We start from the raw sequence: 57671 nt of genomic DNA on the forward strand, positions 1-57671 counted from the left end.
ACAGCTCCGTTATCTAAGCAGAAATCGGACTTGGATAGGATGAGACAACGATATGAATAATTATTTTACCGAAAATAAACTGGTTGGTATTTCAATAGGCATTATTAAAAGACGGGAAAATTTATTTGACAAAAGGTTATGGAACACGAGAAATTTGGCACATCAAAACCAATTGACAGTCTGACAAACTTTCTCAGCACTCAGTTGCAAAATTATTTACTGCAACTGCAATTATGCAGTATCTGGGCAAGGCCAAAATCGACATTACCCAAAAAACTTATCTACTACTTGCCTGAAGTTCAAAATGAAAGACAAGAGATATAAGAACACGCTTTCATTGAACACCTTTTGACTCACAGTTCTGGACTTCCTAGGACATAGAGTTAAAAAATCACCCAATAAGCAGTAGCTCCTTAAGAAAACTTGTTTTACAGTTTAAATAACCAGGTTCTGGATTTTAGCCGGGAACAAAATTCGATGGGGCAAAACCTATAGCAATGCCCTTATGATATATAGCCGTTACCTGGTGCAAAAATATCGGGGCAAACAATACGAGAGCTACATAAGAGATAACATTCCCCTTTTTTTTTAAAGTCAGAATATGCCAAACAGCTTCACTGACCACTTGAAAATTCCTACAGATAGAAGGAGCACCCCATATTTTAAAAAAGGGCAATGTTAAAGTTGGGGGGGTGTGTATACCTGAGAATGCTGAGCATTCGCCAAGCGGAAACCTGAATTCTTGTTCACTTGATCCATCCAATTGGATAATTCAAAATTTGAATATTTATAAAGATTCCACCTCCATTTATGGTATTATAAAGAGCAGCACACTAAATAATATCTGGACAACAAGATTTGTTGCACCACAAAATAAAAATGTGTCAATCGGACTTGGGTGGTGGATTACAAATTTCTCGAATCATTAGGGAAGTATTATTGGCGTTGGCGATAATCCAGGTTTCTCAATCTTGACTAATTTTTTCCAGAACACAACTTCGGAATAACTGTTCCGAGTAATCAAATGTAATCTGAGCAAATAGTGTGGAATAAAATTCCGTTTGACATTGTAAATTTATTCAAAGACGATTGGAAAAGATAACTTGGCGGGGAGTAGCACCCACCCAAAAGGCGGGGTTTCGTGTTCCAAAAGACAGTATGTTTGGTTAATCAAACATTGTTTTTCAAATCAAGTTTTGTGGTGAAATCCCCGCCCTTCGGGTAGCTGCAAAACGTTAGGCGTAATGCTATGAGCGACCGTACATAGAAAAAAAAAGAAAAATACGACCTTTGTCTAATGAAAGATTTGTTTCCATTCTACACCATCGGACATTTTATAAACGAACCGACAAAACCCTACTGAATTTGAGATTATGCGGTTTGATGAAATGGACGAACCCGAAGTGGACGACATTCACAAACATACTTTTTACGAAATTCTTGGACAGAAAAGGCATAAGTAAACAAACAATTGATTATAAAGAATATGAAGTTTTACCAAACAGTTTGTTTTTTATTTCACCCAACCAAGTTCATCAATTTGAAGAATGGAAACCACTCAAAGGCGGAACAATTCTATTTACAGAAGATTTCTTTTTGCTCAACCACAATAATAAAGACAAACTTTTTGAACTAAGTTTTTTGGACAACTTTTATGCAAATCCTTGTATTCAGTTGGACAAAATAAATTTTGTCGACATTAAACAAACCATTGACCTAATTGCCAACGAGCAAAAACGAGCCGATAAAAGCCAAACAATTACACAATCATTGCTTCATATTTTATTGGCACAAGTTCAGCGTTGCATTGACAAAGAAACAGACAAGACAGTTTCAAAAAGTATTTAATACTATTCAAACAATTCAAAAACCTTTTAGATAAGCATTTTGCCGAAAACAAAACGACTTCATATTTTGCTCAACAACTTCATATTACTGCACATCATTTAAACCTAATCACAAAAGAAGTTACTGGGAAAAACAGCAAGTGAAGTGATAAGGGCAAGAAGTATTTTAGAAGCAAAACGGTTATTAACTTTCACTGATAAGACAGTTTCAGAAATTGCTTTTGAACTCAATTATACCGATAGTTCTTACTTCGCCAAAACCTTTAAATCTGAAACAAACGTATCGCCAATGGAATTCAAAACTGAAATGTCCGAAAAGTACCGAACAAGGTAGGTTTCATCTTAACATCAAGGCTTTTCATCGCCTCATCTTTGCATTGTCAATATTGACATCACAATTTAATATTTTATACAATGCAAGAACAAGCAAAATGGGTTTTAGACCCAAGCCACACCAAAGTAGGTTTTAGTGTAAGACACTTTGGTATTTCTGAAACAGATGGTTTTTTCAGAAACTACACAGGAACAGTAAAAACAGAAAAGGAGGACTTTTCTGATTTACAAGTAAACGTAACTGTGCAAATTGACAGCATAGACACCAATGATGCTCAAAGAGATGCACACTTAAAAGCAGATGATTTTTTAACGCTGAAAAATTTCCAGAAATGACATTTGAAAGCACAACATTAGAAAAAACTGCTACTGCCAATGAGTACAAAATGCACGGCAATTTAACAATTCGTGACATCACAAAACCAGTCATTTTTGATTTAGAATATGCAGGTACTGTACCACAAGACCCATTTGGTAACACAAAAGCAGGTTTCTTTATTTCTGGCAGTATCAACCGACAAGATTTTGGACTTTTCCTTTAATGTTATGTTGGGTACAGGAAATTTAGCAGTTTCTGACAAAGTGAAAATTAATATTCCTGTTCAACTTTTAAAAGTAGCGTAAAATGAAAAATAAAATTTGGTTTATTACAGGAATATCAAGCGGTTTGGGTAAGGCACTTGCCCAAACTGTAATTGAAAATGGCGACTTTGTAATTGGTACTTTTCGCAACCAAACACAAGCAGACATTTTTAATAATCAGCACAAAGACGAAGCATTTGCTTTGACTTTGGACATTTCAAAACCGACTGAAATAGAAAAAAGTAGTTAAATTAGTTACGGACAAATTCGAAAAAATTGATGTGCTTGTAAACAATGCAGGTTTTGGTTTTGCTTGGTGCTATTGAAGAAACAAGTACAGCCGAAACAAGAGAAATTTTTAAGCAAACTTTTTGGAACATTGAAATTGACACAATCATTTTTACCAATGTTACGGCAACAGAAAAGTGGACATGTTATTCAAATTTCTTCTCACGGTGGTTTTAAAGCATTCCCAGGTTTTGGTATTTACAATGCAAGCAAATTCGCATTAGAAGGTTTTAGTGAAGCATTGGCAATTGAAGTTGCACCATTAGGTATAAAACTTACCATTGTAGAACCTGGACCTTTCAGAACAAATTTTGCAGGTAATTCATTCAGGCAAGCCAACAAAATTATTGAAGATTACAACTCAACAGCAGGAGCTTTTAGAGAACGAATGAAACAAGTTGATGGCAAACAAGAAGGCGACCCAATAAAAGCATCACATGCAATTATTGACATCACTAAACTTGACACACCACCATTGCGACTACCATTAGGAAAAATTGCAATTGTTTCATTGACAGCAAAGTTGGACAGCGTACAAAAAGACATCAACACATACAAAGACATTGCAGAAAGCGTTGTATATTAGCGGTGGACAAAAAGCACATACGCCTAACAGCGGTTTGGCAAAAGCAGGGCTGACGTGATAAATTGAACACTTGTACTTCTATCAACATTTGTGGTTTATTGAACATTTGTGCTTCTAATCCCTGCCTTCGCCAAGCCGCAAACCGTTATAGGGCATTTTAAAAGACGACACAACAATGAAATTTGAATTCCTCGGACACGGACTTTTTGACGAACACGACACGACCGTAGGAAACTATTTGCACAAATCTTTCCAAGACAAAAATTTTGACACATTTCAATGTTTCGTTGCATTTACAACTTTATCAGGACTATCAGTTTTTATTGACGAACTTGAAGCAGTAAAAGAACGGTATAAAAAAATCGAATTTTATTTAGGAGTTGACGACAAAGGAACTTCAAGAGAAGCGTTACTCGAACTTCTAAACAGAAATATTGACACATTCATTTATTACAATCCGACAAAGCGAACAAGGGCTATTTATCATCCAAAGCTTTACATTTTCGTGGGGACAAGGCGAACAGAGTAATTTTAGGCTCTTCTAATCTTACAAGACCAGGACTGTTTAACAACATTGAAGCATCAATGGCAATGGATTTTGTTTCAGGAAATTTTCAAGGAACAAAACTCTTGAAACAAATAGAAGAATACTTTGCTTCATTCTTTGGTAAAGACAATCATAACCTTCAAAAAATTAAATACTGCACTTATTAAGTATTTAACCGATAGAGAACTAATTCTCCCCGAAAAGAGAATTTTCAAGGACGAAGAAGAAAAGAAAAAACCAATGTTACTGACGAAGAAGGAAATGACCTTTTTACTGCAATTGAAGCACCTTATGTTGACCTCGAAGAACTTGAAAATGTTGATAGTGAAACCGAACAAAAGGAATATTTACCACGGACAATTGCTCTTACAGAACATTATTTTGCAATGTGGCCTGAGAACTTCCAAAAGTTCAAAGAGTTTAAATTAAAATACAATACAGTAATTGTTCCGAGAGACTTTGAAAATCCAACACTTTATGGATGGTATGTAAAGCAAAAGCTCTTTATAGAGAAGAGAGAATTCCCGAAGAACATTTAGAAAAGCTAATAGAAGTTGGATTTTCGTTTAGTGACGGACACCAAATTCGCTTTGATAAAATTTGGGAAGGATATTATCAAGAATTGAAAACGTATTTCATTGAAAACGGTCATTCTGATGTGCCAAGACGTAAAGACCGAAACGACCCTTTTTTATAGACTTTCCAACTTTGTCGCTATGCAGCGACATTTTAAGAAAAAGGGTGACCAACGAATGACCGATTACAGAATTAAGAAACTGGACGAAATTAAATTTAGTTGGGAAGTAGGTCCAAGAAATGCGGGTTTGACAGTAAAACACGATGACCAATGGTTAGAAACATTATCTCAATATTCCGACTTCAAGAAGAAATATAAAAGAGAACCAAAGCAGAAAAGAAATTCTGATGAATACAAACTTGGGAAGTGGAGAAATGACCAAGCAGTATATCGCAAACAAGGAATTTTATCACAAGACAGAATCGAGTTGTTAGAAGCTGAAGGAATAATCTGGGATTTGGATGAACACGATTTTAATCAAAAAATTCAAAGACTTTTAAAATATAAGGAAGAGTTTGGAAATTTTGATGTTCCATTAAGCTATGCGATTGATGGTGTTTCACTTGGACAATTTGTTTATAGTGTTAAAAACGAGGGACAAAACCAGAAAACAAAGAGAAGTTAGAAAGAATTGGAATGATGGGTGTTATTCTTCGCACCGAAGCACAAACGACTGGCAACAAAAGAAGCCATATAACAACTGAATGGCGACAAAATTTTGAAGAACTTAAAAAGCTCAAGGAAAACGGAGTAAATATTAACGAAATTAACCAAGACAATAAAGAGTATCCTAAAATTGGAAATTGGATTTTCAATCAACAAAAACGTTACAGACACAGCAAACTAAGTGATGAACAAGAAAGTCTATTGGAGCAATTAGGTTTAAGATTATCAAGAGAAGATACAAAAGAAGCACGTTGGAATATTTTTTATGAATTACTTTGTGACTATAAAAAGCAATATGGTGATTGCCGAGTTTCAAAGTCATTTGACAAAGAGTTAAATATTTGGGTAGGACTTCAAAGACGTGGCTATAAAAGAAACACATTAATACAAGAACGAATAGACAAGCTAAATGAAATACAATTTGAGTGGACAGTTGACACAACGACAAAGAAGAAAAACGCCCTATAACAGCACCTACAAGAAATTGGCGGTTCAGTGGTTAAATGAAGCTTTGTGCTTCGTATCAAGTTCAGTGGTGGCAGACAGTTTTCGTCTCCGAAATCGCCAACTTCTTGTAGCTGCAAACCGTTAGGCAACAGTGAAAAGAAACCTTCTGCAAACAATTATCGTTATTATAACACAAAAAGACATAATTAATATTTGAGCAAAATACTGATTGTTAAAAAATAAATGAACAAGGGACAGATTTCAAATTTACTAAGAGGACTTGGATTAATTTATTTTACTGATTGGCTGAGATATTATATTCAAAAATTTAAAAATCGCAAGATTAACAGGGATTTTAAATCAAAGAATCCTGATGTAAAACTTCCACCAGATTATTTGATTTATGAGTCATTCCAGATAAATTATCAGAAATATTACACAGAGAGCATTGAAACTGCTAAATGGTTGTCAGACCATTTCAAAAAACACATTGATTTAAAAGACACAAGGATACTGGATTGGGGTTGCGGCCCTGGTAGGATAATTCGACACTTACCAAATGTGATTGGTAATGGATGCGAATATTTTGGTACCGATTATAACAAAAAATCTATTGATTGGTGTTCAAAAAACTTGACTAATATTCAACTCAATAAAAACTCATTAAGAGCTCAATTACCCTATGATGATAATTTTGTAGATGTGATTTACGGCATCTCGATCCTTACTCACCTTTCAGAGCAACTACATTATGATTGGTACAATGAGTTATATCGGATTTTAAAACCAAATGGTATAATGTTTCTGACGACACAAGGAGATAATTTCAAGGTTAAATTGACTGTTTTGGAGTTGAATAAATATGAAAATAACCAATTGGTTGTTAGAGGAAAAGTAAAAGAAGGGCATAGAACTTATTCAGCATTTCATCCACAAGGATTTATGAGACAATTATTCAAAAATGTTGAGATTTTAGAACATATTGAGACAAAACCTGAAAAATGAAAATGGTTGCCACAAGATATTTGGATAATAAAGAAACAAAAATCACCGTTGCCTAACAGGCAGTACATGCTACACCGCTTCTGACTTTATTTTTATCCTTAATTTTTTCGATTGTTTAATAAATTTTTTTTACTTTTGGTTGACATCCCTTTGGCGGTGCAGCGTGTACTGCCAAAACGTTAGTACACATGATGCAATAGGGATTTAATAAATCATTTGGATTCAGTTCATATCGCTCTTACTTGGCTTTAAATCACAATTTGCTTCGGTAAGAAAATTAGAACTTAGAACGTTTCACTTGTAGGGACAGCATCACGGGACGATAACAGGCAGCACTCGCTACACCGCTTGCTACTTTATGTTTTTGCTTTTAATTTTTTGGATGTTTAATAAATATTTTTTACTTTTGGCTAGCAACCCTTTGGCTGTGCAGCGTGTACTGCCAAACCGTTAGCAGTAATGCAAAGAATGACTATCAAAAACGACAGAATATTACTTTGACGACTTCTTTAAATCCTTTAACCCCCAATCAGACATACTATCAATAATCGGCAACAATGTTTTTCCGTATTTCGAAATTTTGTACTCCACTCTTGGCGGAATTTCTGCATAAATAATTCTTTCCAGAATATTATCTTCTTCCATTTCACGAAGTTGGTTGACCAACATTTGCTTACTAATATCAGGTATTGCCTTTTGTAACATTGAAAAACGATTACAATCTTTTCGTATCAAATGAATAATAACAGGTTTCCATTTGCCACCTATTTTATTTAAACAATGTGTAACAGGACAATTGTTCGGATTAAATTCTTTTGTTTTTCTTTTATTTATCATTGGTCTATATTTTTAGACTATAACAATATATATAGACTACTATATATTTTTAGACAAAGGTATTAATTTTGTAACGAAATGGAAAGAAAAGAAAAATTTAAAGGCAAAGGTCCAGGCATACTTTTTCCAATTGTTGATTTCAATAAGTGCTCAGGTGCAGGTCCTTGCATTCCAGCCTGCCCGTTTGATGTGTTCGAACTAAAGTCAATAAACGAAACAGACAAAAAGGGTTTAAACTGGGTAGGAAAACTTAAAACAAAATTCAATAATAAAAAAGCTTATGTTGTTCAAGCAGACCTTTGTAATGCATGTGGATTATGTGTTATAGCTTGCCCTGAAAAAGCAATAAAATTAAAAGCAAGATGAAATTTCTTTTCCAACTAATCTTACTTTTTTTTGGAATAGTTGCATCTGGATTTCTTACGTGGGCGTGCATTATTTCCGGTATTGATTGGCAAATTGCGAAATTTTTTGAATCGAATTATATTTTCATATACGCTGCAATACCCGGAGTAATTGCAGGCATGATCGTACCTTTTGTAATTCTTGGATATTATTTTTTGAAGGGAAAAAGGATGGAAATAAAGTATATTCTGCTACAGCATTAAAATTGGGGCTTGGATTTTTTACCTCTTTTATCATTTCTACGATCTTGAAATCAGTAACGAATAGAACAGACATGGAGCCATTTGAATCTCTAGGAAATTATGATTTCAGCAATGGATTCAGATGGGGATTTCTTAATTCAAACAGTTTATGGGAATCTTTTTCCGAGGGATGGCCATCAGGGCATACTTTTATTGCTACCACGTTTCTCGTTATTCTTTGGCCAACTCTTCAAAAAGCACAAAAATTATATCACTCACTATATGTTCTCGTCATTATGCTCTCTGTTGTCACATCGTTTCATTGGTTTTCTGACATTGTTAGTGGAGTCATTCTTGGAATTATAATCGGTAAATATTTTCAAATAAATCAAAATTATGCAAGCAATTATTAGAACAAAAGCAGGTAAAGAATTTTCAACAATGAAAGTCCAAAACATAGAAAATTCTATGACTCAATCGGGGGAGTTAAAAGTAAAAATGGTAAGTAGCCGAATTAATCCTGTGGATATGGATTTAATGAAAGGTTTTCCTACGTTGAAGTACAGAAATCCACAAATTGGAGGTATTGATGGAGCAGGAATCGTTTTAGAAGTTGCGCCTAATGTAAAAGATTTTTCTGTTGGTGATAAGGTTATTTTTTACAGATTATTCAGTGACATTGGAACTTGGGCGGAAGAAATTAATATTCCTGCAAACGATTGTGCAAAAATTCCCAACAATATAGACGTTAAGGAAGCAGGAACAATTGCTTTACCTTTACTCACAGCTTATGATAGTATAACTCAATTAAACGCAAAGAAAGGCGAAAAGATCCTTATTCATGGAGTTGGCGGTGGCGTGGGATTTCAAGCATTGCAAGTAGCCAAACAAATGGGACTTTTTGTAATTGGCACAGGCAGTCAATCGGACAAAGCCGTTTTAGATAAAGCAGGACTTGACCAATTTATTGACTATAAAACACAAGACTTTTCGCAGGTTTTACGAACCAGAGAAGTTGATTATGTTTTTGACGTACTTGGTGAAGACATTCTTAAAAAATCAATTGCTTTACTGCCTAAAAAAAGTAGTTTCTGTAAAGTTTGTTGATACAGCAAACATGCACAAAGCGGGAGTTAACTTACCAGGTATTATGAAATGGTTAATGAAAATAATGATGGGTAAATACGTGAAACTCGCAAAGAAAAATAAGGTGGAACTCATTGGACAAGTTACCGGAGCAAATGGAAAAATGCTTCAAAATGCCTTAGACTCAATTAGCCAAAATTATATTCCAAGAGACTTTAAAACACTTTCTTTGCATGGCATTTCGACAAAAGGAATGACCAAAAATGATGTTGGGAAAGTAATCGTATTCTGATAAAATAAATAAGCACTACTGCCAACAGCGGTTTTGCGTCAGGCGGGGTTTAGTGCTTCGTTTGACGCTTTTGTGTATTTTTGAGTTTGGTTCTTCGTATCAAGTTCGGTGGTAAAAACCCGCCCGAACGCAAAGCCGCAAAACGTTACTGGCCATCTAAGAATGAAAACAAACATGACACTAATCTTCCATCGTCGCATTTGGTTAAAATTTGCTTTCGGCTTGAAGACTAAAATATTTGACAGTTTATAATTTCAAATTCACATGAAAATAATTCTGAAATCCATTTTAATCTTGTCGCTTTTATCTTGTGGAATAAAGAAAATAATAACTTCCAATTATTATGGAAATCCTTCCAAGGTTATTATTACAATTGATAACGTCAAGTACAAAGATAGTAACAGGATAGAAAAGCAGAAATTGGTTAATAGCATAGAGTACTTTAATAAACTTGATCAACTCATAAAAACAGAATTATTGAACGTAAAAAATGATTCAATCGAACGAATTATTTATTATAGTTACGATAAAAACGGAAACAAAATAAGCAAGATCAATTCTAAAAAAGGGGAAAACGACTTCATTGAATATTTTAAATATGATAAATTTGGGAATTTACTCCAACATCAAAAATCAACTTTGATTACTTTTTATACCTACAATACATCTGGTAAAGTTCAAAAAGTAAAATCACATTATCCAAGTGGTCATTTTTTTGAAGATGTTGAGTATATTTATGATGATAAAAAAAACAAAATTCAAATGACTTCATTTGATAGTATTGGCCAAATAAAATCTTCATCAAAATGGACTTATTACACCAATGGTTCCGTAAAAGAACATCAATCATATAATTCAATGGGTGAATTAAAATGGTTTACCAAATCATTAAAATATGATGAAATGCTAAACAGAACTTCTTGGGAAAACTACAATATCATTAATAAAGATACAATTCTAAAAGATAGATACTCTGAATCTAGGATTTATGATTCCTTCAAAAATATTGTCTTAGACACTGTATTTCATAATGGCTTACCAATAACGATCGGTACTTTTAAATATATTTATAACAATTAAATCATACAACCAAATTCGCAAATAAATCTGACGGCCAGTAACACTAGCTTGACACAATGCCGCCGGAATGACTATATTTGCTTTCATGTTTACGTTTTGGCTGCACTGCGTCAAGCAAAATCCGTTAGTGGCAATTTTACACGACAACTCACGAACAAGAAATGCAGGAAGAATATATTAAACGAATAAACAAAGTCTTGACATACATAGACGAAAATTTGGACAAAGATTTGTCATTACAGACAATTTCAAATATTGCCTACTATTCGCAATTTCACCTTCATAGACTATTTAAAGCAATTACAAACGAGACACTAAACGCATATATAATTAGAAAACGAATAGAACGAAGTGCAATGATGCTAATCCACAATATGGAATATAGTATAGCTGAAATTGGAGACAGATATGGCTTTAAAAACGACTCTACATTTTCTAGAACATTTAAAAAATATACGGACAAAGTCCAACTGAATTTCGCAAATCAAACTTGGGTAATTTTAGCAAGATTGGTAAAGTGAATAGCAATAATGGTAAAGTGAATTTTATAACCGAGGAATACCTTTGCAACATTATTAATCTAAAAAATTGGATAAAAATGAATGCCAAAATTGAAATTACCGAAATGCCAAAAATGAATTTGGCTTATGTTACACAAATTGGGGTAAACGGAATTGACAATGCTTTTCAGCAAATTCTAAAATGGGCAACACCAAAAGGAATACTAGCTGCAAAGGACACAAATGTCTGTAGAGTTTTTCACGACAGTTTTAAAGTAACAGATGCCGACAAAGTAAGAATGAGTATTGGAATTCTAACAAATCAAGAACTGACAGTTGATAACGAAATAGGACTGACAACAATTGAAAAAGGGAAAAATATTGTTGGGCATTTTATAATTGAGCTAAAAGAATTTGAAAAATCTTGGGACAGTTTATTCATTTGGATGAACGAAAATGGATACAAAAAAGCGGACAGGTATCCATTTGAAATTTATCATAACAACTTTAATGAACACCCTGAAAGAAAATGTATTGTAGACCTTTGTATCCCAATTGAGTAAACTAGAGGAAAAAACTGCCACTAACAGCAAATAAACGTAAGCGATCGGACTCGGTCATCTCTCGGGCTGAATAGCGGTCGCTTCGCGAAATTTAATTTGCCCTCGCTAATAAACATTTGTATCTTTAAATAACCTTTTGTGGGTATAGACACAGGAAGCTTCGAAAGCCCGCCTACGTCTATTTGCAAAACGTTAGAGCTCATGATGAATGAGGTTTTAAAGAAAGATTTGATTTATGATTAATATCACCTTTGCTTGGCTTTTAATTTACAATTGCAACGGATCTCATTTTGCATATAAAACTTTTCACTTGTAGGGACGTCATCACGCGACTCTAACAGGCAGCACAAGCTACACCGCTATCAACTGGGTGTTTTACTCATAAATTTTTTCGGAGTTTTAGAAAATATTTTCTACTTTTGGTTACAATCCTTTTGGCGGTGCAGCGTGTACTGCCAAAACGTTAGCGGTAATTTTAAAAGACGACAAAAATGAGAACAATAATATTGACGATACTGTTCATTACTACATCCTTGCAAGAGAGTTTTTCTCAACAAGTAATATTCAGACAACCCTCTTCTTATGTTTTAGGTTTTATAGGAAATGACTCCATTTCTCTCTCTTCCGTTAACTATAAATCGTTTCGCATCTATTTTCGGGACAGTTCTTACACTTCAAATCATCTTATTGAAATTGAACAAGAATTGGACGTAACGCATAGCAAAATATTATCCGTGCTAAATATCGATTCTTACAACAATGGAATTTACTTATTGGCAGTTGACAGTAAAGAGGAGATGCAGAAAGTAATGGGTTACAAAATAAAAGGTGGAGCTGCTAAGGGACACGACCTGGTTTTCTTTGTTTACAACCAAAATATCCGCCCCCAATTTAAACACGAAATATTTCACCTGATTTCATACGAAACCTGGGGTTTGACAAATTATCGCTTATTGGACGAAGGCGGAGCAACATATACCGACGATTATTGCTTTTATGACAATCCTATGTATTCCATCAATGCATATTATCTTCAACAAAGAAAACTATTCCCACTTGACAGTTTAGTTAACAGCTTCGACAGCCAAGCAAAAAAAGTGATGTAATTGCATATATTCAAAGTGCTGGAATTTTCAAATACCTTTATGAGAAATACGGAGTTGAAAAAATGAAACTACTTTGGACTGGTGGATTTGAGCAATTCAATTCAATTTATGGATTCTCAATCGGACAATTGGAAACAGAGTGGCTTAATTTCATCAAAACTATTCCTATACCAAAAGACTTTGACATTAATAAATTGAAAGAAGGTTGTGGATAGAAAAACTACCGCTAACAGCACATTTGCAATAGGCGGGGTTCAGTGCTCCGCAGACACATTTGTGGTTACGGAAAGTTCAGTTCTTCGCATCAACACTTGTGCTGAAAAGCCAGCCCATCGCAAATCTGCAAAACGTTAGTGGCGACCCGAGATTGATTACATAAATGGCTATCTTAACTTGTCATGATGCATCTCCGTATTTGGCTAAAATCCGCTTGCGGCCTCCAGACCAAAAAGCGATTTAATTTTTTAATAATAAAAATTTATCTTTTTAATCAATTAAGTTATGAGGCTTCTTACTACTTCATTAAAATTAATCGTCATAACGTTCCTTTTCATAATTTTAAAAATCATTTTACAGTTTTTCTGGGGCACAATTTTTGAAAGTTCACCATATCCATATAACTCGTTAAGTATATTTAATATAAATAATTTTTTTCATGATGGTTTCTCCTTTTCAAACATAATCCTTATTGTTTTTTATGAATTCGTTCTTTTTTTTTGTGCATATTACATATGGGTTTTTATACTTTTGTTTTTCATTACCACTAAAATGAAAAGAAACTCAATCGTAATTCATATATTATATTTATTGTGCGTATATTTTATCGCATGCTTTATATTTAATGAACAGAAAATAGAATTTATTGGAATAGTTACGACAATGATTCTATCAATATTTAACTGGTCTTTATTCAATAGACTTCTATTTTATCAATCAGAGAAAAGGATGAAGACTGATGAAAACAATTAAAATTCCATTCGCTAGAAAATATATTAAACTCATTAAGGCAAATAGGGCCGCCACTAACAAAAGCTTGACACAATGCCGCCCAGAATCATTATATTTGCTTTAGGCTTTCGTTTGGGCGGCACTGCGTCAAGCCCAAACCGTTAGTGCCAATGCCAAAATATATCCGAATAAATACTTAACTTTGCACTAGAAATGAAAGAAATTAATACAAATATTGATCAAATAAATAAACTTTGCATCTCCAACAAAGTAAAAGCTCTCTTTGCATTTGGTTCAGTTACAACAAACAATTTTAATGTGGATAGCGATATTGATTTAGTTGTTGATATTGACGAAAGCGATCCTATTAATTATTCTGACTACTATTTCAATCTTAAATTACAACTCGAAAATCTGTTCAGAAGACATATTGATCTATTGGAACAAAAAGCAATTAAAAATCCTTACCTAAAAAAAGAAATAGATCAGACTAAAGTACTTATCTATGGAAAATGATATCAAGGTTTGGCTTAACGATATTAAACAAGCCATACAAGAAATTAATCAATTTCAGCCAGACAAGAAAAACTTCTTAACTTTTCAAAAAGATTTAAAAACTAAAAGAGCAATAGAACGAAATATCGAAATTATTGGTGAAGCTGTAAACAGAATATTAAAAGTAAAGCCAGAATTTCAATTGACTAATGCTAGAAAAATTGTAGATACAAGAAATAGAATTAGTCACGGTTATGATAGTGTTTCCGAAGATATAATTTGGTCAATCATAGTTCGTGATATTCCTAATTTGGAGAAAGAAATTGAACATCTCTTAAGTTCATAGAAAAGCACTGGCACTAACACTGTATACACTCGATCACGCCGATCCAGATCTCATTTTTCACTTTTGGCTGTAATGTAAATAAAAATAAAACAGTAACTTTGGCTGTTTCCAAGCGGCGAGACCGCGTGTATACTAATCCGTTACCTGCCATTATAAAGACGACAATGACAAAATTCATTCTGATACTAACTATTTTACTAGCCTCCGTTCTTTGTTTGTCTTTACAAAGCCATAAGACAGCTCCGTTATCTAAGCAGAAATCGGACTTGGATAGGATAGACAGCATTATGAATAATTATTTTACCGAAAATAAACTGGTTGGTGTTTCAATAGGCATTGTTAAAGACGGGAAAATTTATTTGACAAAAGGTTATGGAACACGAGAAATTGGCACATCAAAACCAATTGACAGTCTGACAAACTTTCTCACTTGCTCAGTTACGAAATTATTTACTGCAACTGCAATTATGCAATTATCTGAGCAGGGCAAAATCGACATTACCCAAAAACTTATCTACTACTTGCCTGAGTTCAAAATGAAAGACAAGAGATATAAGGACATAACCATTGAACACCTTTTGACTCACAGTTCTGGACTTCCCTGGGACATAGAGTTAAAAAAATCACCCAATGACAGTAGCTCCTTAAGAAAACTTGTTTACAGTTTAAATAATAAGGTTCTGGATTTTGCTCCGGGAACAAAATTCGATGGGGCAAAAACCTATAGCAATGCCGCTTATGATATATTAGGTTACCTGGTGCAAAAAATATCGGGCAAACAATACGAGAGCTACATAAGAGATAACATTCTTTTAAAGTCGAATATGCCAAACAGCTTCACTGACTACTTGAAAATTCCTACAGATAGAAGGAGCACTCCACATATTTTAAAAAAGGGCAATGTTAAAGTTGGGGGTATGTATACTGAGAATGCTGAGCATTCGCCAAGCGGAAACTTGAATTCTTGTTCACTTGATCTATCCAATTGGATAATTCAAAATTTGAATATTTATAAAGATTCGACCTCATTTAATGGTATTATAAAGAGCAGCACACTAAATAATATCTGGACAACAAGATTTGTTGCACCACAAAATAAAAATGTGTCAATCGGACTTGGGTGGTGGATTACAAATTCTGAATCATTAGGGAAGTATTATTGGCACGTTGGCGATAATCCAGGTTTCTCATCGACACTAATGATTTTTCCAGAACACAACTTCGGAATAACTGTTCTGAGTAATCAAATGTATTCTGAGCAAATAGTGTGGAATAAAATTCCGTTTGACATTATAAATTTATTCAAAGACGATTGGAAAAGATAACGGCAGGTAACAGCACCTACCCAAAAGGCGGGGTTTCGTGTTCCAAAGACAGTATGTTTGGTTAATCAAACATTAGTTTTTCAAATCAAGTTTTGTGGTGAAATCCCCGCCCTTCGGGTAGCTGCAAAACGTTAGTGGCAAGGCTACGAGACCCCCAACTCTTCAACAAGACGACTTGAAATTTGAGAAATTAGACCGACTTTATCTCGTTTGACACTTTTGACAAATTTCATATCGACAGCAGAATCCTTATCATACTTTGCAGACCACATTATAAATTCAACCAAAACAGGAACTAAATCAATTCCTTTTTGAGTAAGACTATACATTATCTTTTGCTTATGACTTGGGTCGCTTGACTTGCTGACTATACCATTAATTTCAAGCAATGACAATCTATCAGCAAGTGTATTAGTTGCAATTCCTTCTTCTGACATTAGAAATTCACCATAAAAGTGTTTTCCTTTAAACATTAAATCTCTAACAATTAGGAAAGTCCACCTATCACCAAAAATTTCCATTGCAAAATTTATCGGACAATCCGATTTTCTTTTTATTCGTTTCATAGTGCAAAAGTAAATAAAAACAAAACTACTTGCAAGTTTAAAGTAGTTTTGTATATTTGCACTTCACAAACAAAAAATATAAAAAAATGACAAATTCAATTAATTGGTTCGAAATCCCAGTAATAGATTTCGCAAGAGCAAAAATATTCTATGAAACATTGTATGGTGCTGAAATTATGGAAATGCCTTTCCCTGATGGAAAATATGGTATGTTACCTTGTGATATGGAAAAAGGTGTAGGTGGTGGAATAGCACAATACGAAGGATTTGAACCTTCAACAAAAGGAGCATTAATCTATTTGAATGGTGGCGAAGATTTAAGCTTACCACTTTCAAAAGTAGAAAGTGCAGGCGGGAAAATTGTTTTACCAAAAACTTCAATTGGACAAAATGGTTTTATGGCTCACATTATAGACACTGAAGGAAATAAGGTTGCATTACATTCAATGAAATAATAAAACATTATGACAAGTAGAGAAATTGTAAACAAATATTATTCCCTTAACACAGATATTAGAACAGGGAAAGCACAAATGCAAGATTTGAGAAATTTACTTGCAGACAATATGGTTTTTGTTGGACCACTTATGAAAATTGAAGGAGCTGATAATTATATTGGGCTTCTGACAAACTTTATCCCTTTTCACGAGGAATTGAATATTATAAAACAATTCCAATCTGAAAATGAGATTTGCACAATAACCAACTTGAAATTAAAAACACCAAATGGGGGCAAAATTTCAATGGATATTGCTGAATACATATTGGTTGAAAATGACAAGATATCAAATCATACATTGTATTACGACCCAAGAGAATTTCAATCAGCTTTTCCAATGTAAATAAACTCTATGGCTTACGATGAACATTTAGCAAATCGAGTGAGAGAAAAATTTGTCGAGCTACCCAACGTTACTGAAAAAGAAATGATGGGTGGCTTGACATTTATGTACAACGACAAAATGTGTGTTGGAATTATTAAAGATGAATTAATGTGCAGAATTGACCCAACATTGCACGAAACTGAAATTGAAAAAATTGGTTGCCGAACAATGGACTTTACAAAGCGACCAATGAAAGGTTACATAATGATAGACGAGAACGGAATGAAAACACAAGCCGACTTTGACTATTGGATAAACCTTGCTCTTGACTTTAATGCCAAAGCGAAATCAAGTAAGAAACCGAAAAAGCCCAGCCACTAACAAGGGTTTTGCGTCAGGCGGGCTGATGTGCAAAATTCAACTTTTGTGCATTTAAAAACTTTTGTACATTAGCCAAGCGGAAGTGCATCTAATCCCGCCCGAACGCAAAGCCCCAAAACGTCAGGTTGTGAAAAAACTAATTCGAGAATAATTTTGTAAATCTCTTTGTTGGAATCATTTTGATTTGTATTTTTATATATTATGAATCATGTAACCGGCATACCAAGATTACAAATGCAACTCAGTTCACTGGAGGATTCCATCGACCAAGAAAATCCAGTGAGATTTATTGATGCATTTGTGGAACAATTAGATTTAGTAAAACTTGGATTTGAAGTTAGGATTAAAGGGAGCCACTATATTTATTACAAAGAAAGTATTCAGGAAATTATTAATATACAAGAAATTGGTGGCCATTCGAAGGCATATCAAGTTAAACAAATAAGAGAAATTATCATTAATTACAAATTAGAAATCCAAGAAGATGATGAATCATAAATATGAAATTATTATTTACTGGAGCGAAACTGATCAATCGTTTATTGCTGAAGTCCCCGAATTAGCAGGTTGTAAATCAGACGGAAAAACATATCAAGAAGCCATATCCAATGTTCAAATTGTAATTGATGAATGGATTGAAACAGCCAATTCTATAGGAAGGCCAATTCCAACTCCCAAAGGAAAATTGATGTACGCATAAAAAGTAAAAAAGAACGAGGCATAACAAGGCATAGACTCTACACCGCCATGCATCGTAAATCATTCTCTATTAATTTTATTCGGTAATAAAAAGTTAATTTGCTATTTTTGGCTGACAATGGTTTGGCGGTGAAGCGTCTATGCCAAATCCGTTAGTACACATGATGCAATAGGGATTTAATAAATCATTTGGATTCAGTTCATATCGCTCTTGCTTGGCTTTAAATCACAATTTGCTTCGGTAAGAAAATTAGAACTTAGAACGTTTCACTTGTAGGGACAGCATCACGGGACGATAACAGGCAGCACTCGCTACACCGCTTGCTACTTTATGCTTTTGCTTTTAATTTTTTGGCTGTTTAATAAATATTTTTTACTTTTGGCTAGCAACCCTTTGGCGGTGCAGCGTGCACTGCCAAACCCTTAGCGGGCAGGCTAAAGCGACACAACGACAAAAAACAGTTGACAATTTAGAACAACCCAATGGCAGAAAGATAATAGAACGAAATAAATTATGATTATTAGAGAAGCTAAAATTGACGACATAAAACAAATTCAAATCGTAAGAAATTCTGTAACAGAAAATACATTGTCAAATCCTAACCTGGTGACAGATGAAGATTGCGTAGAGTTTATTACGGAAAGAGGAAAAGGATGGGTTTGCGAAATTGAAAAGCAAATTGTGGGTTTTGCTATTGCTGACTTAAAAGAAAATAACATTTGGGCGTTATTTTTAAACCCAAAATTTGAGAAAAAAGGTATTGGACAACTATTACACAAAATTATGTTGGACTGGTATTTTACACAGACGAAGGAAAAGGTTTGGTTAGGAACAGCTTTTAATACAAGAGCAGAACAGTTTTACAGAAAAGCAGGCTGGACAGAAGTTGGAACACACGGAACAAAGGAAATTAAATTCGAAATGACATATAATGACTGGACAACAAGCCCGAACCGCTAACAGCACATTTGCAATAGGCGGGGTTTCGTGCCACGCAGATAGTTTAGTGGTAGCAGACAGTTTTGTACTCCGCAGGAAGTTCAGTGCAAAATCGCACGCCCATCGCAAATCTGCAAAACGTTAGGGGCGACTTCTAGTATATATCAATGAAATACTTCTTTCTTACTTTTTTAATTTTAGTGACTCAGGTATTAATTTGCCAAGACTATTCTAAAGATACTTTAGTAATAAAGGAAGTGCTAGCCACCGAACTGCGAAATGAAGATTCAATAGTATATACTGACAAAATTGAGGATTGGATTATTAATTTTATAAAAAAAGAACTTGATAATTATATAGACAACGGAGCAAATAAACATAATTATGACCAACTATTAAAAATTGGAGAATACGAAAAGGATTCTTTAAACAAGCAGATTGAAGAACTTAGAAATTTTAAGTGGCGTGATTCCTTAATCCATAATGCAAAGGCGATTTCGATTGATAGTATAAGGGTATTTATTAGAAATTACGATAGATCATTACCTCAGGAAAAAGAGGAACCAAATACGGTTACTACTATTTGTCGAAGGGGTCCAATTCTGTTCTCATTTTCAAAACCTATGTATATACGAAATGAAACAATTTGCTTGATATACATACGCAAACTGAGCCGAATTTATGAAGGGAACGAAGAACTCAGTTTCTATAAAAAAGATGAGGAAAAATGGGTGAAGTGGATCACATTGTATTCCAGTTCATTCTAATAAAGCCGCCCCTAACATGGCATAGACTCTACACCGCCTAGCAACGAAAATCATTCTCTTATAATTCTTAACGGTAATAACAATATAATTTTCTACTTTTGGTTACCAATGGTTTGGCAGTGCAGCGTCTATGCCCAACCGCCGATGGGAGATATCAAAAAATTCATTAAATTTGCTATATGAACAGAAAAATTGAATTAACAGCAGTAATAGAAAAAGAAGACAATATGTATATCTCACTTTGTCCTGAATTAGATATTGCCAGTCAAGGTGACACTCCTGATGAGGCCAAATCAAACCTCGTTGAAGCACTTGAATTATTTTATGAAACAGCATCTGAAACTGAAATTTCTAGAAGATTGCACAACGAATTGCAAATATCAAGAGTAACAGTTAACATCTAGATTTTAATGAAAACAATTTCTGGTAAAGATATCTGTTTGATATTGTCACAGCATGGATTTATCAAAGTGAGACAAAAAGTAAGTCATGTAATAATGCAAAAACTTTCAGATGATTCAACTATAACAGTTCCAGTGCCTATGCACAAAGAAATTAAAATTGGAACTTTACATTCAATAATAAGACAATCGGAACTCTCAAAGCGGGACTTTGAATGATACCTCCCATAACACGGTATAGACTCTACACCGCTTGGCACTTAATCATTCTCTCTTAATTTTTTCGGGCAATGAAAAACTTATTTCTTATTTTTGGTCGCGTTTGGTTTGGTGGTGCAGCGTCTATGCCAAATCCGTTAGCGGTAATTTTAAAAGACGACAAAAATGAGAACAATAATATTGACGATACTGTTCATTACTACATCCTTGCAAGAGAGTTTTTCTCAACAAGTAATATTCAGACAACCCTCTTCTTATGTTTTAGGTTTTATAGGAAATGACTCCATTTCTCTCTCTTCCGTTAACTATAAATCGTTTCGCATCTATTTTCGGGACAGTTCTTACACTTCAAATCATCTTATTGAAATTGAACAAGAATTGGACGTAACGCATAGCAAAATATTATCCGTGCTAAATATCGATTCTTACAACAATGGAATTTATTTATTGGCAGTTGACAGTAAAGAGGAGATGCAGAAAGTAATGGGTTACAAAATAAAAGGTGGAGCTGCTAAGGGACACGACCTGGTTTTCTTTGTTTACAACCAAAATATCCGCCCCCAATTTAAACACGAAATATTTCACCTGATTTCATACGAAACCTGGGGTTTGACAAATTATCGCTTATTGGACGAAGGCGGAGCAACATATACCGACGATTATTGCTTTTATGACAATCCTATGTATTCCATCAATGCATATTATCTTCAACAAAGAAAACTATTCCCACTTGACAGTTTAGTTAACAGCTTCGACAGCCAAGCAAAAAAAAGTGATGTAATTGCATATATTCAAAGTGCTGGAATTTTCAAATACCTTTATGAGAAATACGGAGTTGAAAAAATGAAACTACTTTGGACTGGTGGATTTGAGCAATTCAATTCAATTTATGGATTCTCAATCGGACAATTGGAAACAGAGTGGCTTAATTTCATCAAAACTATTCCTATACCAAAAGACTTTGACATTAATAAATTGAAAGAAGGTTGTGGATAGAAAAACTACCGCTAACAGCACATTTGCACTAGGCGGGGTTCAGTGCTCCGCAGACACATTTGTGGTTACGGAAAGTTCAGTTCTTCGCATCAACATTTGTGCTGAAAAGCCAGCCCAACGCAAATCTGCAAAACGTTATACTATACCGGCCAAAACAAATATAATTGCTATTTTTGTATTATTATGACAAAGACTAACTTAATCAAAGATATTAATACTCTACTGGAATCCATTGAAGATCTAGATAAATTGGAGGCCATATATGAGCTGATCGAATATTATAGAAATACAAAAGATACAAGGACCTGGAATCACCTTACCCAGGAACAAAAAAGTCACATACTTAAAGCTTTTGAGGAATCAGAGAATGACGAAAATCTGATTCCAATGAATGAAGTATTTAAAGGATAAATGGAAGTGTTCTTTACAAAAACTGCTACATTTGATTTAAAAAGCATTTTAGGATATTTATCAAACGAATGGGGTGAAAAAACAGCTTTAAAATTCCAGTCCAAACTTAAGCATCTATTATCTTTAATAAGTTTGAATCCATATCTTGGGGTTTTAGAGAATTCGAGTAATAGAATTTATAGTATATTATTGATTAAAAAAGTAAGAGTATATTATAGGATTCGCGATGAAAAACTTATTATTCTTTCAATATTTGATTTACGTCGTAATCCTAATTTAAAACCAACGTGACATGGCCGGCTAGGTATAACACAGCATAAACTCCAGCTGATTCTTTTGGAATGGATGGTATTTCTCAAGGCCGGTTTGGGAAATAAAATTTAAGGTTTTATTTTTGGCTTATGCTCAAGCGGCTGGCGTGTATGCAAAACCGTTATGGGCAAGTTTAAAACTAAAATCCTTAATTTAAACACTTAATTAAATATTTATAGTGGACAAAAAAGTTATCCAAATTTCCAGATGGTGCGCACTATTAGCAGTGGTGTTAATGGTATCATTTTTTGTAATAATATCAATTGCACCTTCAAGTAGTATGGGTGTGTTACTTGCGTTAGCAGGAATATTGATTTTAACACCTGTATTTTATGCGCTTTATCTTATTCACCATTCCGAGTCGGCAATTCTAAGCCTTGTAGGATTTATTTTTTGGTTTCCTGCGGGAGCACTTGACATGGCTAGTTTATTAAACCATGAAAACACTATGATATACATTATTGATTGCTTTATATTTTCTGTGCCCCTAATGATATTTGGTTTTCTTGCATTTAAAAGCAAAAAAATGCCAAATGGTATTGCGATAATGGCGCTTTTAAGTGGTGTTTTCTATCTTATGAGCGGCATGGCAACTTTCTATAATACTGAGATGATTGGCATGTATACAGGCTTTGGCGGCCTTGTATTTATGTTGATATGGTTCACATGGTTATTCTTTATCCTTTCAGAAAATTTATTAGAGATAAAGACTACTGATTTGGGCTAGCAAAGGTAACCAGCACATAACACCACCTACCCAAAAGGCGGGGTTTAGTGTTCCAAAAACAGTGTTGTGGTAAATCAAACGTTAGTTTTTCAAATCAAGTTTTGTGGTAAAAGGCCATCCCTTCGGGTATCTGCAAAACGTTAGGTGTAATCCTAGAGGACAACACAAACTAAACATTACTTATGTAACAAAGGTTACTAACGGATACAAAACCAAAATGTAATTTGCGGACAAATTAATAGCAAATAAAATGACAAATAAAATAACTACATTTTTAGGTTTAATATTTTTAAGTCTATCAGTCTTTTCTCAGACGGCACCATTCAATATTTATATTGAACCAATGAACATATCTGGACTTAGTGGACTTCAAGCCTATGCTTTTGGACAATACAACGGAAAATGGCTTATTGTTGGCGGTCGTCTTGACGGACTTCACCGCAGACAGCCTTTTGCTGCATTTGACATAGCAGGCAACAACAATCAAATAATTGTAATTGACCCTGTTTCTCAACAAAAATGGACAGCACCATTAACATCGCTTTCGGTTGCATTGCAAGAGCAATTAAGTTCAACTAATATGGAGTTTCATCAAGAAGGAAACTACCTGTATGTCATTGGTGGTTATGGCTATAACACAGCATCAGCCGCAAGAAAAACCTTTGACAACTTAACCGCCATTAATGTTCCTTCTGTAATAAATGCAGTTATTGGAGGAACTTCAATCACAAGTTTTTTTCGACAAATTAGTGATGCTCAATTTGCAGTAACAGGTGGACATCTAAAAAAAATAGATAATACCTTTTACCTAATAGGTGGTAATAAGTTTGATGGTAACTATAATCCAATGGGTCATGCAACTTACACACAAGCTTATACAAATGCAATACGTAAATTCAACCTGACAGATGACGGAACTACGGTCACGATAACACATTTACCAACAATTACTGATGCAACAAATCTCCACCGTAGAGATTATAACGCATTGCCTCAAATATTACCAAATGGTGCAGAGGGAATTACTGCATTTTCAGGTGTATTTCAACCGACTGTTGACTTACCATTTTTAAATTGTGTAAACATTGACAGCACAACATACATTGTAAACAACACATTTCAACAGTATTACAACCATTATCATTGTGCAGTTTTACCATTATATTCAGCTTCAAATAACGAGATGCACAATGTTTTCTTTGGCGGAATTGCCCAATACTATGATAGTTTAGGAGTGTTGGTTCAAGATAACAATGTTCCATTTGTGAAAACAATTGCCAGTGTAACACGAAATTCAAGTGGGACAATGGCAGAATATAAACTTCCTGTCGAAATGCCGAGTTTGCTTGGTGCAGGTGCAGAATTCATTCCAAGTCAAAGTGTTCCTCAATTTAGTAATGAAGTTTTAAAATTAGATGACTTTACAGATGATAGCACATTAGTTGGCTATATTTATGGTGGTATCAGTAGCACGGCTGCAAATATATTTTTTACAAATTTAGGAACCCAAAGTAGTGCAAGCAGCCAAATATTTAAAGTATATGTAATCAAAAACTCAGCAGTAGGTACTCACTATTTAAATGAACAAAGCGTTGGAACATTAAAAATGCAAGCTTTTCCAAATCCAAGTGATGGTGACTTTATAGTTAAGTTTCATTTGAATAAAATCGCTGAAACAAAAATCTCACTTTACAATGTTGACGGCAAGAAAATAGAAGAAAGGGTTTTAACTAATTTACAAATTGGAGAAAACACATTCCAACGAAAAATCAAAAACCTCGACCTTGGAGGAACATATATTTTTACAATTGAAACCCCTTATGAAAAGGCGACACAAAAAATAATTATCGAACCATAGACAGAAACACCAGCACATATCAGCGAGCTTAAATAGACAATAAATGTTTTGTATCATCGCTTTAAATAAAAAGTATCTATGAAACGAGATAAAGTAATCGAATCAATCAAAGAACTCCCACAAGAATTTGAATTAGAAACACTTATTTAGAAACACTTATAGAAAGGCTTATTTTTTTTGAAAAAGTTGAAAAGGTTTAAATAAAATAGACGAAGGAAAAACTATTTCTCATGAGCGAGTAGAAGAAATAGCTAAGAAATGGTAAATATTTTCTGGACTGAATTAACTCTTGAAGACTTAAAATTATTCACGATTATATTGCACATGATTTAACTTCCTACGCAAGTAGATTTATTGAAAAACTTTTAGTAAGAGTAAAGCAATTAGAAATTTTTCCAAAATCGGGAAAAATTGTTCCAGAATTTGGAATAGAAAACATTAGAGAACTAATTGAAGGAAATTATAGAATAGTTTATCGAGTAAATTCTTAAGTCGTTTATATTGCAAGAGTTCAACATTCAGCCATATTTTTGAATGACATCTAAATAAGCCCGCTGATAAAATGGCATAGACCCTACACCGCCAAGCATCTTTTATCATACGCATTATTTTTTTCTGGTAATAAAAACTAATTCCTTATTTTTGTCTACTCATGGTTTGGCGGTGCAGCGTATACTGCCAAAACGCTGGCTGCCATACATTAAAAACTATTTTGGCTTATTCTTGAAATTTTTCATTATTTTGCATAAACTTTAAAACCTTGCAATATGAAACTTTTGTCTTTATTATCATTATTAATTCTATTTACATTTGCTTGTAGTAAGGATTTAACTACCTCTAAAAATATCGTTTATTATTATTGCTCTTCTCACAAATGGACAAAAGAAGAATCTAAAATAGCTTATATACTCTACACAGATATTTTAAAGATAAATAAGGATGAGCAAGCTATTAAAGAAAAAACTTCTGACTGGGGTAACTATGTAAAAGTTCGATGCAAAAATACAACAGGCTGTACTTCAGATTTAAACATTTATAATTCTGCTGAAGAGGCAGTTGCAAGAAGGAATGAAATGTTCGATATCTATAAGAACTCCGAAAAATATCAAATCGAGAAGGTAGAGTTCAAGTAAAATATCACGGCAGCCAACACAGCATAGACTCTACACCGCCAGGCAGCTTTAGTCTTCCATTAAAAGATTTTATTGCTTTAAATGAAATTAAATAATATTTTTGGCATCAGGAGAGTTGGCGGTGCAGCGTCTATGCCCAACCGTCAAAAAACATTAATAATTCCAAACATTTAGTATCTTTGAACGTTACTAACGTATTGTGTTATTATGATCCTAAGTTTTGGTGATAAGAATACTGGACTAGTTTGGACTGGAACACTCATAAAGGGAATTCCTCAGTCAGTCCAGCAAGTAGCTAGAAGGAAACTTAGAATGTTAAATAACTCTAACAATATCAATGACTTAAGAGTGCCGCCTTCAAATCATTTAGAAAAATTAAAAGGTGACCTAAAAGATTTTTACTCCATAAGAATTAATGATAGTTGGAGAATAGTATTTAAATGGGAAAATTCGCATTCTAAAAATGTTAAAATATTAAATTATCATTAGTATGGCTTCATTAAAAAACATTCATCCAGGAGAAGTGCTTCTTGAAGAATTTCTTATTCCTATGGAAATTACTGCTTACAAATTAGCCCAAGCTATTCAAGTTCCACAAACAAGAATATCGCAGATTATTAAAGGAAATCGCAGTATAAGTGCGGATACTGCATTAAGATTATCAAAATATTTTGGAAATTCAGCTAAATTTTGGTTAGGTCTACAAAATGATTTTGATCTAGAAGAAGAATATAAGTTATCAAAAAAAGAACTAGAACAGATTTCGCAAATTGCCTGGGCTTAACAAGAGATACTCTCCATACCGCTTAAGATTAATTTTTTACTCTTGGCTTATGACTAGTAAAAATGTTTAATATTTGGGTTTCGTCGAAAGCAGCACGGCGAGTATCTCCTGAACGACGTTTTGCGCCACTTAGATAAACTTATCAAATGTTTAAACAAAATAAACTTAGAATCAATTCGTTTTGACTTTCCAATCAATCTAATAAAGATATGAAATCAAATTACCAACCTTATTTAATTGGAATAATATTGCTTGGTTTCGGATTTCTTTTCTTAAGACCTATACCAATTCCAAAAGAACAAGATTGTTTAATTATTAAAGGAATCGTCAGTGGGATATATGAAGGTGGAACTCATGATGTTATCTTCAAATTAAAAGATCAAGTAAAACAATATTATGTAAACCGCGGAACAGAGTATGGTCTTGATATAAAAAAGTTACAAAATGAATTGATAGATAAAGAAATCGTAATTAAATATCCTAATTATTGGTTATTGACGCTTCCAGGAAATGCTATAATTCATGCTTCCAAAATCGAATTCAATGAAAAAACAATATATACTCAATTAAAATAAAAAAGCGGAGTATTACATGGCATAGATGGCGCAGCGCCAGGTATCTTAAACCATTTTCATTTAATTTTTTTCGGTAATAAAAATTAAATTCTTACTTTTGGTTAACAATGGTAAGGCGATGCAGCGCCTATGCCAGGAGCGTAAGAAGTAATTTTATGAGACGACAGTTAACTATTCTAATATTGACAATTTCGTCATTAACTCTTACAGGACAAAAACTGGACGGAGGGAATGGGCACGCTCTAATTTTAGACAAACAAGGTCACGTTTGGACAATTGGCAGGAATAATTATGGACAATTAGGAGACAGTACTCTTGAAAATTCACCAACACCAAAAAAAATAAAAAATCTAAACGACATTGTTGTCATATCACGTGGATACGACCATAGTATTGCGCTCGACAAAAATGGAAATTTATTTTTATGGGGTAGAAATAACTACGGACAACTCGGCTGTTCATCAGTGAACGACCAGTTAACGCCACAGAAATTACCAAATCATACAGGTTTTGTTGCTGTTGAAGGTGGGCACTGGCATACGGTTGGTTTAAAAAAGATGGTACGGTTTGGTGTTGGGGTCACAACTATTTCGCTGAATTAGGTAATGGAACTAGAGAACATAGTTCATGGCCGGTAGAAGTTCTACAAATTTCAAATTCAGAAATTTCAGTATTAAATAATATTGTTAGCATTGCATCAGTTGGTTATCACACTTTGGCTTTAAAAAAAGATGGTACTGTTTGGGGCTGGGGTGGAAACACTTTTAATGAACTTGGAACAGAGGGACTGGAGTTTCAGCGATATGCGATTAAAGTTGTGGGGATTCCAAGAATTAAAGAAATAGCGGTTGGTTGGCATCACTCCGTTGCTTTAGATTATAAAGGTAAAGTATGGGTCTGGGGTTCTGACCCAGCTTTTCAATTCAAAGAAGAAACTAAAAAATACTATCACCATCCAACTCTCTTAAAAGGTTTACCAAAAGTCACAAAAATTGCTTGTGGGAGTTGGCATTCACTGGCTATTGATGAAAATAAAAATGTTTGGGGTTGGGGAAAAAATCATTTTGGTATGCTAGGGACTGGTGACACTATTTCTCATTCTACTCCTATTCTATTAAAGTCTCTGAAAAATATTGTTGACATTGGGGGAGGTTGTTTTCAGTCAATTGCTGTAGACTCAATTGGTAGGATTTTTAGCTTTGGAGACAACCCTTCTGGTCAACAGGGTATTGGAAATTTCTCGCGATGTTATTCCCCTAAATTAATGCCTCTTGACATAAATGGAATCCTCTCAAATGACACTTCATCGGTTTCAACGAATAGTACATCCATCCAACCTATGACAAATTTATATGCCGATCAACCAAAATTTAATTTGGACATTTTCTTTAAAGTAATAAATTATATGTTGTTTTTAATTAGCGTTATATTGAACATTGTATTATACAGAAAACTAAAAAGCTACCGCTAACAGCGAGTTTAAGAATTTGGCGGCTCAGTGGTTAAATGATTTCGGTTTTTCAAACAAAATGTATTGCAGTCTAACAGTTTTTGTGCTCCGAAATCGCTAACTTTTAAAACCGCAATCCGTTATGCGTCATTTAAAGATAGAAATCCAATGAAAAAAAAGAAAGTCTCATTTCACGGAATAAAATTCTTTACAGGAATTACAATATGTTTTATTCTGACTTCGTGTAATGGGCAAACGAATAATGATGATAAACAACACCTGATAAAAGAAACAATTCAATCTCTGGATTCAAAAAAACAGATAAGTCCAGTTGTGAGAATGATGTATCAGGATAGCAAAGGTAATCTTTGGTTTGGAGCGGAAGGAGGAGCGTTTAGATATGATGGCGATTCTTTAATTCATATAGATAGCATTAGAAGCGAATCGGGTGGAAGAGTAACAATTAAAGACATTGCAGAAGATAAAGATGGGATAATTTGGTTTGGACATACTGATGGTATTAGCAGTATTAACGGTACATCAGTGACCAATTATTACGAATCAGATGGCTTAACAAGCAACGATGTTTGGTGCATTGAGACAGATGTCAATGGGAATGTTTGGGTTGGAACAATAGAAGGTATTTGTATATTTGATGGACAAAGATTCAATAATTTCGTCCTGCCAGAAGGGAAGATAGATACAACTGTTGGTGTATCAAGTACAAAAATGATTCATAGTATTCTTGAAGATAGTAAGGGGACAATCTGGTTAAGTACTAATGCAGGTCTATTTTCATATTCAAATAATAAGTTAAAGAATATTTCTGACGAAGTAGGTGTGCCAACGAATTTTGTTAGCAAAATAATTAAAAACAAAAAGGTGGATTCTGGGTTTCAACTTCAACAGGACTTTTTCATCTCAATGAGAATATCCTTACCAATGTCTCAGAAATGCATTTTGAAGAAAGCAAAGGAACAGGCAGTATAATTGTAGATTATAAGGGCGATGTTTGGTTTAATTGTGGTCGTAATATATACAGATTAAGTGGAGAGAAACTCACTGAATATCGAATAGAAGAAGGAAATTATGGTCCGCTGACTTTTCAAATTTACGAAGACCGGCAAAGTCGACTTTGGTTTGTAGGATATGGTGGAGCATATCGTTATGAAAACGACAGATTCATCAATATTACACAAAATGGACCTTGGTAAAAAGATACGAACGCATAACAGCACCAACAAGAAATTGGCGGTTCAGTGGTTAAATGAAGCTTTGTTCTTCGTTTCAAGTTCAGTGCTGGTAGACAGTTTTGTGCTTCGAAATCACCAACTGCTTGTAGCCGCTAAATGATACCGGTCATTGTAAAAAGACACGAACTAAACTATAAATAATGTAACAAATCCTACAAAATATGTGTCATACAGAAAAAATGGATATGGACTCAAAAGTAAAAATTGCCAGAATCGCAGGATTCCTTTATCTGCTAATAATTGGCTTCGGACTAATAGCCCAAATCTTTGTCCGTGACAACCTAGTTGATTACAATAATGCCACCGTTACTGCTAAAAATATTATAGCTTCTGAATTTTGGTTTCGATTCGGATTTGCTAGTGAATTAATGATGCTCATATGTGATATTGCTGTAACAACCATACTTTATATATTACTCAGGGATTCTAGTAAAAATCTTTCATTACTTTCTACATTTTTTCGGCTGACGAGTATTATTATTTTATGTGTCATTGCTCTTAGCCACTATGCAGCATTATTCTTTTTGGGAGGTGCGGACTATTTGACGGTTTTTGATTCAAACCAACTCGATGCCTTAGCATTATTGTCTATCAAATTGCATGGTGCAGGATACAATATTTCACTTTTATTTTTTGGTGTTCATCTAATTCTTCTTGGGTATTTGATATACAAATCCCAACTCTTTGCGAGAGTTTTAGGTATTCTACTCCTAATAGGAGGAATTTGTTATATCGCTAACAGCCTTACTTGGTTTCTGTTCCCGACTTTTGTGAAAATGATATATCCTGCGATTTTGATTCCTTGTTCAATAGGGGAATTGCTTTTTAGTATATGGCTTTTGATAAAAGGCGTCAGGACAAAAAAACAAGAACAACAATGACAATAGACCACTTCGACTTGACAAATATTTTCATACCCAGTTTTGCAATTAGTCATCGGACAACCTGGCAAGACAAAACAACGAACCGCTTACAGTGGTCAGTCTAACACAGATTGGATAATTTAATAATTTAATGAAATTTTTATTAAAAAATGAAACTATACCTATTTGCTATTTTGAATATATTTACATTAACATTATCTGCCCAAGAAAATGCTTCAATTGTACTTGATGAATATTTTAAAGCAATTGGTGGGCAAAATAATATTAACCGTGTGCAAAACATTTATTCATTTGCGAATTGCACAGGTCCTAACGGAGAATATCAAACTGAATTACATTCTGCAAAAGACTCAAAGACGATTTTCCGACAATTACGGGAAAATAAACCTGACTTTGTAGGTATAGTAAACGGTGATACTTATTGGGTAAAAGGTAAAGAAAATGTGATTTCCAACAAAAAATCGGCTTATGTTTGGCAATCACACGAAATTCAATGGATTGCTACTCATCTTACTGAAAGATTCCGTGAAATAAAATTTGATGGGAAAGAAGATTTCGCTGGCAAACAATCTGTAAAACTTTCAGCTATTGATGAATTGAACAAAACGGCTCAATTGTATTTTGATAAAAAAACAAATCTACTGCTTGGAATAATATTTTTCAATCCATATAGTGAAAAATCAGAAACTATTAGGCTAGAAATTAATGAATGGAGAAAAATTGGAAAATTGCTATTTCCATCAAAAGTCTCATTTAGTGATAATCAAGGTAATTTTGAATTAAGGTTTCATACCATAAAAATTAATCAGATTGACCTTTCTATTTTTGATATTCCAGGGAAAATCAAAGCTATCAAAAAATTAATGGAATTACACGAGTTGCAACGAACTGCACATTTCAATAGTGATGCCAAATTATTGGTATCAATCATGGCAGATGATTATATCGAAGTCATTAATGGTAAAGTTAATTCGCCTAAAAAAGAAGACCTTATCAAGCGATTTCAAAGATACTTTGATTCTGTAACATTTATCGAATGGGATGACATACAGCCACCCATTATTAAAGTTTCAGATGATGGAACATTGGCTTATGTGTTTGTAAACAAAAGAGTGAAATTAAAAACTAAAGAAAACAAAGAAGAACTAACAACATTCGCTTGGACAGCTACTTTTCAGAAAATAATTGATAATTGGCTAATGACAAGTATAACTTCAACTGTTGATAGATAGAGAATAAAAGTCATAACCAAAAGAAATATGAAAGAATACGAGCTAATACTTGGTAAAGCCCGAACCGCTATCATCGGTTATTCTATGACAGAGCATGCTAACAATAAACAGACAGGCAATGACGTTAAGAACAATTTTATTTTTTAGTATACTGACTATATTGACATCGTGCAACGGACAGACAAAATATAAAGCATCAAACGCTGACGATTTAAGCCAAAACATTGCACAAGGTGATACCGTAAATAAACTTGGCGACCATTTGTGGTATGTGTTTCAAGACAAAAATAACAACTATTGGTTTGGGAGTAATGGCGAAGGTGTGTATCGTTATGACGGAAAAACGATAGTCAATTTCACGACAAAAGATGGACTTGCAAGCGACACTATAAGACAAATTCAGGAAGACAAATTTGGCAATATATTTATTTCAACTTTCGGTGGTATCAACAAGTTTAACGGAAAGACTTTTACTACTTTGCAACCAATCAAAAGCAAAGAATGGAAATCAGAACCCAATGATTTATGGTTCTATATATTAGGAAAAAAGAATGAAGGTGTTTATCGTTATGACGGAAAAAATTTATATAATTTGGAGTTTCCTAAACATTATCTTCACAATGAAATTTATCAACGAGTGGTCAATTCATTTTTTAGTCCATATGAAGTATATTCCATTTATAAAGACAGAAAAGGAGCAATTTGGTTTGGCACTTCCGTTTTTGGAGCTTGTCGTTTTGATGGAGAAACAGTAAAATGGATGTACGAAGACGATTTGACCTATGTACCTAATGGCGGAACATTTGGCATTCGTTCCATTTTTGAAGACAAGGAAGGTAGTTTTTGGCTTTGTAACACTTGGCACAAGTATATTTTCGATTTTGAAAAGACAAGTAAAAGCGATAGACTTCAATATCAAAAGACCAACGGAATTGGAAACGCAAAAATATTTGGAGGTGACAAATACGTTTACTATTCATACATCATAGAGGACAATAACGGTAATATTTGGCTGGTCACTTGGGACAAGGGAGTTTATAAATATGACGGCAAGAACATCACAAATTATTCAGTTAAAGACGGCACGAAAGACGTTAATTTAGTTTCAATGTATAAGGATAATCAAGGTAATTTATGGCTTGGGACACCAGAAAATGGAGCATTTAAGTTTAACGGAAATACATTTGAAAAATATAAACCTTAATGACAGAAAAAGAGCAAACACTAACAGCAGTCTGGTAAAATGGCGGGTTCAGTGCTAAATTCTACGGCAATTCCTCAATTGAACTTTTGTGCAAAACTGAACATTTGTGCTTCGATTTCCGCCACTTCGCCAAGCTGCTAATCGATATGGGTTATGCCTGGGCGATCTGCTAACTTTGAACTGTATGCAAGAAATTTATTGACAAATCCTATATTTGAAACATGACAAAAATAAAATTCTGCTTTATCTTCTTTTTTCTATTTTACGTTGCTTATGCAAACGCACAGCAATCTCGTATTGACAGTTTAAAACAACAACTGACTACAGAAAAAGCAGACAGCATCAAACTGCAAATCTTATGGGAAATAAGCAACTTGTATGGATATGTAAGCAATGATTCAAAGGTGTATTATGCACAACAAGCTGTGTTGCTTAGCATGAAAAATAGAAACAGTTTATCTGTCGGCTCTGGAGCACAGTCATTATATATCCTTGCAAGTTCACTTTGGTGGGCAGGAAATTATCCCGATGCCAAAGAAACATATTTTAAAGCATTGCAATTAGCCGAACCACTTGCCGACACCATGTTTTTAGGATATATTTACAACGGTATAGCATCGGTAGAAAGGAATGCAGGCAATTACCGTGAGGCAATAAAATATTATACAAAAGCAGAAAATTTAACTAAGCATATTCCCGACAATGATGTGTTACTAGGAGCTTTGGTTGACAAAGGAAAATCCTATGAACAACTCGATATCCTGGATTCTGCATATACCTACGTTCAGGAATGTCTTGCTATGTATTTCAGAAAATTTCAAGGTAAAAATGTATTTGGTGGAGGACTTCAATCAGCAATGGGAATTATTTACTCCAAGATGGGAAAAGAACAATTGGCTGTTGAATTTTTTCGTCAATCAATCCAATTAAGTTCAGAGTTAAATGAATACCGCCTACTGGCACGTGGTTATTGCGAATATGCCGAACATTTTGACCGTTTCCATCAGAAGGATTCAGCTATTTACTACGCTACAAAAGGATTTTTGATTGACCAACAATTTAATTTACTGGTTCAGCAACTTCAAGCCAGCACCTTATTGACTAAACTTTACAAACAGGAAAATAAAATAGACAGTGCTTTCAAGTATCAGCAAATAATGATTGATACAAGAGAACGAGTTTTCAGCAATGAAAATATTACCCGTTTGCAAACACTTGAGTTTAATGAACAATTGCGGCAGCAAGAGCTAGAATCAGAAAAAGCAAAATCCGAAGAAGTACGAAAACAAAATATTCAGTATGCCTTGATTGCTATAGGACTTGTTACTATTATTATCTTGTTTCTATTGCTTAGCCGAAGTTTTATTACCAACACCAAACTGATTTCATTTTTTGGTGTGATTGCTTTGTTACTTGTTTTTGAATTTTTCAATCTATTATTACATCCATTCTTAGAAAATATTACGCATCACTCACCTATATTAATGTTGCTTGCGTTAGTTTGTATTGCAGCTTTGCTTGTACCATTGCACCACAAATTAGAAAAATGGATAACAGAAAAACTGGTTCAGAAAAACAAAGCGACAAGAATGGCAAATGCTAAAAAAACTATTGAGATATTAGAAGAAAAGATCATCGAAAAGAATGAAAGTAGCACGAACCCATAATTACAACTACAAGAAATTGGCGGTTCATTGGTTAAAAAAAGCTTTGTACTTTGCATCAAATTTAGTGCTAGCAGACAGATTTGTGTTCCGAAATTGCCAACATTTTAAACCCGCCAAACATTGGCGGCAAGTGAATGGTTACTTCTAAATTAAGGGAAGCATTTTAAATCATTAAGAAGAAAAATGGATAATATTATACAAGGTATTCGACAAGCTCATAAGGGAGATTTAAAATCACTGCAACAATTTCTTATTGAAAATAAGCTGAGACCTTCTATCGTAATTAATGAAAATTCATTATATTATTATACCCAAATTGATGGAAAAATGATTGGAACCATTGGTGCGGAATTCAATCAGCATTATGCGCTCATTAGAGCGGCTGGAATAGCACAAGAATGGCGTAAACAAGGTATTGCCCAAAATCTTTTCCAAAAATTAACCACCGAGTTAGAAAAGAAAGGTATTAAACATTTTTACTTATTCAGCCGCCAAGCTTCAGAATTCTGGACTAAAATGGGGTTTAAAAAATGCTCCATTCAAGAGGTCATTAACGTTTTATCCGACACACCCCAAGTGAAAGAATTTATTGCTGACAAAACGATTTGGACAGATGTGGCATGGTATAAATCAACAAAATCCCTTTAATAAAAAAATCTACTGCCAACAAGGGTTTTGCAATAGTGAGCAACCAGTGCAAATAGAAACATTTGGGAAATTAATAAACGCAGATACTGGCAAACAGTTTACAGCTACAAAAGCCCACCAATGCTGTGCCCAAAACCATTGAAGGCGAACTAAAAATAAATTGCACTTCTACTATAAATTACTAAATTTTTTTTAAAAAGTATTATACCAACCCTAGAATTAAGACAGCACCTCATTGAAATGATTCAGAAAACAGATAATGAAAATATTTTGCATTAAATAAATCGATTACTAGAAATTGAAGCAGAAAGCATTTATGAGCTAAATAAACATCAAATTAATACTATTAATGACGCACGTTTGCAATTCAAAAATGGTCTAATTATTGAAAACGTTCAGGCCAAAAAGAAATTAAAGAATGGCCAGGAAAGTAATTTGGTTCTTAAGAACTCAAAATGCTTGAAGGCAAATTTAAATATTGGATTAAACGAAACAATTTAAAATACATAGTAGATAACTAAATATTCCTTTTGTTGAAGTAGTTGAATTTAATTCAAAGTTTCCAAGTATTGGAAAGTTAACGAATGATCAAAGAGTAAGAATTAAAGTAGTTGACAATTACTTAATCAGCTATGAGAAAATAAAAGATTTGATATTTACTTTGACAATTTGGGATTCGAGGCAAAATCCAAATAAATTATAGAATATACTCTAAGAATTAGTCTCACTGCTAACAAGGAATAAACTCTACACCACCAGGCATCTGAAATCATTCACTTTTAATTTTTCCCGGTAATGAAATATTTAGTGCTATTTTTGGCTGCTAGTGGGTTGGCAGAGAAGCGTCTACGCCATACCTTTATAAACTATTTTAAGACGACACTCCGTCCAGGCAACCCCAAGACGAATTAACCAATAAATTAAAAAATTATGTTAGGAGTATTTTTATCAAAAAGCAAAAACAGTAAGACGCTTGGGTTCATTTTGGGGCATTGCGTTTTATTAATTTCAATAGGACTAATTCTTTCTCTAACCAATTGAACATAATGAAAAAGAAAAAATGGTGGAAAATCTTTAAGATAATTTGGTTTAGCCTTGTATTTATTTTCTTTATTTGGAATTGGACTACATTCCAATCTCACAATCTTCCCAAAGATACATTTTTAAACTCAGACATTGTTTCTGTAATTGAAACTGATGAACAAATCACTTTTAAATCTGACACTTCCAAAAACCAAATTGAGATTATTTTCTTTCAAGGTGGCTTAACTGACCCAAAAGCCTATGCACCACTTTGCAGAAAATTTGCAGATAATGGTCTTACCTGTCACTTAATAAAAATGAATTGGAGACTTCCACAATATGACTATCTTAAAGCATCTAAATTATTTGACCTGACAAAAGGAAACTTTGTTATTGGTGGACACTCACAAGGCGGGAAAATGGCTGCTCAATTGGTTTATGAAAATTCAAATGTATTTAAAGGATTATTCTTAATGGGTACTTCTCACCCACGAGATATTGATTTATCCGCCCAAAACATTCATTGTATAAAACTATATGCAGAAAATGATGGACTAGCAAATGTTGATGAAGTTGTGGCTAATAAAAACAAGTTGCCCAAGGACACGAAATTAGTTTTGATAAAAGGAGGCAATCATTCTCAATTTGGGTATTTAGGCAAGCTACTTATGGACAGTTCGGCCGACATTACATTAGAAGAACAGCAGCAACAAACATTTGACAACTTGATGAGCTTTATGAACGAAATAATAAATGGCTTATGACACTGGTTTGACAAAAGTGGCGGTTCAGTGCTCTGCATCAACATTTGTGGTAGAAATCGTCACCTTCGGTCGTTGTGCATCATGCAAAGAGAGTCCTTACTAACAATAACAGATATTAATTATGACTTTAAACAAATTATTACTTCTTTGCTTTTTGACAATTTTCATTTGCTGCAACGGACAGGAAAAAGCTAGCAAAGTTAAAGAACATAATACCTCCAAACCAAGTCCCAAAGTGATCAGAAACTTTAAGGCAATTGGTATGACTCCTGATTTTGACACGACATTGGTCAGTCAGTATATCCGAAGTATTTTCCAGGATTCGAAAGGAAATTTATGGTTTGGCACCTTTGAAGGTATAGTTAGGTATGATGTAAAAACACTGACCTATTTTTCCTATCCTGAGGGTTTAATTTCTCAAAGTGTATTTGCAATTAATGAAGATAAAAATGGCAATCTTTGGATTGGGACTGACCAAGGAGTTTATAAATATGATGGAAAAGTTTTTAGAAATTATAATCAAAAAGATGGATTGAACCATATTGATATAAGTAGAAAAGGAATCCTTGTTGACAAATCTGGTTCTATTTGGGTCGGAACACATGGCGGCGTTTATCAATATGACCCTTCTGCCGATAGCAAAGGCAATAAAAGTTTTTCATTATTTCAACAACTACCGTCTATCAATAATGCTGGCATCATGGAAGACAAAACTGGCAACATTTGGTTTGCGTCCTCTAACAATGGTGTTTTTCGATATGATGGCAAAACGATAATCAATATCGCTGAAAAGGAAGAATTAGGGGAAAACTATGCAGGAGGCATAGCACAAGATAATGCTGGAAATATGTGGTTTACTATGAAAAAAGGCATTTGTAAATATGATGGGAAAACTTTTACAGAATACACTGCAAAAGATGGATTAGGTGGAACAGAAATATGGGGTATAATTATCGAAAAGTCGGGTATAATTTGGGTTACTGCAAGAGGCAGTACTACTAGATTTGACCCTTCGATTCCCTTAGCTAATCCAAATGCGTTTAAAGTGTTTACATCTGCAGATGGTTTTACTTGTTGTGTTCAAAGTATGTTTCAAGACCAATCGGGTCAAATGTGGTGGGGTACTGGACAAGGACTCTACCGGTTTGATGGTAAACGCTTTTATCAAGTAAAACAAAATGGACCTTGGTAGGATTAATAAAAATAGATAACTCAATTGATTTGAAATAAAGTATACAAAAAAGTACAAACACTCAACATCGTATTGGTAATAATGGGGCAGCTAGTTGCAAACTGAACATTTGTATTTCTATTAAGTATATGTGGAAATTTTAGGCTGACATTTTTCAAATACCTCATCATCGCCAATTGGTAACCGTGTTAGCGGTCAAGCTAAAACAACGAAAACAAATAAATTGACATAAATGACAATAAGAGAAGCTAAAATAAACGACATAAAGCAAATTCAAATCATTAGAAATTCTGTAAAAGAAAACACATTGTCAAATCCAAATATAGTTACGGACAAAGATTATGAAGAATTTATTACTTTAAGAGGTAAAGGTTGGGTCTGTGAAATTGACAATAAAATTGTTGGTTTTGCTATAGCCGACCTCAAAGAGAATAATATTTGGGCTTTATTTATAGACCCGTTATTTGAAAAAATAGGTATTGGCCAAAAATTACACAACATTATGCTGGACTGGTATTTCGCACAGACTAATACAACAGTATGGTTAGGAACTGCATTTAATACAAGAGCTGAACAATTTTACAGAAAGGCGGGATGGAAAGAGGTTGGCAATCATGGGACAAAAGAAATCAAATTTGAAATGACATGTAACGACTGGACAAAAGTCAGAATTGCTAACATCAAATAAAATTAAAAGGATGAACTCGGCATGCCTCGGCGCGACATTAAGGATCACTGAAGTGCGCTTTATTTTGTACCTTGCTAATAAACATTTATCTTTAAATAAACTTTTGTGGGTATAGGCATAGGAAGCTTCGAAAGGACGCCAAGGTCTATTTATAAAACGTTTGCAGTAAATAATGGAATAACAAATGAAAAATATTCGAACCGAAATTTTAATTAACAGAGACATTACTAATGTATGGGATGTTTTGATGAATTTTGAAAGCTACCCTAAATGGAATCCATTTATCAGATCAATAAGTGGAGAACCAAAATTAGGCAACAGGTTGATTGTAATTATAAACCCTCCAGGCGGAAAAGGAATGACTTTTAAACCCAAAATTTTGACTCTTGAACCGAATAAGGAATTTAGATGGAAAGGTAAACTTGGTATCAATGGCATTTTTGACGGAGAACATTATTTCATTTTGGAATACCTGGATAAAAACAAAACTAAATTCATACACGGTGAAAAATTCAGTGGGATTTTAGTTTATTTTGCAGGAAAAATGCTGGATAAAACCGAAAAAGGATTTCAGATTATGAATGAATCGATAAAAAATGAATGTGAAATAAAATAACTACTGCTTACAAAGTGCAAGCTCCATGATTGCCGTCAGTGCTTACATCAAATTGTCTGAAATAGATGAAAAATCCCGAAGTTAGAATCAATAAATATTAAACTAATAATTAAATAAAAATGAAATCTATAACATTAAAATCAACTGGTGAAACAATCACCTTTGTAAAGACAGGTAAAGACACAGAAGGTGCTTTTACAGAAATTATCTGCACCATACCAGCTGGACAAGAGGGTCCACCGCCACATATTCATCCTTTGCAGGATGAAATATTTGAAGTTATTGAAGGTAAACTTGAACTTATGGCTAAAGGCAAGAAAATTGTTCTTGAAGTAGGACAAAGTTTTAATGTTACATCAAAGATGGCACACAGTTTTTCAAATCCGTTTGACAGAGAGGCAAAGTTTAGAGCGACATACAAACCTGCACTTGACATTGACTATATGTTAGTACAAGGGTTTGATTCATTAAACAGTCAATCTAATCCCAACAAACCGAGTTTGCAGATGATAGTTGATTTTGACTTTATACTTAAACAAATTCACGGACAATATAAGTTTGCTGGTGCACCCGGCATTATATTTACGATTTTTGCAGCAATCGGAAGATTATTTACCAAACCAAAAGTGAAGTCGCTTAAAGACCACATTGCTTCGTTCTAAAATAGTGAATGTATTATTCATACAACTTTATGAAGAACAGAATAATTCAGAATGCATTGACAGATTAGCATGAACGCATAATAGCAGGCTTATGAAATTGGCGGTTCAGTTACTAAATGATCATTTTTGTTTCGTGTTAAGTGCAGTGCTAGAAGATAGTTTTTTAGCTATTAAATCGCCGACTTTTTAAACCAACAAAATGTTATCAGCGAGCTCAATTAAACTGTAAGTATTTTGTATCTTCAATTTAAATAAAAAGTATTTATAAAACGAGATAAAGTAATCGAATCAACCAAAGAAATCCCACAAGAATTTGAATTAGAAACACTTATCGAAAGACATATTTTTATTGAAAAAGTTGAAAAAGGTTTAAAACAAACAGATGATGGAAAAACTATTTCTCATGAGCAAGTAGAAGAAATAGCCAACAAATGGCAAAAATTGTTTGGACTGAATCAGCCCTACAAGTTCTAAAAATCAATTATAATTATATTGTACAAGATTCATCTTCCTACACAAATAGATATACTGAAAACTTTAGTCTAGATTAAAGCAATTTGAAACTTTTCAAGATCAGGTAAAATTTTCCCAGAATTTGGAATAGAAAACATCAGAGAACTAATTGAAGGAAATTTTAGAATAGTATATCGAGTAAATACAGAAGTTATTAATATTCTAAGAGCTCAATATTCTGCCATGCTTTTAAGCGACATCTAAAATAATAGCTGTTTACATGGCATAGACTCTACACTGCCTTAAATCAATAATCATTCACCTTTATTTTTTTACAGTAATAACAATAAAATTTTCTAATTTTGGTTATCAATTTTTTGACGGTACAGCGCTTTTGCCCAACCGTTATAGCGAATTTTATAGATGGCAAAAAAACCTTTATTAGACTACTTCGAAAATCATCTTCCGCTAAATGAAGAAGAAAAATCTATTGTCGAAAATGTTTTTAAAGAGCGTAGCATAAAACGGAGGCAGTTTATCCTTCAGGATGGCGATATATGCAAACACAATACATTCATCGTAGAAGGTTGCTTCCGGATGTATTTGGTTGACAACAAAGGTAAAGAACACAATTTGCTGTTTGCTGTTGAGAATTGGTGGATTGGAGACATTGGCAGCTTCTATTCAAATAAACCAAGCAGGCTTTATATTGAAGCTTTGGAGAACTCCGTTATTCTTCAAGTTAAAAAAGAAGACCAGCTGAAATTGTTTGTTGACTACCCGAAATTTAACCGAATTTTCAGGGTTCTTGCCGAAAATGCTGTAGTAAGCCTTCAGAACAGAATACTTCAAAACATCAGTTCTACAGCTGAGGAGCGCTATCTGGAATTCCTCCAGCGTTATCCTCATTTCTTTAATCGAATTTCAAATGTCCAAATCGCATCTTATCTAGGTGTAACTCCTGAATTCCTGAGCACTATCCGTAAGAGAATCGCTAAATCTTAATCTACATTAAGGTTTTTTCTTAATCTTCCTTATAGGCGCATGCAGTTAAATCCCTTCATCTTTGTACCATTGTTAATTATTAAAATAAAACTAAATGGAAAAGAAAATAATTGCTGTTGTTGGAGCAACCGGTTTGCAGGGAAAAGGAGTAGTAAATGCCTTAGTCAAAGAAGGTTCTTTTAAAGTGAGGGCTATTACGCGAAACCCAGATAAATATAAAGGTAATGCAGATGAAATGGTGCAGGGAGATTTAACTAGCCTTGAATCATTAACGAAAGCCTTTAAAGATGCGTACGGTGTATTTGTGGTAACCAATTTTTGGGAAGGAGCAGATGAGATGGCACAAGGAAAGCTAGCCGTAGAAGCCGCAAAAAATGCTGCTGTAAAACATTTTGTATGGTCTACTTTACCAAACGTAGAAGAGATAAGTAACGTTAAATATGATGTTCCTCATTTTACGGGGAAAGCAAAAGTTGATGAGTTAGTTAAAAATGCTGGTTTCGCCAATTACACATTTGTTCAGCCACCTTTTTATTTTCAAAATTTAACGGGGCAATTAGCGGCACAGCAACAACCAGACGGTTCTATGGGCTGGACATTGCCCATTGATCCTGCCAAGAAAGTAATTCATATGGCAGATATCAATGATCTGGGTAAGGTCGTGGCGGGAGCGTTTTTAAATCCAAGAAAAGTTGGTAAAGGAAGCTATTTGTCACTGGCTACTGAAATAAATAGTTTCAATGATGTTTTAGAAGTATTCAAAGCAAACGGTAGGCAATACACTTTTAACCAAGTCCCAGCAGAGGTATTTTCAAGCTTTTTTGAAGGCGCAGGGGAGATTGCGCAAATGCTCGCCTACTTTGAAGCTCACACCTACATGGGGCCCAATTCGGACCCGCAAATTGAAATGGCTAAAGAAATTTCAACAGAACCTTTTACATCTTTGAATGAATGGATTAAACAAAATATAAATTAATATGAAAAAAATAATAATAGTTTTATTTGCCATTACTCTAATGGCTTCCTGCAACACAAAAGGCAATCAAGCATCAAATAATAATTCAAAAGTTAAAACAGAAATTATGGAAAAACAAGAAAAACAAAAAAATAGAAACGCTCCTTAGTACTTATGAAAAATCATTAAACACGTCTGATGCCAAATTAGCTCAATCTCTTTACACAAAGGATGGAATTTTCATGCCAACAGAAGCACCATCCGGCATTGGGTCGGAAGGCATTTTAAAATCATACGAGTATGTCTTTTCCCAGATACAACTCAACATTAAGTTCTTCATTGAAGAAATTCAGGTAGACGAAAACATGGCATTTGCAGTAACAAGCTCAAAGGGAACTACTCTGATTCGTGCTACAGAAGTCACTATACCTGAAGCGAATAGAGAACTATTTGTTTTTGAAAAAGTAAATGACGAATGGAAAATTGCCAGATACATGTTTAACAAAACTGAACCAAAAAAATAAATAACTTGATATAATTCGGGTTTTGCGTCAACTAGGGTCAACTGCACACATGGAGCTATTTGCATTTATATCTAGTTTAATGTAGATTGACAGCTTTGTGCTCCTATGCCCACCCGGACGTAAAACCCGAAAACGTTATGTGCAAAATTTAAAATCAGGACCTTAGATGAGAATGGTGCACATAGTTCTATTAATAATTATAGTATTTATTTTTGCAGGACTTTTTGAGTGGTCTTCTCTGTCTAATTTATCTTTCATTTAAAAGTCGATTAAAGAAATCAAGTAAACACAAATACAAATTAAACTTTCAAAATAAAAAGATATTTGCTATTTAGCATTGTTTATTTGGTACACCGATTAATTGTTTCAAGGATAACAGGAATTCAAGCAAATTCAAAAATAAATTTATATCGAATAAAAACTACCCACTAAATCCAAAATGGCTAAATTTGATTATGAATATATAGGGTATGACTATCGTATATTCTATCTCTCTACCTTTGAAATTAACACTATGCCAGATTTAATAAAAGGTATTGCAGCAACCTAGCCTTGCAACTCGAAAGTAAATCTTAATTCAATCCTTTTTTAAAAATATTTATAATGATTATCTACGAATAAGTTACTTGGTGAAAATTAAATTAAATGGCAATCTTTTTAACTCAAAAGATGAGCATATATACCTTTTTATTGAAAATGACACATTGACAAATCTTTTAAATTACTATGAGTTTGTAGACTAAAAATGCAACACATAACAGGCAACCAACATAATACTGCTGCCAACTTTATGTTTTACTCAAAATTATTTATTGTTTTTAATAAATAATTTTTTACTTTTAGCTAACATTCCTTTGGCGATGCAGGGTGTAATGCCAAAACATTAGCGGTTTTATCATAACTATATTGCAAATTTTAAGCTAATTGACATAAAATATATATAGATTTACTCGCAATGACAACAACAATAATTATATCATTTTGCATTCTTCTTCTCATTGCCTATGTGTTTGACCTAACATCTTCCAAAACGAAAATTCCTTCTGTTATTCTTCTATTACTTTTAGGGTGGACCGTAAGACAACTTACTGTATTGCTTGACGCTCAACTTCCTGATTTTTCCCCCATTCTTCCTGTTTTAGGAACTATCGGACTTATTCTTATAGTGCTTGAAGGCTCCCTAGAACTTGAGCTCAATAAATCTAAGTTTGGACTAATTAAAAAATCATTTCTCGGTGCATTTATTCCAATGATTGCGATGGCATTTTTGCTTGCTTTTGCATTTAGGTATTTTGGCAATTTTGGACTAAAAGACTGTCTGACTAATGCAATTCCGTTTTGTGTAATAAGTAGTGCTATTGCAATTCCAAGTGTTAGAAATCTTTCATCTCACAACAAAGAGTTTGTAATTTATGAAAGTAGTTTGTCCGACATATTGGGCGTTCTCATTTTCAACTTCCTTGCACTAAACGAAACTATTGATAGATTTTCATTTGAGAATTTTGGCTTACAGCTTCTCATTATCATTTTCGTTTCTTTCATAGCAACCATTGGACTTTCGTTCCTATTAAGCAAAATTGAACACCATATAAAGTTTGTTCCAATCATTCTACTTGTGGTATTGATTTATGCAGTTTCAAAATTCTATCATCTTCCTGGACTGATTTTCATTTTGATTTTTGGTTTATCAATCGGTAATCTAGACGAGTTGAAACGATTTAAGTGGATAGAGAAATTCAAACCGGACGAGTTAAATACTGAGGTAATCAAATTCAAAGAGTTGACCATTGAAGGGGCATTTTTGATAAGAGCATTATTCTTTTTGTTGTTTGGCTATTTAATTGAAACCAGTGAAGTGTTGAACGCTGATACATTTATTTGGGCTTTAGCAATTGTATTTTTAATCTTCACTTTCCGGACTATACAACTCAAACTTTCTAATCTTCCTTTACAACCATTATTGTTTGTTGCTCCGAGAGGACTAATTACCATTTTACTATTTCTTTCCATAGAACCGACACATACTATTTCGCTGGTAAATCAGTCGCTTATTATTCAGGTAATCATTCTGACAGCATTAATGATGATGTTTGGATTAATGGCTAATAAACCTCAAACTAATAATTAAAAACAGTAATGACTTTTCTTCTGAATATTAAAAACACAAACCGCTAACAGAAGGTTACATAAAATGGAGGTCAAATGCATAAATGAACTTTGGTGTTTCGTATATTGTGCAATATTGGAAGCACATATTCTACTCCGTAAATGCCAGCATTTTAAACTCGAATAACGCTTGCCGCAACAATATGATGACAGTAAAACAGACCATATTAGTATTGGCTTTATTATCCTTCGGACTAACAGACTGTAAACATAAACAGACGACTGAAATTCGCAATGAATTTAAAAAGTATTATGACCAGTTTAATGTTGAAGGTTCTTTAGTGCTTTACGACCCACAATCAGACAAGTTTGTTTTTTACAACCAAGATCAATCCGAACAGATTTTTTCACCTGCCTCTACATTTAAAATTTGTAATTCACTTATCGGACTGGAGACAGGTGTGATTAAAGACGAACACTTTGTAATTCAATGGGATAGTGTAGTAAGAAATCCAGTATGGGATACAGATCACGACTTGATGACAGCATTTGCCAACTCTACCGTTTGGTATTATCAAGAGCTTGCAAGACGTGTTGGTGGTGAAAAAATAAAGTACTGGCTTGACAAAGTTAACTATGGCAATGCTGACACCTCTGGTGGTATTGACCAGTTTTGGTTAACAGGTGGACTGCGAATTACACCGAAACAACAAATTAACTTTCTCCAACGTCTTCATGATAATCAACTTCCCTTTTCCAAGCGTTCGGTTGATATTGTTAAAAACATAATGATTACAAAAGATACATTAGATTACATTATAAGAGGCAAAACTGGTTGGGGTGGACATGGCAACAAAGACGTTGGTTGGTATGTCGGCTATGTAGAAACGAAGGACAATGTTTATTATTTCACTAATTGTATTCAAATAGAAAGCGAAAAATTAAATGATATTAATCATGCAATTAGTTTTGACAACGCAAGGACAGAAATTGTTTATAAAGTTCTTGACAGCCTCAAATTGTTAGGAAAATGAGAATAGCTACTATGAACGTAGGTTTGGAAACTTGGAGGTCTTGTGCCTCTCAGACACGTTTATAGCAATTCAAACACTGGTTCTCAGCATTAACATTTGTAGTGAAAATAGCCAACTTCGCTAAACTCAAAAAAGCTAGCTGCAATACCAACAAATAAAAAAATAACCATATTTTTTTATTTTCGTTATCAATACTCCAATGATTAATCCAATCAATCAAGGCAGTATAATTCTCTCTGAGCTTTCCAAAAAACTTGATGGCAATGTTGTCGATAATTAAATATGAGCAAATTAAAGATTTCATGCCAGGTAATTTAATATACTCAATTGAAACAGGTAATACAGTTTCCAAAAATACAATCTTTAAAGAATTAAAGTATAAATGATGCTTGAGTACAATAACTCTTTTGGAAAAGGACTTGATAAAATGAAAGGCTATTCGTAACTCCTTAAAGTTAAGCAAATAATTTTTAATCTAAATAAATCCTTAATCACTGTGATAAATAAAAAATACTCAAAACTCGTTGGATATAATGTGTAAATCAGAATTACAATAATGGAATAAAGATTAGGATTGGTGAAGATTGATGAAAATAAAATAAGTCTAGCCACCTTAGCTAACAGATATGATATTTATAATGAATTTCTCAATAAAAAGAGCACTCAATTAACAAAGTTTAGACTATACCCCGCTCATCATCAAAAATCAATCATTTTTATTCTTTTTGGAAATAAAAAACTTATTTCATAGATTTGACTTATAATGTTTTGAAGATGTAGCGTTTACTGACAAATCGTTATGCGAATTGATTTGGCATGCTGCATAGTCCAAACTGTGATGCAAGAAATAAGCAATGAAAATTAAACTTTACTATAATAAATGTTCAAAATAACAATAAACTCAACTGCACTTTATGTAATCGCATTCCTTGTTACTACTATATTGCATGAATCTTTTCATACTTTATTTGGAGTTTTATTCGATAGCCATCCTGTATTACATCATAATTACGTTGAACACCTAAATGAAGAGGCCCTAACTACTACTCAGCAAACTATAATAGCCCTTGCCGGACCATTTATGAGTTTGGTGCAGGGAATAATTGCAGCAATAATCTTTTTCAAACTAGGAAAATCTGATTTGTTTCGGTTGTTTATTGCATGGACTTCTGTTCTTGGTTTTAACAATTTTCTTGGTTATGTAATAACCGGTCCGTTATTTAAGGTTGGCGACATAGGTAGGGTATATTATTTGCTTGATAATCCGCTTTATCTGCAAATAACATTTGCATTGCTTGCTGCTGTAGTTTTGGTGAAATTCACCTTGATGATGAGCAAACCATTTCTTGGATTCGCGACACGGAAAGAATGGATAGCGGATGGACAATCCAGAAAACTATTTCTGTTTCATATTATCATTCTGCCATGGATTTTTGGTTCCCTCATAATGACTGTCCTGTATCTTCCTATAATTGCAATCATGAGCATTATTTATCCTGTAATGAGTGGTTTTGTTTTTATTGGCCCGTGGCAATACGGTAATAAAATTACAGATGTTGATCTATCTGAAAGCAGAGAAATCGAGAACTTAAGTTTTAAATATATTTCAGTTTTGATTTTAATTGCTATGATCTTTAAATTTGTTTTACAGCCAGGAATTAAATTCATGTAAATGCCAACAGATATAACAAAAAAACTAAAAATGAATAAATTAATTTTAATTGCATTTGCAGTTTCAATTTTGAGAGCTGGAAATGCACAAGAAACAGAAATTGGAAACAAACTAATCTTAGGGGGTTCGATAAATTTTATTACTCAAAAAAATCTTTATCCACTTTCCAGTCTATCCATCAATTTCGGGACAGGAGGTATTTATTCTAATAGTACAAATGATACAAAGAATACAAGCTTAGCTATTACTCCTTATTTTGGTAAAGAAATTAATCCAAACTTAATAGCTGGATTAAGACTTAATTATAGAATAGGAAGATATAAGGCAGAAGATATATACTTATTTGGGCAATCAAATCCCATAGAACTTGTAAGAAACTCAAATCAATTTGGAATTGGAATATTTACAAGACATATTATAAATCCAAACAATAAATTGTGTTTTTTCATCCAACCTTACATAGAATATAATCTATTGAATGAAGAAGAAATCCAAGACTCAAATGTCACCCAAAAGGAAATAGTAAATTATTTTGAACTAGGTGCAGGATTAGGAATATCGTATAATATTAACAGCAAGCTTAGAGCAACCTTGACAACAGGTGGACTAAATTACGTTAATGGAAAATGGGAAATCAAAGACACCGATACCAAAAAAAAACTTTAGCTCGCTTGTATATAAAAATTATGCGCTAAAAAACTTGCTCTCGAATTAACAGAATTTGGATACACCACTCTGCGTTACGACAAAAGGGGTGTAAGAGAAAACTCAGCAAATTCTGTAACTTATGAAACCTTACTTTTTGAAGATTATGTTATTGATGCATCAAACTGGATTTCTAAAAATAGGAAATTAAAAAGTTTGCCATCCCTATTCTAATAATTCAAGGAAGTACTGATTTACAGATCACAGGTCAGGGTGCCACCGAGATGACCTATAACTCAGATTTTGCCTTTTTAAAAGTAATTGAAGGTATGAATCATGTGTTAAGAAAAAGCCCCTCCGGTGCTACTGAAAATATGGCAACTTACAACAACAGTGAATTGCCTCTTCATCCTGAATTGATTAAAGAACTAATGACTTTTTGAACAAATAGAAAATACCCTTAAACCTCTACACAACATCATAGCGACTGCCCAATAACGACACTTTAAACACTAAGCCGACAGACAATGAAACTAAACATATTTCTATCTTTAAGCATCCTGACAACGTTGGTTTCCTGTAGCGGACAAAACTCTTCACGTACTATAGACATGCCACCCTCCTTGACAATTGGCGATACTGTAAACAAACTTGGAAATAATATCATGAGTATTTATCAGGACACGAAAAATAATTACTGGTTTGGCAGCTGGGAGGACGGCTTGTATCGGTATGACGGAAAAACAATCCTTCATTTTACATCCACAAGCAGCTTGCCTGACAACAGAATTGAAGATATAAAAGAAGACAAATCGGGAAATATTTATTTCAATACAAGCAGAGGTATCAGCAAATTTGACGGATATAATTTTACCACCTTGACCCTTGTAAATTCAGACAATCAATGGAAATTAGAACCCGATGACCTGTGGTTCAAATCCGCACAGTTTAAAGATGAGGTTTTTCGGTATGACGGCAAATTTTTATATAAACTGCAACTACCGAAACACCCAAACTATTCCAATCCCTATGCTGTGTATTGTATTTATAAAGATAGTAAAGGCAACGTATGGTTTGGCACAAATCCATTGGGTGTTTTTCGTTATAATGGAAAATCAATAGACTGGATTTCTGAAGAAGATGTTACCGAACTACACGACGGTCCTGCTAATGGAGTTCGCTCAATCATTGAAGATAAGGACGAATATTTCTGGTTCAACTCAGCGTATCGCTATAATATATACGGCAAAAGCAACAAACAAAAACTTAAGTTTTATGATAGGGAAAAAATATCGGGAATTTAGATGGAAACCCGGACAGCGATTTTTGGGAGTATTTATCTATAGCACGAGACAAAAACAATGATTTGTGGATTGCTACTTATGCCAATGGCGTTTGGCGATACGATGGAAATAAAACCAGCTATTATCCAGTTCAGGATGAAGGAAAAGATATCACCTTATTCAGTATTTATAAAGACAAACATGATGAATTATGGCTTGGCACACACAAGAACGGAGTATATAAGTTTAATGGGAGTACTTTTGAACGATTCAAACCATGACAGCTAATAAAAGAGCGGTCGTAAAAATAAACAAGGACGCTTATGTTAGCCAAAGCAGAAAGCCAAATCAAGTTAGCAGTGCATAAATGTTCTTGTTAATACTCAAGTTGGCTAAAAACCGTTAAAAATCTATTTTTCAGACAATTGCCATTTGTATTAAAACTGTTTCCTTACTTATAAAACCATTAGAAACGAATCAACAATCGGTCCAAGTTCAGACTATAACATCCCAAGATCAAGCAATATAATTGAATGACAAAAATGAATTCCACAACTTTCCCAATTTTGAAAACCGAAAGATTAACACTCAGACAATTATCAATTGACGACAAACTGGATATTTTTGCTTTGCTTTCTGATCCAGGAGTAAACAAATATCTTAACAGACAACCCTGTCATACAGTCGAAGATGCTATAATTTTTATCAACAAGGTCAATGATAATATAGAAAAAAACGGTACTTATTATTGGGCGATTACCTTGACGGATTCAAAAACCCTTTTAGGAACAATTTGCCTATTTGACTTTTCAAGCGAAAAATCTAGTTGTGAAATCGGATACGAACTAATGACGAAATTTCAAGGAAATGGATACATGAAGGAAGCATTAAAAAAAGTAATTGACTACGTGTTTCAGACTTTAAAGGTCAAAAAAATACTTGCCTTTACACATTGCGAGAATCAGAATTCTACAAGCCTTCTTATGAAATTAAATTTTGTAAAATCTATTATACCAGACAAGGAAAATCCCAGTTTAAATATGTTCACTTTGACACATATTGATAGTCAACAAGAAATCAAAACCAATTAATTGCATAAGTCCGAAACAATAAAATTGGTCTTGCGAAAATGGGGCCTATGTACTAAATTTGAGCATCGGAAATATATTAATTATTGATACTAAGTTAAGAATTTGTGATTTTAAATCCCTGGTTTTACCAAACGCAAAAATGGTAATTGTAAATCGACACTACTAAATTGAGGTTATTTCAAAAATAATAAAATAAATAAAAATATTTAAACCAACTTTGACAAACGATCCAAACATTACATATTAAACAGACAGTATGAGTAAAATTATCTTTGACAGCGGAATATCACTTGACGGTTTTTTCGCGGGAGAGAACAGAAGCCCTAAAAATCCAATGGGTGGAGTTTCAGGACAAATCCACTCGTGGATGTTTAATCAAAAAGCGTTTTGGGAATACCTTGGGTTTGAAGGAGGAAAAGAAGACGGTGCAGACGGAAAATACATTAAAGAAACGATTGCAAGAACAGGTGCATTCATAATGGGTAAACGAATGTTTGAAGAAGGCGAGGAGGTTTGGCCAAATGACCTATACAAGGCTGACGTATTTGTATTAACTCACGAAATACGTGAACCATGGGTACAGGAAGGAACGACAATATTTTACTTTATAAACGATGGAATAGATAGTGCTTTGGACAAAGCAAGACAATCGGCAAAAGGCAAGGACATTAGAATACAAGGAGGTGCAAATACAATCCAACAGTTTTTGAATGCCGGACTAATTGACGAGTTTTTTATTCATATTGCACCCGTTTTTTTAGGTAGCGGTATTCGTCTTTTTGATGGCATTGACAAAGACAAATACGACTTACAAATTACAGAAGTCATACCATCCGACTTGACAACTCATTTAAGATACAAATTGACCAAAAAATAAATTAAAAACGAACCAATAACAGCTACTTAGCAAAATGGCAGAATTAGTGCTAGATTCAACAAAAGTTTTTTGATTGAGCTCTTATACAAAATTGAACAATTGTACTTTGATTTCAACCAATTCGTCAAACTTTCAACCGCTTATTACCATGCAACTGAATAGTCCAATAACTCGCTTAACTAAAAACTATGGTACACAAAACAGACGAAGAACATTTAGATAATCAATCGGAAAATCCACTTAAAGAAATTACTCCTACTGTAAACACCGCAGCTATTAACCCAATACAAGGAACTGAATCTATGGAAGTACATCACCATGCTCATCACAAAGAAAATAAAAATTGGAAATCATATTTCTGGGAATTTCTCATGTTGTTCCTGGCTGTATTTTGTGGATTTCTCGCAGAATATCAGTTGGAACATAAAATAGAACGAGACAGAGCTAAAGAATTGGCCAAGAGCTTTTATTACGAACTAAAGAATGACTCAATAACAGCAGATCTGAAAGTGCAAAACAGATTAAAGCAAGAAGCAGCATTAAAATATATGATAAAATATTTCCAGGACAGTAGTCTTACCAATGTTCCAAAAGAATTTGCTCTCAATTTTGAATACGGAATAAGTTTTCGTTCCCCATCGATTTTTGAACCTCGTACCATCATGTTGGAGCAACTCAGGAATTCCGGTTCGTTACGATATTTCAAAAATGAAGAATTTCAGACACTGACCGGAGAGTTATCTGTTGCAATAAAAAATGTTTACGATAGACAAGAACTGGAAGATAAAACCAGAATGGAATATATAACACCATTAATAGTTCAACTGTATGATTATAAATTTGATACTGAAATGAAAAAGATGATAAAACCGTTTTTGAGGGTGTCATGAATTATGAAAAAAGTAATGAAATCGTTCCCTTCCACATAAATGAACCAGATAAAATTGATAGAAATAAAATAGTAAGAAGTTTATCCTATTTTGTTGGAAACAATCTTACTTCGACGCGGCAAACGCATATCAAAAAATATATGGAAGTCAATACCAGATTACTCCAGATATTGAGATCCGAATTTCAACTAAATTGAAATTAAACGCTCGGACATGCAATTTGTGTTTTCTAATATGAAGGAAGCATTACAAAATTGTAAACTTGAAATTTCAATAAACTTTAGTATTAAATATGAACATGAGTGCATTGAAATCCCCACTTCGCCAAGCTGCAATACCCTTCAATCAATTTCATATCTGCGCGTGAGAACAATCGCACTACTATTAAGCTGCATTTATTATTCATTAGATATTTATGGACAAGTTGAATTAGTTTCAAATAATGCTAATCTAATTAACCCGCCCTATTTAAAAGATTACTTGAATAAACCTGCCCTAAATTCCAGGTTAATCGGATTAGGGGAGGCAACTCATGGGACGAAGGAGTTTACTGAGATAAAATCAGATATTGTAAAGATTCTGGTTCTCCAATATGGTTACAAAAATTTTATACTAGAAGCCGGATATATAGATTGCATTAAAATAAATGAATTCATACAAAACAAAAATGACGATTCGCTAAATTTATTTAAAGGATTACCATGGCCATGGGCCACAACCGAATTTTACGATTTAATTAAATGGATGCGGCAATATAATATCCATTCAACCAAGGATGAATACATACATTTCTATGGATCCGATGTAGGAAATCATGCGTCAGTTAGATTTTACAAGAATCAATTTGCAAACCCAACTACCAATCTATTTATTGAAAATTTAATAAAAATCTATGCTGATACACTTAAAACTCCAAACCAGAAAATAGCTATGCTTAAGGTACAAAGCAAGGCATTCCCCAAATTACCGAACTTTACAGATTCAATGAAAATGAAAAATATTCTGGAATCCTTGCATTTTCTTTTACTCCGAGGCGGAGAAAGATATAAGTTCAGAGAAATTACCTTTGCAGATTTAACCATTGCAATCATAGATCACTTGTCATCCAAAGAGAAGTTTATCCTATGGGCACATAATACGCATATTGCTAAATTTAGTGATTCTCGCAAAACAGTAGCTTACTTTTTAAACAAACGCTATTCAGCACATTATACCAATTTTATATTTGAATTCAATAAAGGAGGTTTTAGAGCTGTTGATACTGATTCAAATCGGTATCAAAACAATATATTCAAGTTCACAAATTTTAATGTTAATTCCGACTTTAACAAAATTGGTTCAAGAATAATTCCCGATTCATTAAATTATATGATCCTTGATGTTAAATCTCCATTTAACAAGAATCTTGTTCCAAAATATTTTTATATAAATTCAATTGGTGCTGTTTATAGCAAGGATTTAGCAAAAAAGAAGCCAGCATTATATAGAGAAAAGATTTATCGCAATAAATCATGTGATTATTTAATTGTAGTAAATCAAACAAATGCCTCCAGCAATTATTTTGAATAATATATATGAAATAGTCAAATGAAATCATTATTATTAATTTAGGTTTTGTAATTTTGAAACGCTATTCAGAGAAATTTTAATTCGGAAAAGTAATCTGCCAGAGCAACTACATGAAATTGGAGGTTTAGTGTTTAAATGATGTATTGTGCAAAATATCAAGTTCTGTGCTGGCAATCAGTTTTCGTCTTTGAACTCGCCAACAATTTAAATTTTAAAACCCTTTGTAGTCAGTGTAAAACAACAATATAAACTGTCGAAATTTTTAAATCAAAGAAATAGATATTATAATTAATGGCGAACTACTTAATCATCGGTGCTTCTTCGGGAATAGGAAAAAAATTGGCTGATCAATTAGCCGAATCAGGTCATGATATATATGGCACTTTCTATAAAAATGAAATATATTCTGATAACCCTAACATTAGATTTTATCCATTAAATGTTTTAGATGAAAACCTTGTATTTGATTTTTTACCGGAATCCTTAAACGGTGTCATCTACTGTCCAGGAAGCATTAACCTGCGACCCTTTGAAAGAATTAAGCCAATAGATTTTACCGCTGATTATCAATTGCAGGTTATTGGAGCAATAAAAACAATACAAGCTATAGCTCCAAAACTAAAACTTTCAGAAAATGCATCCATTATATTATTCTCTACAGTTGCAGTGCAAACAGGCCTACCATTTCATACTCAAGTATCCGCATCAAAGGGTGCTATAGAAGGTTTAACCAAAGCATTGGCGGCTGAATATGCTCCAAAAATTAGGGTCAATTGTATAGCACCCTCACTAACTGACACCCCTTTAGCAGCCACATTATTGAACACCGAACAAAAAAGGATGCTAGCGCCCAACGACACCCATTAAAACGAATTGGTACAACTGAAGACATTGCCAGTATGGCTGAATTTTTACTTTCTGAAAAGGCAAGTTGGATTACAGGCCAAATTCTACATGTGGATGGAGGAATATCTACTATAAAAATATAAACTCAATATGGCATTTTATCAATTAATCAAAAAACAAAAATTACCTGTCACCATCAATGTCATTTGGGACTTTATATCTGCACCGGATAATTTAAAGGAAATCACACCCGAGTACATGGGCTTTATTATTACGAGTAATTCAGCAACAGAAAAAATGTATCCGGGCATGATAATCACATACAAAGTAAGCCCCTTGTTGGGAATTAAATTAAACTGGATGACAGAAATTACGCACATGAAAGACTGCGAATATTTTGTGGATGAACAAAGGATTGGTCCATACAAAATGTGGCATCATCAGCACAAAATCGAACCCATTGAAGGCGGTGTATTAATGACAGATATTGTTACTTATCAACCACCATTGGGTATATTGGGTGCGATTGCTAATTCACTGTTTATAAAAAAGCAATTGCAAGCTATTTTTGACTACAGAACTATGGCTTTAGAAAAAAGATTCGGTAAATTTATTTAATGAAAAATCTACTAACCGGGTTTACAGGATATCTTGCATCAAGATTATTGCCTGTTATATTAGTAAATGGGTATGAAGTTGCTTGTTGGGCTAGGGACCGCAATAGATTTAATATTGAAAAATAGGCCACTCGTAATATCTTGATAATATAATTCGATTTTCAAAATAAAGAAAGTCTCCTGCATATTTCCCTTGATATTAACTTTCCATATTATCTTATTCATCATATATCAACTCAAATTAGCGATTTTGAAGCTTTGGATGAAAATTTGCTACGAATTATAAATATTCATTGAACAAACAAATGCTAAACTAGTTATTAATTTGAGTGGTATTTGTATGCGTAAAGGCAGAAAAAGTGAAACTGAATTAAATACAGGTTATTTCCTTGACTTTTAGCGTGTACTGATTGCCAATAAGGAAGAAAAAAGCATACTGTTATTCGCATGAATGAAATTGTATGTGAATCCTGGTTAGATTTTAAAATCGATGAAAATAATCTGCTTAAACAAACACCAGCCTTTCGACCGATTGAATTATTGGGTAGATTTTATTGGTATTCAGTTCTTCGTTTCATGGATTGATTTTTAATCTTTGATAAATAGACTTGCTATTAAATAATTAGAGTTGTGAATTGAAGAAAAAAAGCTCATAATTGCAGTCAATTTAAGGTGGACTGCAAATAACTAATGCAATATAAAATGACTGACAAAAAACTTATTTATCAAAGATTTAAAACACAGCTACAATGAAGCAAACAACAACATTAGGACATAGTACGCTACAAATTAATAGAATTGGACTTGGCTGTATGGGTATGTCAGAGTTTTATGGATCTTTTAACGAAGAAGAATCCATTAAAACTTTACATAAAGCCATTGAATTGGGAGTAAATTTTTTTGACACAGCCGACATGTATGGTTGGGGAGCCAATGAACAACTAGTAGGAAAAGCATTTAAAGGACGGTGGGATGATGTAATTTTAGCGACCAAATTTGCTGTAATGCGTGGACCTAAGGGCGAATATCTTGGGCTTAACTGCAAACCAGAATACATAAGACAAGCTTGCGAAAAAAGTCTTCATAATTTGGGAGTTGAAACTATTGATTTGTATTACATGCACCGGCAAGACCGGAAAGTAGAAATTGAAGAAATTGTTGGCACAATGAGTGATTTAGTAAAAC

At 33.7% G+C, this 57671-nt stretch carries 69 protein-coding genes and 4 pseudogenes (1 of these 73 running past the window's edge); 70 read left to right on the forward strand and 3 right to left on the reverse strand.

The window, feature by feature from the left end; genetic code table 11:
* The first annotated feature begins 1297 nt into the window (after positions 1-1297).
* The 8 genes and pseudogenes from IPJ80_03225 to IPJ80_03260 all read left to right on the forward strand — a co-directional run bounded on the left by IPJ80_03225 (position 1298) and on the right by IPJ80_03260 (position 6878).
* Positions 1298-2181 (forward strand): annotated as a pseudogene (locus tag IPJ80_03225) (helix-turn-helix domain-containing protein).
* Positions 2182-2261: 80 nt separating this feature from the next.
* Positions 2262-2804: pseudogene (locus IPJ80_03230) on the forward strand (YceI family protein).
* Position 2805: 1 nt separating this feature from the next.
* A pseudogene (locus tag IPJ80_03235) lies at positions 2806-3636 on the forward strand (SDR family NAD(P)-dependent oxidoreductase).
* A 175-nt stretch (positions 3637-3811) separates the two neighbouring features.
* Positions 3812-4165 carry a hypothetical protein gene (locus IPJ80_03240; GenBank protein MBK7912493.1) on the forward strand — a complete coding sequence of 118 codons (354 nt, stop codon included), beginning with the start codon at positions 3812-3814 and terminating at the stop codon, positions 4163-4165.
* A 499-nt stretch (positions 4166-4664) separates the two neighbouring features.
* The gene (locus IPJ80_03245) at positions 4665-4880 is read left to right on the forward strand and encodes a helicase associated domain-containing protein (protein ID MBK7912494.1); all 216 of its coding nucleotides are present in this window, start codon (positions 4665-4667) and stop codon (positions 4878-4880) included.
* A gap of 19 nt (positions 4881-4899) precedes the next feature.
* The gene (locus IPJ80_03250) at positions 4900-5385 is read left to right on the forward strand and encodes a helicase associated domain-containing protein (protein ID MBK7912495.1); all 486 of its coding nucleotides are present in this window, start codon (positions 4900-4902) and stop codon (positions 5383-5385) included.
* An 11-nt stretch (positions 5386-5396) separates the two neighbouring features.
* On the forward strand, positions 5397-5894 hold the full coding sequence (locus IPJ80_03255) for a helicase associated domain-containing protein (protein ID MBK7912496.1): 498 nt from the start codon (positions 5397-5399) through the stop codon (positions 5892-5894).
* 222 nt (positions 5895-6116) lie between these two features.
* A complete protein-coding gene (locus tag IPJ80_03260) occupies positions 6117-6878 on the forward strand; it encodes a class I SAM-dependent methyltransferase (GenBank protein MBK7912497.1) in 762 nt (253 codons plus the stop codon).
* Positions 6879-7370: 492 nt separating this feature from the next.
* Here the strand turns inward: IPJ80_03260 and IPJ80_03265 are convergent, their stop codons facing one another.
* Positions 7371-7715, reverse strand: a complete 345-nt coding sequence (locus tag IPJ80_03265; GenBank protein ID MBK7912498.1) for a helix-turn-helix transcriptional regulator — start codon at positions 7713-7715, stop codon at positions 7371-7373.
* Between the two features lie 78 nt (positions 7716-7793).
* Here IPJ80_03265 and IPJ80_03270 point away from each other — a divergent pair, with 78 nt between their 5' ends.
* The 12 genes from IPJ80_03270 to IPJ80_03325 all read left to right on the forward strand — a co-directional run bounded on the left by IPJ80_03270 (position 7794) and on the right by IPJ80_03325 (position 16043).
* On the forward strand, positions 7794-8081 hold the full coding sequence (locus tag IPJ80_03270; GenBank protein ID MBK7912499.1) for a ferredoxin family protein: 288 nt from the start codon (positions 7794-7796) through the stop codon (positions 8079-8081).
* A 244-nt stretch (positions 8082-8325) separates the two neighbouring features.
* A complete protein-coding gene (locus IPJ80_03275) occupies positions 8326-8715 on the forward strand; it encodes a phosphatase PAP2 family protein (GenBank protein ID MBK7912500.1) in 390 nt (129 codons plus the stop codon).
* Positions 8699-9409 (forward strand): NADP-dependent oxidoreductase, encoded by a 711-nt coding sequence (locus IPJ80_03280; GenBank protein MBK7912501.1) that lies wholly within the window; start codon positions 8699-8701, stop codon positions 9407-9409. The genes IPJ80_03275 and IPJ80_03280 overlap by 17 nt, the downstream gene beginning before the upstream one ends.
* Before the next feature lie 10 nt (positions 9410-9419).
* Positions 9420-9680, forward strand: coding sequence for a hypothetical protein (locus IPJ80_03285; GenBank protein ID MBK7912502.1), 261 nt, complete (start codon positions 9420-9422; stop codon positions 9678-9680).
* Between the two features lie 264 nt (positions 9681-9944).
* The gene (locus tag IPJ80_03290; protein ID MBK7912503.1) at positions 9945-10760 is read left to right on the forward strand and encodes a hypothetical protein; all 816 of its coding nucleotides are present in this window, start codon (positions 9945-9947) and stop codon (positions 10758-10760) included.
* Positions 10761-10957: 197 nt separating this feature from the next.
* The gene (locus IPJ80_03295) at positions 10958-11281 is read left to right on the forward strand and encodes a helix-turn-helix transcriptional regulator (protein ID MBK7912504.1); all 324 of its coding nucleotides are present in this window, start codon (positions 10958-10960) and stop codon (positions 11279-11281) included.
* Positions 11282-11358: 77 nt separating this feature from the next.
* Complete coding sequence (locus tag IPJ80_03300) at positions 11359-11823, forward strand: GyrI-like domain-containing protein (GenBank protein ID MBK7912505.1); 465 nt, start codon at positions 11359-11361, stop codon at positions 11821-11823.
* Positions 11824-12314: 491 nt separating this feature from the next.
* Positions 12315-12929 carry a hypothetical protein gene (locus IPJ80_03305; GenBank protein ID MBK7912506.1) on the forward strand — a complete coding sequence of 205 codons (615 nt, stop codon included), beginning with the start codon at positions 12315-12317 and terminating at the stop codon, positions 12927-12929.
* A gap of 62 nt (positions 12930-12991) precedes the next feature.
* Positions 12992-13144 (forward strand): hypothetical protein, encoded by a 153-nt coding sequence (locus tag IPJ80_03310; protein ID MBK7912507.1) that lies wholly within the window; start codon positions 12992-12994, stop codon positions 13142-13144.
* Positions 13145-14090: 946 nt separating this feature from the next.
* Complete coding sequence (locus IPJ80_03315; protein ID MBK7912508.1) at positions 14091-14393, forward strand: nucleotidyltransferase domain-containing protein; 303 nt, start codon at positions 14091-14093, stop codon at positions 14391-14393.
* Complete coding sequence (locus tag IPJ80_03320) at positions 14383-14718, forward strand: DUF86 domain-containing protein (GenBank protein MBK7912509.1); 336 nt, start codon at positions 14383-14385, stop codon at positions 14716-14718. The genes IPJ80_03315 and IPJ80_03320 overlap by 11 nt, the downstream gene beginning before the upstream one ends.
* A gap of 266 nt (positions 14719-14984) precedes the next feature.
* Entirely contained in the window at positions 14985-16043 is a 1059-nt protein-coding gene (locus IPJ80_03325; protein ID MBK7912510.1) for a beta-lactamase family protein, read from the forward strand.
* 143 nt (positions 16044-16186) lie between these two features.
* Here IPJ80_03325 and IPJ80_03330 read toward each other — a convergent pair whose 3' ends face one another.
* A complete protein-coding gene (locus IPJ80_03330; protein ID MBK7912511.1) occupies positions 16187-16609 on the reverse strand; it encodes a helix-turn-helix transcriptional regulator in 423 nt (140 codons plus the stop codon).
* 86 nt (positions 16610-16695) lie between these two features.
* Here IPJ80_03330 and IPJ80_03335 point away from each other — a divergent pair, with 86 nt between their 5' ends.
* From IPJ80_03335 to blaOXA, 38 genes are all read left to right on the forward strand, one after another.
* The gene (locus tag IPJ80_03335) at positions 16696-17064 is read left to right on the forward strand and encodes a VOC family protein (GenBank protein MBK7912512.1); all 369 of its coding nucleotides are present in this window, start codon (positions 16696-16698) and stop codon (positions 17062-17064) included.
* A gap of 9 nt (positions 17065-17073) precedes the next feature.
* The gene (locus IPJ80_03340) at positions 17074-17451 is read left to right on the forward strand and encodes a nuclear transport factor 2 family protein (protein ID MBK7912513.1); all 378 of its coding nucleotides are present in this window, start codon (positions 17074-17076) and stop codon (positions 17449-17451) included.
* 9 nt (positions 17452-17460) lie between these two features.
* Positions 17461-17814, forward strand: a complete 354-nt coding sequence (locus IPJ80_03345; protein ID MBK7912514.1) for a TfoX/Sxy family protein — start codon at positions 17461-17463, stop codon at positions 17812-17814.
* A gap of 234 nt (positions 17815-18048) precedes the next feature.
* Positions 18049-18312, forward strand: coding sequence for a hypothetical protein (locus tag IPJ80_03350; GenBank protein MBK7912515.1), 264 nt, complete (start codon positions 18049-18051; stop codon positions 18310-18312).
* Positions 18302-18514: a type II toxin-antitoxin system HicB family antitoxin gene (locus tag IPJ80_03355; protein ID MBK7912516.1), complete on the forward strand. Its 213-nt coding sequence runs from the start codon at positions 18302-18304 to the stop codon at positions 18512-18514. Before IPJ80_03350 ends, IPJ80_03355 begins: the two co-directional genes overlap by 11 nt.
* A gap of 513 nt (positions 18515-19027) precedes the next feature.
* A complete protein-coding gene (locus IPJ80_03360; GenBank protein ID MBK7912517.1) occupies positions 19028-19474 on the forward strand; it encodes a GNAT family N-acetyltransferase in 447 nt (148 codons plus the stop codon).
* Positions 19475-19620: 146 nt separating this feature from the next.
* Complete coding sequence (locus IPJ80_03365; protein ID MBK7912518.1) at positions 19621-20220, forward strand: hypothetical protein; 600 nt, start codon at positions 19621-19623, stop codon at positions 20218-20220.
* A gap of 179 nt (positions 20221-20399) precedes the next feature.
* Entirely contained in the window at positions 20400-20624 is a 225-nt protein-coding gene (locus tag IPJ80_03370; protein MBK7912519.1) for a type II toxin-antitoxin system HicB family antitoxin, read from the forward strand.
* Positions 20625-20630: 6 nt separating this feature from the next.
* The gene (locus IPJ80_03375; protein ID MBK7912520.1) at positions 20631-20840 is read left to right on the forward strand and encodes a type II toxin-antitoxin system HicA family toxin; all 210 of its coding nucleotides are present in this window, start codon (positions 20631-20633) and stop codon (positions 20838-20840) included.
* 165 nt (positions 20841-21005) lie between these two features.
* Positions 21006-21836 carry a hypothetical protein gene (locus IPJ80_03380; GenBank protein ID MBK7912521.1) on the forward strand — a complete coding sequence of 277 codons (831 nt, stop codon included), beginning with the start codon at positions 21006-21008 and terminating at the stop codon, positions 21834-21836.
* Between the two features lie 183 nt (positions 21837-22019).
* Positions 22020-22247 (forward strand): hypothetical protein, encoded by a 228-nt coding sequence (locus tag IPJ80_03385; protein ID MBK7912522.1) that lies wholly within the window; start codon positions 22020-22022, stop codon positions 22245-22247.
* Positions 22248-22538 (forward strand): type II toxin-antitoxin system RelE/ParE family toxin, encoded by a 291-nt coding sequence (locus tag IPJ80_03390; GenBank protein MBK7912523.1) that lies wholly within the window; start codon positions 22248-22250, stop codon positions 22536-22538.
* 199 nt (positions 22539-22737) lie between these two features.
* The gene (locus IPJ80_03395) at positions 22738-23286 is read left to right on the forward strand and encodes a hypothetical protein (protein ID MBK7912524.1); all 549 of its coding nucleotides are present in this window, start codon (positions 22738-22740) and stop codon (positions 23284-23286) included.
* 250 nt (positions 23287-23536) lie between these two features.
* Entirely contained in the window at positions 23537-25144 is a 1608-nt protein-coding gene (locus IPJ80_03400) for a T9SS type A sorting domain-containing protein (protein MBK7912525.1), read from the forward strand.
* 302 nt (positions 25145-25446) lie between these two features.
* Positions 25447-25635 (forward strand): type II toxin-antitoxin system RelE/ParE family toxin, encoded by a 189-nt coding sequence (locus IPJ80_03405; protein ID MBK7912526.1) that lies wholly within the window; start codon positions 25447-25449, stop codon positions 25633-25635.
* Between the two features lie 276 nt (positions 25636-25911).
* On the forward strand, positions 25912-26277 hold the full coding sequence (locus IPJ80_03410; protein MBK7912527.1) for a hypothetical protein: 366 nt from the start codon (positions 25912-25914) through the stop codon (positions 26275-26277).
* 207 nt (positions 26278-26484) lie between these two features.
* Positions 26485-26766, forward strand: a complete 282-nt coding sequence (locus IPJ80_03415) for a type II toxin-antitoxin system RelE/ParE family toxin (protein ID MBK7912528.1) — start codon at positions 26485-26487, stop codon at positions 26764-26766.
* A 1-nt stretch (position 26767) separates the two neighbouring features.
* Positions 26768-27061, forward strand: coding sequence for a HigA family addiction module antidote protein (locus IPJ80_03420; protein ID MBK7912529.1), 294 nt, complete (start codon positions 26768-26770; stop codon positions 27059-27061).
* A gap of 209 nt (positions 27062-27270) precedes the next feature.
* Positions 27271-27636 carry a hypothetical protein gene (locus IPJ80_03425; protein ID MBK7912530.1) on the forward strand — a complete coding sequence of 122 codons (366 nt, stop codon included), beginning with the start codon at positions 27271-27273 and terminating at the stop codon, positions 27634-27636.
* Between the two features lie 155 nt (positions 27637-27791).
* Positions 27792-28238: a hypothetical protein gene (locus tag IPJ80_03430; protein ID MBK7912531.1), complete on the forward strand. Its 447-nt coding sequence runs from the start codon at positions 27792-27794 to the stop codon at positions 28236-28238.
* Positions 28169-29107, forward strand: a complete 939-nt coding sequence (locus IPJ80_03435; GenBank protein ID MBK7912532.1) for a hypothetical protein — start codon at positions 28169-28171, stop codon at positions 29105-29107. Before IPJ80_03430 ends, IPJ80_03435 begins: the two co-directional genes overlap by 70 nt.
* A 147-nt stretch (positions 29108-29254) precedes the next feature.
* The gene (locus IPJ80_03440; protein ID MBK7912533.1) at positions 29255-30076 is read left to right on the forward strand and encodes a hypothetical protein; all 822 of its coding nucleotides are present in this window, start codon (positions 29255-29257) and stop codon (positions 30074-30076) included.
* Positions 30040-30300: a hypothetical protein gene (locus IPJ80_03445; protein MBK7912534.1), complete on the forward strand. Its 261-nt coding sequence runs from the start codon at positions 30040-30042 to the stop codon at positions 30298-30300. Before IPJ80_03440 ends, IPJ80_03445 begins: the two co-directional genes overlap by 37 nt.
* 224 nt (positions 30301-30524) lie before the next feature.
* A complete protein-coding gene (locus IPJ80_03450; protein MBK7912535.1) occupies positions 30525-31220 on the forward strand; it encodes a DUF4386 domain-containing protein in 696 nt (231 codons plus the stop codon).
* Between the two features lie 152 nt (positions 31221-31372).
* A complete protein-coding gene (locus IPJ80_03455) occupies positions 31373-32455 on the forward strand; it encodes a nuclear transport factor 2 family protein (protein MBK7912536.1) in 1083 nt (360 codons plus the stop codon).
* 118 nt (positions 32456-32573) lie between these two features.
* Positions 32574-33659 carry a hypothetical protein gene (locus tag IPJ80_03460; protein MBK7912537.1) on the forward strand — a complete coding sequence of 362 codons (1086 nt, stop codon included), beginning with the start codon at positions 32574-32576 and terminating at the stop codon, positions 33657-33659.
* 437 nt (positions 33660-34096) lie between these two features.
* Positions 34097-35326: a tetratricopeptide repeat protein gene (locus IPJ80_03465; protein MBK7912538.1), complete on the forward strand. Its 1230-nt coding sequence runs from the start codon at positions 34097-34099 to the stop codon at positions 35324-35326.
* 183 nt (positions 35327-35509) lie between these two features.
* Entirely contained in the window at positions 35510-35974 is a 465-nt protein-coding gene (locus IPJ80_03470) for a GNAT family N-acetyltransferase (protein ID MBK7912539.1), read from the forward strand.
* A gap of 1046 nt (positions 35975-37020) precedes the next feature.
* Positions 37021-37761 carry an alpha/beta hydrolase gene (locus IPJ80_03475; protein MBK7912540.1) on the forward strand — a complete coding sequence of 247 codons (741 nt, stop codon included), beginning with the start codon at positions 37021-37023 and terminating at the stop codon, positions 37759-37761.
* A gap of 121 nt (positions 37762-37882) precedes the next feature.
* Positions 37883-38953 (forward strand): regulator, encoded by a 1071-nt coding sequence (locus IPJ80_03480; GenBank protein ID MBK7912541.1) that lies wholly within the window; start codon positions 37883-37885, stop codon positions 38951-38953.
* Positions 38954-39185: 232 nt separating this feature from the next.
* Positions 39186-39641 carry a GNAT family N-acetyltransferase gene (locus IPJ80_03485; protein MBK7912542.1) on the forward strand — a complete coding sequence of 152 codons (456 nt, stop codon included), beginning with the start codon at positions 39186-39188 and terminating at the stop codon, positions 39639-39641.
* A gap of 184 nt (positions 39642-39825) precedes the next feature.
* Positions 39826-40257: an SRPBCC domain-containing protein gene (locus tag IPJ80_03490; GenBank protein MBK7912543.1), complete on the forward strand. Its 432-nt coding sequence runs from the start codon at positions 39826-39828 to the stop codon at positions 40255-40257.
* Positions 40258-40376: 119 nt separating this feature from the next.
* Positions 40377-40919, forward strand: a complete 543-nt coding sequence (locus IPJ80_03495; protein MBK7912544.1) for a cupin domain-containing protein — start codon at positions 40377-40379, stop codon at positions 40917-40919.
* An 876-nt stretch (positions 40920-41795) separates the two neighbouring features.
* On the forward strand, positions 41796-42377 hold the full coding sequence (locus IPJ80_03500) for a Crp/Fnr family transcriptional regulator (GenBank protein MBK7912545.1): 582 nt from the start codon (positions 41796-41798) through the stop codon (positions 42375-42377).
* A gap of 94 nt (positions 42378-42471) precedes the next feature.
* Positions 42472-43353, forward strand: coding sequence for an NmrA/HSCARG family protein (locus IPJ80_03505; protein MBK7912546.1), 882 nt, complete (start codon positions 42472-42474; stop codon positions 43351-43353).
* Positions 43354-43418: 65 nt separating this feature from the next.
* Complete coding sequence (locus IPJ80_03510; GenBank protein MBK7912547.1) at positions 43419-43856, forward strand: nuclear transport factor 2 family protein; 438 nt, start codon at positions 43419-43421, stop codon at positions 43854-43856.
* Between the two features lie 955 nt (positions 43857-44811).
* The gene (locus IPJ80_03515; protein ID MBK7912548.1) at positions 44812-45984 is read left to right on the forward strand and encodes a sodium:proton antiporter; all 1173 of its coding nucleotides are present in this window, start codon (positions 44812-44814) and stop codon (positions 45982-45984) included.
* Positions 45985-46066: 82 nt separating this feature from the next.
* Positions 46067-46996 (forward strand): class D beta-lactamase, encoded by a 930-nt coding sequence (gene blaOXA, locus IPJ80_03520; protein MBK7912549.1) that lies wholly within the window; start codon positions 46067-46069, stop codon positions 46994-46996.
* A gap of 49 nt (positions 46997-47045) precedes the next feature.
* On the opposite strand, the gene IPJ80_03525 is transcribed toward blaOXA, so the two are convergent.
* Positions 47046-47348, reverse strand: coding sequence for a hypothetical protein (locus IPJ80_03525; protein MBK7912550.1), 303 nt, complete (start codon positions 47346-47348; stop codon positions 47046-47048).
* A gap of 528 nt (positions 47349-47876) precedes the next feature.
* On the opposite strand from IPJ80_03525, the gene IPJ80_03530 reads away from it, so the two are divergent.
* The 12 genes and pseudogenes from IPJ80_03530 to IPJ80_03585 form a co-directional block, all read left to right on the forward strand.
* On the forward strand, positions 47877-48668 hold the full coding sequence (locus tag IPJ80_03530; protein MBK7912551.1) for a hypothetical protein: 792 nt from the start codon (positions 47877-47879) through the stop codon (positions 48666-48668).
* Entirely contained in the window at positions 48669-49334 is a 666-nt protein-coding gene (locus IPJ80_03535) for a hypothetical protein (GenBank protein MBK7912552.1), read from the forward strand.
* Between the two features lie 506 nt (positions 49335-49840).
* Positions 49841-50617, forward strand: a complete 777-nt coding sequence (locus IPJ80_03540; protein MBK7912553.1) for a hypothetical protein — start codon at positions 49841-49843, stop codon at positions 50615-50617.
* Positions 50605-50877, forward strand: coding sequence for a hypothetical protein (locus IPJ80_03545; protein MBK7912554.1), 273 nt, complete (start codon positions 50605-50607; stop codon positions 50875-50877). Before IPJ80_03540 ends, IPJ80_03545 begins: the two co-directional genes overlap by 13 nt.
* Before the next feature lie 252 nt (positions 50878-51129).
* On the forward strand, positions 51130-51687 hold the full coding sequence (locus IPJ80_03550; GenBank protein MBK7912555.1) for a GNAT family N-acetyltransferase: 558 nt from the start codon (positions 51130-51132) through the stop codon (positions 51685-51687).
* Positions 51688-51943: 256 nt separating this feature from the next.
* The gene (locus tag IPJ80_03555) at positions 51944-52564 is read left to right on the forward strand and encodes a dihydrofolate reductase (protein MBK7912556.1); all 621 of its coding nucleotides are present in this window, start codon (positions 51944-51946) and stop codon (positions 52562-52564) included.
* Between the two features lie 188 nt (positions 52565-52752).
* Positions 52753-53454, forward strand: coding sequence for a hypothetical protein (locus tag IPJ80_03560; protein ID MBK7912557.1), 702 nt, complete (start codon positions 52753-52755; stop codon positions 53452-53454).
* A 213-nt stretch (positions 53455-53667) separates the two neighbouring features.
* Positions 53668-55023, forward strand: a complete 1356-nt coding sequence (locus IPJ80_03565; protein MBK7912558.1) for an erythromycin esterase family protein — start codon at positions 53668-53670, stop codon at positions 55021-55023.
* A 291-nt stretch (positions 55024-55314) separates the two neighbouring features.
* A pseudogene (locus IPJ80_03570) lies at positions 55315-56012 on the forward strand (SDR family oxidoreductase).
* Positions 56013-56019: 7 nt separating this feature from the next.
* Entirely contained in the window at positions 56020-56487 is a 468-nt protein-coding gene (locus IPJ80_03575; GenBank protein ID MBK7912559.1) for an SRPBCC family protein, read from the forward strand.
* Positions 56488-56933: 446 nt separating this feature from the next.
* Positions 56934-57071, forward strand: a complete 138-nt coding sequence (locus IPJ80_03580; GenBank protein MBK7912560.1) for a DUF2867 domain-containing protein — start codon at positions 56934-56936, stop codon at positions 57069-57071.
* A 164-nt stretch (positions 57072-57235) separates the two neighbouring features.
* On the forward strand, positions 57236-57671 hold the beginning of the coding sequence (locus tag IPJ80_03585; GenBank protein ID MBK7912561.1) for an aldo/keto reductase. 521 nt of this gene lie beyond the right edge of the window; 436 of the gene's 957 nt are visible here — the first part of the coding sequence; the start codon lies at positions 57236-57238; its stop codon lies beyond the right edge, outside the window.

It is taken from the genome of Saprospiraceae bacterium (assembly GCA_016714025.1).
Classification (GTDB): Bacteria; Bacteroidota; Bacteroidia; order Chitinophagales; family Saprospiraceae; genus Vicinibacter.

Bases quoted from the DNA above. Each gene is read 5' to 3' on its own strand.
- IPJ80_03360 (MBK7912517.1), top strand. From the start codon at position 19,028: ATGATTATTAGAGAAGCTAAAATTGACGACATAAAACAAATTCAAATC.
- IPJ80_03580 (MBK7912560.1), top strand. From the start codon at position 56,934: ATGAATGAAATTGTATGTGAATCCTGGTTAGATTTTAAAATCGATGAA.
- IPJ80_03300 (MBK7912505.1), top strand. From the start codon at position 11,359: ATGAATGCCAAAATTGAAATTACCGAAATGCCAAAAATGAATTTGGCT.
- IPJ80_03400 (MBK7912525.1), top strand. From the start codon at position 23,537: ATGACAAATAAAATAACTACATTTTTAGGTTTAATATTTTTAAGTCTA.
- IPJ80_03575 (MBK7912559.1), top strand. From the start codon at position 56,020: ATGGCATTTTATCAATTAATCAAAAAACAAAAATTACCTGTCACCATC.
- IPJ80_03335 (MBK7912512.1), top strand. From the start codon at position 16,696: ATGACAAATTCAATTAATTGGTTCGAAATCCCAGTAATAGATTTCGCA.
- IPJ80_03500 (MBK7912545.1), top strand. From the start codon at position 41,796: ATGGCAAAAAAACCTTTATTAGACTACTTCGAAAATCATCTTCCGCTA.
- IPJ80_03375 (MBK7912520.1), top strand. From the start codon at position 20,631: ATGAAAACAATTTCTGGTAAAGATATCTGTTTGATATTGTCACAGCAT.
- IPJ80_03385 (MBK7912522.1), top strand. From the start codon at position 22,020: ATGACAAAGACTAACTTAATCAAAGATATTAATACTCTACTGGAATCC.
- IPJ80_03470 (MBK7912539.1), top strand. From the start codon at position 35,510: ATGGATAATATTATACAAGGTATTCGACAAGCTCATAAGGGAGATTTA.
- IPJ80_03475 (MBK7912540.1), top strand. From the start codon at position 37,021: ATGAAAAAGAAAAAATGGTGGAAAATCTTTAAGATAATTTGGTTTAGC.
- IPJ80_03540 (MBK7912553.1), top strand. From the start codon at position 49,841: ATGAAACTAAACATATTTCTATCTTTAAGCATCCTGACAACGTTGGTT.
- IPJ80_03555 (MBK7912556.1), top strand. From the start codon at position 51,944: ATGAGTAAAATTATCTTTGACAGCGGAATATCACTTGACGGTTTTTTC.
- IPJ80_03250 (MBK7912495.1), top strand. From the start codon at position 4,900: ATGCAGCGACATTTTAAGAAAAAGGGTGACCAACGAATGACCGATTAC.
- IPJ80_03240 (MBK7912493.1), top strand. From the start codon at position 3,812: ATGAAATTTGAATTCCTCGGACACGGACTTTTTGACGAACACGACACG.
- IPJ80_03255 (MBK7912496.1), top strand. From the start codon at position 5,397: ATGATGGGTGTTATTCTTCGCACCGAAGCACAAACGACTGGCAACAAA.
- IPJ80_03450 (MBK7912535.1), top strand. From the start codon at position 30,525: ATGGACTCAAAAGTAAAAATTGCCAGAATCGCAGGATTCCTTTATCTG.
- IPJ80_03350 (MBK7912515.1), top strand. From the start codon at position 18,049: ATGCAACTCAGTTCACTGGAGGATTCCATCGACCAAGAAAATCCAGTG.
- IPJ80_03270 (MBK7912499.1), top strand. From the start codon at position 7,794: ATGGAAAGAAAAGAAAAATTTAAAGGCAAAGGTCCAGGCATACTTTTT.
- IPJ80_03330 (MBK7912511.1), bottom strand. From the start codon at position 16,609: ATGAAACGAATAAAAAGAAAATCGGATTGTCCGATAAATTTTGCAATG.
- IPJ80_03425 (MBK7912530.1), top strand. From the start codon at position 27,271: ATGAAATCAAATTACCAACCTTATTTAATTGGAATAATATTGCTTGGT.
- IPJ80_03315 (MBK7912508.1), top strand. From the start codon at position 14,091: ATGAAAGAAATTAATACAAATATTGATCAAATAAATAAACTTTGCATC.
- IPJ80_03365 (MBK7912518.1), top strand. From the start codon at position 19,621: ATGAAATACTTCTTTCTTACTTTTTTAATTTTAGTGACTCAGGTATTA.
- IPJ80_03305 (MBK7912506.1), top strand. From the start codon at position 12,315: ATGAGAACAATAATATTGACGATACTGTTCATTACTACATCCTTGCAA.
- IPJ80_03345 (MBK7912514.1), top strand. From the start codon at position 17,461: ATGGCTTACGATGAACATTTAGCAAATCGAGTGAGAGAAAAATTTGTC.
- IPJ80_03390 (MBK7912523.1), top strand. From the start codon at position 22,248: ATGGAAGTGTTCTTTACAAAAACTGCTACATTTGATTTAAAAAGCATT.
- IPJ80_03445 (MBK7912534.1), top strand. From the start codon at position 30,040: ATGCATTTTGAAGAAAGCAAAGGAACAGGCAGTATAATTGTAGATTAT.
- IPJ80_03515 (MBK7912548.1), top strand. From the start codon at position 44,812: ATGACAACAACAATAATTATATCATTTTGCATTCTTCTTCTCATTGCC.
- blaOXA (MBK7912549.1), top strand. From the start codon at position 46,067: ATGAACTTTGGTGTTTCGTATATTGTGCAATATTGGAAGCACATATTC.
- IPJ80_03460 (MBK7912537.1), top strand. From the start codon at position 32,574: ATGACGTTAAGAACAATTTTATTTTTTAGTATACTGACTATATTGACA.
- IPJ80_03535 (MBK7912552.1), top strand. From the start codon at position 48,669: ATGCCAACAGATATAACAAAAAAACTAAAAATGAATAAATTAATTTTA.
- IPJ80_03355 (MBK7912516.1), top strand. From the start codon at position 18,302: ATGAATCATAAATATGAAATTATTATTTACTGGAGCGAAACTGATCAA.
- IPJ80_03340 (MBK7912513.1), top strand. From the start codon at position 17,074: ATGACAAGTAGAGAAATTGTAAACAAATATTATTCCCTTAACACAGAT.
- IPJ80_03455 (MBK7912536.1), top strand. From the start codon at position 31,373: ATGAAACTATACCTATTTGCTATTTTGAATATATTTACATTAACATTA.
- IPJ80_03370 (MBK7912519.1), top strand. From the start codon at position 20,400: ATGAACAGAAAAATTGAATTAACAGCAGTAATAGAAAAAGAAGACAAT.
- IPJ80_03485 (MBK7912542.1), top strand. From the start codon at position 39,186: ATGACAATAAGAGAAGCTAAAATAAACGACATAAAGCAAATTCAAATC.
- IPJ80_03440 (MBK7912533.1), top strand. From the start codon at position 29,255: ATGAAAAAAAAGAAAGTCTCATTTCACGGAATAAAATTCTTTACAGGA.
- IPJ80_03480 (MBK7912541.1), top strand. From the start codon at position 37,883: ATGACTTTAAACAAATTATTACTTCTTTGCTTTTTGACAATTTTCATT.
- IPJ80_03380 (MBK7912521.1), top strand. From the start codon at position 21,006: ATGAGAACAATAATATTGACGATACTGTTCATTACTACATCCTTGCAA.
- IPJ80_03430 (MBK7912531.1), top strand. From the start codon at position 27,792: ATGAGACGACAGTTAACTATTCTAATATTGACAATTTCGTCATTAACT.
- IPJ80_03310 (MBK7912507.1), top strand. From the start codon at position 12,992: ATGAAACTACTTTGGACTGGTGGATTTGAGCAATTCAATTCAATTTAT.
- IPJ80_03280 (MBK7912501.1), top strand. From the start codon at position 8,699: ATGCAAGCAATTATTAGAACAAAAGCAGGTAAAGAATTTTCAACAATG.
- IPJ80_03265 (MBK7912498.1), bottom strand. From the start codon at position 7,715: ATGATAAATAAAAGAAAAACAAAAGAATTTAATCCGAACAATTGTCCT.
- IPJ80_03245 (MBK7912494.1), top strand. From the start codon at position 4,665: ATGGTATGTAAAGCAAAAGCTCTTTATAGAGAAGAGAGAATTCCCGAA.
- IPJ80_03290 (MBK7912503.1), top strand. From the start codon at position 9,945: ATGAAAATAATTCTGAAATCCATTTTAATCTTGTCGCTTTTATCTTGT.
- IPJ80_03565 (MBK7912558.1), top strand. From the start codon at position 53,668: ATGCAATTTGTGTTTTCTAATATGAAGGAAGCATTACAAAATTGTAAA.
- IPJ80_03560 (MBK7912557.1), top strand. From the start codon at position 52,753: ATGGTACACAAAACAGACGAAGAACATTTAGATAATCAATCGGAAAAT.
- IPJ80_03285 (MBK7912502.1), top strand. From the start codon at position 9,420: ATGCACAAAGCGGGAGTTAACTTACCAGGTATTATGAAATGGTTAATG.
- IPJ80_03505 (MBK7912546.1), top strand. From the start codon at position 42,472: ATGGAAAAGAAAATAATTGCTGTTGTTGGAGCAACCGGTTTGCAGGGA.
- IPJ80_03420 (MBK7912529.1), top strand. From the start codon at position 26,768: ATGGCTTCATTAAAAAACATTCATCCAGGAGAAGTGCTTCTTGAAGAA.
- IPJ80_03550 (MBK7912555.1), top strand. From the start codon at position 51,130: ATGACAAAAATGAATTCCACAACTTTCCCAATTTTGAAAACCGAAAGA.
- IPJ80_03260 (MBK7912497.1), top strand. From the start codon at position 6,117: ATGAACAAGGGACAGATTTCAAATTTACTAAGAGGACTTGGATTAATT.
- IPJ80_03495 (MBK7912544.1), top strand. From the start codon at position 40,377: ATGAAATCTATAACATTAAAATCAACTGGTGAAACAATCACCTTTGTA.
- IPJ80_03320 (MBK7912509.1), top strand. From the start codon at position 14,383: ATGGAAAATGATATCAAGGTTTGGCTTAACGATATTAAACAAGCCATA.
- IPJ80_03530 (MBK7912551.1), top strand. From the start codon at position 47,877: ATGTTCAAAATAACAATAAACTCAACTGCACTTTATGTAATCGCATTC.
- IPJ80_03415 (MBK7912528.1), top strand. From the start codon at position 26,485: ATGATCCTAAGTTTTGGTGATAAGAATACTGGACTAGTTTGGACTGGA.
- IPJ80_03410 (MBK7912527.1), top strand. From the start codon at position 25,912: ATGAAACTTTTGTCTTTATTATCATTATTAATTCTATTTACATTTGCT.
- IPJ80_03490 (MBK7912543.1), top strand. From the start codon at position 39,826: ATGAAAAATATTCGAACCGAAATTTTAATTAACAGAGACATTACTAAT.
- IPJ80_03465 (MBK7912538.1), top strand. From the start codon at position 34,097: ATGAAAAATAGAAACAGTTTATCTGTCGGCTCTGGAGCACAGTCATTA.